This window comes from Arthrobacter sp. NPDC097144 (assembly GCF_044762205.1).
GTDB lineage: Bacteria > Actinomycetota > Actinomycetes > Actinomycetales > Micrococcaceae > Arthrobacter_B.
In genome coordinates, this window is record NZ_JBIWDW010000002.1 from 115,344 (window position 1) to 172,171 (window position 56,828).

The 56,828-nt window shown below is 64.7% G+C and carries 48 protein-coding genes and 4 tRNA genes (2 of these 52 cut by a window edge); 28 read left to right on the plus strand and 24 right to left on the minus strand.

Going from position 1 to position 56,828, the window contains the following annotated elements:
- The 3 genes from ACIQXM_RS04135 to orn form a co-directional block, all read right to left on the minus strand.
- On the minus strand, positions 1-1,007 hold the 5' portion of the coding sequence (locus ACIQXM_RS04135) for an acyl-CoA dehydrogenase family protein (protein WP_400928037.1). It extends 148 nt beyond the left edge of the window; the window shows 1,007 of its 1,155 coding nt (coding positions 1-1,007); the start codon lies at positions 1,005-1,007; the stop codon falls past the left edge of the window.
- 162 nt (positions 1,008-1,169) lie between these two features.
- Positions 1,170-1,245: transfer RNA gene (locus ACIQXM_RS04140), tRNA-His, on the minus strand.
- Between the two features lie 142 nt (positions 1,246-1,387).
- Entirely contained in the window at positions 1,388-1,990 is a 603-nt protein-coding gene (gene orn / locus ACIQXM_RS04145; RefSeq protein ID WP_400928040.1) for an oligoribonuclease, read from the minus strand.
- A gap of 329 nt (positions 1,991-2,319) precedes the next feature.
- On the opposite strand from orn, the gene mptB reads away from it, so the two are divergent.
- Entirely contained in the window at positions 2,320-3,858 is a 1,539-nt protein-coding gene (gene mptB, locus ACIQXM_RS04150) for a polyprenol phosphomannose-dependent alpha 1,6 mannosyltransferase MptB (RefSeq protein WP_400928043.1), read from the plus strand.
- Here mptB and ACIQXM_RS04155 read toward each other — a convergent pair.
- Positions 3,821-5,092, minus strand: a complete 1,272-nt coding sequence (locus ACIQXM_RS04155) for a glycosyltransferase 87 family protein (RefSeq protein WP_400928045.1) — start codon at positions 5,090-5,092, stop codon at positions 3,821-3,823. The genes mptB and ACIQXM_RS04155 overlap by 38 nt on opposite strands.
- 117 nt (positions 5,093-5,209) lie before the next feature.
- Here ACIQXM_RS04155 and ACIQXM_RS04160 point away from each other — a divergent pair, with 117 nt between their 5' ends.
- The gene (locus ACIQXM_RS04160) at positions 5,210-5,626 is read left to right on the plus strand and encodes a DUF3224 domain-containing protein (RefSeq protein ID WP_400928048.1); all 417 of its coding nucleotides are present in this window, start codon (positions 5,210-5,212) and stop codon (positions 5,624-5,626) included.
- 14 nt (positions 5,627-5,640) lie between these two features.
- On the opposite strand, the gene ACIQXM_RS04165 is transcribed toward ACIQXM_RS04160, so the two are convergent.
- The 5 genes from ACIQXM_RS04165 to ACIQXM_RS04185 form a co-directional block, all read right to left on the minus strand.
- Complete coding sequence (locus ACIQXM_RS04165) at positions 5,641-6,390, minus strand: M50 family metallopeptidase (protein WP_400928050.1); 750 nt, start codon at positions 6,388-6,390, stop codon at positions 5,641-5,643.
- Between the two features lie 65 nt (positions 6,391-6,455).
- Complete coding sequence (locus ACIQXM_RS04170) at positions 6,456-7,220, minus strand: anti-sigma factor (RefSeq protein WP_400928053.1); 765 nt, start codon at positions 7,218-7,220, stop codon at positions 6,456-6,458.
- The gene (locus ACIQXM_RS04175) at positions 7,201-7,773 is read right to left on the minus strand and encodes an RNA polymerase sigma factor (RefSeq protein WP_400928056.1); all 573 of its coding nucleotides are present in this window, start codon (positions 7,771-7,773) and stop codon (positions 7,201-7,203) included. Before ACIQXM_RS04175 ends, ACIQXM_RS04170 begins: the two co-directional genes overlap by 20 nt.
- A gap of 80 nt (positions 7,774-7,853) precedes the next feature.
- The gene (locus ACIQXM_RS04180) at positions 7,854-8,555 is read right to left on the minus strand and encodes a class F sortase (RefSeq protein ID WP_400928058.1); all 702 of its coding nucleotides are present in this window, start codon (positions 8,553-8,555) and stop codon (positions 7,854-7,856) included.
- A 106-nt stretch (positions 8,556-8,661) separates the two neighbouring features.
- Positions 8,662-9,480, minus strand: coding sequence for a DUF4397 domain-containing protein (locus tag ACIQXM_RS04185; protein WP_400928060.1), 819 nt, complete (start codon positions 9,478-9,480; stop codon positions 8,662-8,664).
- Between the two features lie 243 nt (positions 9,481-9,723).
- Here ACIQXM_RS04185 and ACIQXM_RS04190 point away from each other — a divergent pair.
- Positions 9,724-9,796, plus strand: a tRNA-Arg gene (locus tag ACIQXM_RS04190).
- Positions 9,797-9,890: 94 nt separating this feature from the next.
- Here ACIQXM_RS04190 and yicI read toward each other — a convergent pair.
- Complete coding sequence (gene yicI, locus ACIQXM_RS04195) at positions 9,891-12,068, minus strand: alpha-xylosidase (RefSeq protein WP_400928063.1); 2,178 nt, start codon at positions 12,066-12,068, stop codon at positions 9,891-9,893.
- Positions 12,065-14,107 carry a beta-galactosidase gene (locus tag ACIQXM_RS04200; RefSeq protein ID WP_400928066.1) on the minus strand — a complete coding sequence of 681 codons (2,043 nt, stop codon included), beginning with the start codon at positions 14,105-14,107 and terminating at the stop codon, positions 12,065-12,067. Before ACIQXM_RS04200 ends, yicI begins: the two co-directional genes overlap by 4 nt.
- Before the next feature lie 158 nt (positions 14,108-14,265).
- Here ACIQXM_RS04200 and ACIQXM_RS04205 point away from each other — a divergent pair, with 158 nt between their 5' ends.
- On the plus strand, positions 14,266-15,282 hold the full coding sequence (locus ACIQXM_RS04205) for a LacI family DNA-binding transcriptional regulator (RefSeq protein ID WP_400928068.1): 1,017 nt from the start codon (positions 14,266-14,268) through the stop codon (positions 15,280-15,282).
- Positions 15,283-15,329: 47 nt separating this feature from the next.
- Here the strand turns inward: ACIQXM_RS04205 and ACIQXM_RS04210 are convergent, their stop codons facing one another.
- The 3 genes from ACIQXM_RS04210 to ACIQXM_RS04220 are packed head-to-tail and all read right to left on the minus strand — an operon-like array spanning position 15,330 to position 18,999.
- Positions 15,330-16,247 (minus strand): carbohydrate ABC transporter permease, encoded by a 918-nt coding sequence (locus ACIQXM_RS04210; RefSeq protein ID WP_400928071.1) that lies wholly within the window; start codon positions 16,245-16,247, stop codon positions 15,330-15,332.
- Complete coding sequence (locus tag ACIQXM_RS04215; RefSeq protein ID WP_400928074.1) at positions 16,244-17,248, minus strand: ABC transporter permease; 1,005 nt, start codon at positions 17,246-17,248, stop codon at positions 16,244-16,246. The genes ACIQXM_RS04210 and ACIQXM_RS04215 overlap by 4 nt, the downstream gene beginning before the upstream one ends.
- A gap of 35 nt (positions 17,249-17,283) precedes the next feature.
- A complete protein-coding gene (locus tag ACIQXM_RS04220) occupies positions 17,284-18,999 on the minus strand; it encodes an extracellular solute-binding protein (RefSeq protein ID WP_400928077.1) in 1,716 nt (571 codons plus the stop codon).
- A gap of 254 nt (positions 19,000-19,253) precedes the next feature.
- Between ACIQXM_RS04220 and ACIQXM_RS04225 the strand changes: the two genes are divergently transcribed.
- The 4 genes from ACIQXM_RS04225 to ettA all read left to right on the plus strand — a co-directional run bounded on the left by ACIQXM_RS04225 (position 19,254) and on the right by ettA (position 25,334).
- Positions 19,254-22,142, plus strand: coding sequence for a glycoside hydrolase family 3 C-terminal domain-containing protein (locus ACIQXM_RS04225; RefSeq protein ID WP_400928080.1), 2,889 nt, complete (start codon positions 19,254-19,256; stop codon positions 22,140-22,142).
- Positions 22,143-22,424: 282 nt separating this feature from the next.
- Entirely contained in the window at positions 22,425-23,102 is a 678-nt protein-coding gene (locus ACIQXM_RS04230; RefSeq protein WP_400928083.1) for a single-stranded DNA-binding protein, read from the plus strand.
- The gene (locus ACIQXM_RS04235; protein WP_400928086.1) at positions 23,099-23,563 is read left to right on the plus strand and encodes a DUF6993 domain-containing protein; all 465 of its coding nucleotides are present in this window, start codon (positions 23,099-23,101) and stop codon (positions 23,561-23,563) included. Before ACIQXM_RS04230 ends, ACIQXM_RS04235 begins: the two co-directional genes overlap by 4 nt.
- A gap of 88 nt (positions 23,564-23,651) precedes the next feature.
- Positions 23,652-25,334 carry an energy-dependent translational throttle protein EttA gene (gene ettA / locus ACIQXM_RS04240; protein ID WP_400928088.1) on the plus strand — a complete coding sequence of 561 codons (1,683 nt, stop codon included), beginning with the start codon at positions 23,652-23,654 and terminating at the stop codon, positions 25,332-25,334.
- Between the two features lie 77 nt (positions 25,335-25,411).
- Here ettA and ACIQXM_RS04245 read toward each other — a convergent pair whose 3' ends face one another.
- Positions 25,412-26,296: an acyl-CoA thioesterase gene (locus ACIQXM_RS04245; RefSeq protein WP_400928091.1), complete on the minus strand. Its 885-nt coding sequence runs from the start codon at positions 26,294-26,296 to the stop codon at positions 25,412-25,414.
- Positions 26,297-26,437: 141 nt separating this feature from the next.
- Here ACIQXM_RS04245 and ACIQXM_RS04250 point away from each other — a divergent pair, with 141 nt between their 5' ends.
- Together ACIQXM_RS04250 and ACIQXM_RS04255 are read left to right on the plus strand one after the other, a co-directional pair.
- On the plus strand, positions 26,438-26,917 hold the full coding sequence (locus ACIQXM_RS04250; RefSeq protein WP_400928094.1) for an acyl-CoA thioesterase: 480 nt from the start codon (positions 26,438-26,440) through the stop codon (positions 26,915-26,917).
- The gene (locus ACIQXM_RS04255; protein ID WP_400928096.1) at positions 26,914-27,582 is read left to right on the plus strand and encodes a hypothetical protein; all 669 of its coding nucleotides are present in this window, start codon (positions 26,914-26,916) and stop codon (positions 27,580-27,582) included. Before ACIQXM_RS04250 ends, ACIQXM_RS04255 begins: the two co-directional genes overlap by 4 nt.
- A gap of 39 nt (positions 27,583-27,621) precedes the next feature.
- On the opposite strand, the gene ACIQXM_RS04260 is transcribed toward ACIQXM_RS04255, so the two are convergent.
- Positions 27,622-28,065 carry a globin gene (locus tag ACIQXM_RS04260; RefSeq protein WP_400928099.1) on the minus strand — a complete coding sequence of 148 codons (444 nt, stop codon included), beginning with the start codon at positions 28,063-28,065 and terminating at the stop codon, positions 27,622-27,624.
- Positions 28,065-28,772, minus strand: coding sequence for a mechanosensitive ion channel family protein (locus tag ACIQXM_RS04265; protein ID WP_400928102.1), 708 nt, complete (start codon positions 28,770-28,772; stop codon positions 28,065-28,067). The genes ACIQXM_RS04260 and ACIQXM_RS04265 overlap by 1 nt, the downstream gene beginning before the upstream one ends.
- A gap of 97 nt (positions 28,773-28,869) precedes the next feature.
- Between ACIQXM_RS04265 and ACIQXM_RS04270 the strand changes: the two genes are divergently transcribed.
- Positions 28,870-29,889 (plus strand): NAD-dependent epimerase/dehydratase family protein, encoded by a 1,020-nt coding sequence (locus tag ACIQXM_RS04270; RefSeq protein WP_400928105.1) that lies wholly within the window; start codon positions 28,870-28,872, stop codon positions 29,887-29,889.
- On the opposite strand, the gene ACIQXM_RS04275 is transcribed toward ACIQXM_RS04270, so the two are convergent.
- Together ACIQXM_RS04275 and pepN are read right to left on the minus strand one after the other, a co-directional pair.
- A complete protein-coding gene (locus ACIQXM_RS04275) occupies positions 29,886-30,362 on the minus strand; it encodes an OsmC family protein (RefSeq protein ID WP_400928108.1) in 477 nt (158 codons plus the stop codon). The genes ACIQXM_RS04270 and ACIQXM_RS04275 overlap by 4 nt on opposite strands.
- A gap of 128 nt (positions 30,363-30,490) precedes the next feature.
- Positions 30,491-33,043, minus strand: coding sequence for an aminopeptidase N (gene pepN, locus ACIQXM_RS04280; RefSeq protein WP_400929498.1), 2,553 nt, complete (start codon positions 33,041-33,043; stop codon positions 30,491-30,493).
- Positions 33,044-33,265: 222 nt separating this feature from the next.
- Here pepN and ACIQXM_RS04285 point away from each other — a divergent pair, with 222 nt between their 5' ends.
- Entirely contained in the window at positions 33,266-33,742 is a 477-nt protein-coding gene (locus tag ACIQXM_RS04285; protein ID WP_400928111.1) for a ribose-5-phosphate isomerase, read from the plus strand.
- Positions 33,742-34,629 carry an Fpg/Nei family DNA glycosylase gene (locus ACIQXM_RS04290; protein ID WP_400928114.1) on the plus strand — a complete coding sequence of 296 codons (888 nt, stop codon included), beginning with the start codon at positions 33,742-33,744 and terminating at the stop codon, positions 34,627-34,629. Before ACIQXM_RS04285 ends, ACIQXM_RS04290 begins: the two co-directional genes overlap by 1 nt.
- A gap of 52 nt (positions 34,630-34,681) precedes the next feature.
- On the opposite strand, the gene ACIQXM_RS04295 is transcribed toward ACIQXM_RS04290, so the two are convergent.
- Both ACIQXM_RS04295 and ACIQXM_RS04300 read right to left on the minus strand, forming a co-directional pair.
- Positions 34,682-36,463 (minus strand): NTF2-like N-terminal transpeptidase domain-containing protein, encoded by a 1,782-nt coding sequence (locus tag ACIQXM_RS04295; protein WP_400928116.1) that lies wholly within the window; start codon positions 36,461-36,463, stop codon positions 34,682-34,684.
- A 176-nt stretch (positions 36,464-36,639) separates the two neighbouring features.
- Positions 36,640-36,710 (minus strand) — tRNA-Gly (locus ACIQXM_RS04300).
- A gap of 140 nt (positions 36,711-36,850) precedes the next feature.
- Here ACIQXM_RS04300 and ACIQXM_RS04305 point away from each other — a divergent pair.
- The 6 genes from ACIQXM_RS04305 to ACIQXM_RS04330 all read left to right on the plus strand — a co-directional run bounded on the left by ACIQXM_RS04305 (position 36,851) and on the right by ACIQXM_RS04330 (position 42,157).
- Positions 36,851-36,924: transfer RNA gene (locus tag ACIQXM_RS04305), tRNA-Pro, on the plus strand.
- Between the two features lie 55 nt (positions 36,925-36,979).
- On the plus strand, positions 36,980-38,359 hold the full coding sequence (gene tig / locus ACIQXM_RS04310; RefSeq protein WP_400928119.1) for a trigger factor: 1,380 nt from the start codon (positions 36,980-36,982) through the stop codon (positions 38,357-38,359).
- A 295-nt stretch (positions 38,360-38,654) separates the two neighbouring features.
- Positions 38,655-39,275, plus strand: coding sequence for an ATP-dependent Clp protease proteolytic subunit (locus tag ACIQXM_RS04315; protein WP_104054784.1), 621 nt, complete (start codon positions 38,655-38,657; stop codon positions 39,273-39,275).
- A 48-nt stretch (positions 39,276-39,323) separates the two neighbouring features.
- On the plus strand, positions 39,324-39,995 hold the full coding sequence (locus ACIQXM_RS04320) for an ATP-dependent Clp protease proteolytic subunit (protein ID WP_400928121.1): 672 nt from the start codon (positions 39,324-39,326) through the stop codon (positions 39,993-39,995).
- A gap of 166 nt (positions 39,996-40,161) precedes the next feature.
- Positions 40,162-41,454, plus strand: coding sequence for an ATP-dependent Clp protease ATP-binding subunit ClpX (gene clpX, locus ACIQXM_RS04325; RefSeq protein WP_400928123.1), 1,293 nt, complete (start codon positions 40,162-40,164; stop codon positions 41,452-41,454).
- A gap of 85 nt (positions 41,455-41,539) precedes the next feature.
- Positions 41,540-42,157 (plus strand): DsbA family protein, encoded by a 618-nt coding sequence (locus tag ACIQXM_RS04330; protein WP_400928126.1) that lies wholly within the window; start codon positions 41,540-41,542, stop codon positions 42,155-42,157.
- A gap of 79 nt (positions 42,158-42,236) precedes the next feature.
- Here the strand turns inward: ACIQXM_RS04330 and valS are convergent, their stop codons facing one another.
- On the minus strand, positions 42,237-44,879 hold the full coding sequence (gene valS, locus ACIQXM_RS04335) for a valine--tRNA ligase (RefSeq protein ID WP_400928129.1): 2,643 nt from the start codon (positions 44,877-44,879) through the stop codon (positions 42,237-42,239).
- 112 nt (positions 44,880-44,991) lie between these two features.
- Between valS and ACIQXM_RS04340 the strand changes: the two genes are divergently transcribed.
- The 7 genes from ACIQXM_RS04340 (at position 44,992) to ndk (ending at position 52,784) form a co-directional block, all read left to right on the plus strand.
- On the plus strand, positions 44,992-45,369 hold the full coding sequence (locus ACIQXM_RS04340; protein ID WP_400928132.1) for a DUF488 domain-containing protein: 378 nt from the start codon (positions 44,992-44,994) through the stop codon (positions 45,367-45,369).
- Positions 45,370-45,420: 51 nt separating this feature from the next.
- Positions 45,421-46,032, plus strand: a complete 612-nt coding sequence (locus tag ACIQXM_RS04345; RefSeq protein WP_400928134.1) for an NUDIX hydrolase — start codon at positions 45,421-45,423, stop codon at positions 46,030-46,032.
- Positions 46,029-46,787, plus strand: coding sequence for an SDR family oxidoreductase (locus ACIQXM_RS04350; RefSeq protein WP_400928137.1), 759 nt, complete (start codon positions 46,029-46,031; stop codon positions 46,785-46,787). Before ACIQXM_RS04345 ends, ACIQXM_RS04350 begins: the two co-directional genes overlap by 4 nt.
- Before the next feature lie 382 nt (positions 46,788-47,169).
- Positions 47,170-50,469: an isoleucine--tRNA ligase gene (ileS, locus tag ACIQXM_RS04355; protein WP_400928140.1), complete on the plus strand. Its 3,300-nt coding sequence runs from the start codon at positions 47,170-47,172 to the stop codon at positions 50,467-50,469.
- Positions 50,469-51,848: a bifunctional folylpolyglutamate synthase/dihydrofolate synthase gene (locus ACIQXM_RS04360; RefSeq protein WP_400928143.1), complete on the plus strand. Its 1,380-nt coding sequence runs from the start codon at positions 50,469-50,471 to the stop codon at positions 51,846-51,848. Before ileS ends, ACIQXM_RS04360 begins: the two co-directional genes overlap by 1 nt.
- 5 nt (positions 51,849-51,853) lie before the next feature.
- Positions 51,854-52,327 (plus strand): DUF4233 domain-containing protein, encoded by a 474-nt coding sequence (locus ACIQXM_RS04365; RefSeq protein WP_400928146.1) that lies wholly within the window; start codon positions 51,854-51,856, stop codon positions 52,325-52,327.
- 40 nt (positions 52,328-52,367) lie between these two features.
- On the plus strand, positions 52,368-52,784 hold the full coding sequence (gene ndk / locus ACIQXM_RS04370) for a nucleoside-diphosphate kinase (RefSeq protein WP_400928149.1): 417 nt from the start codon (positions 52,368-52,370) through the stop codon (positions 52,782-52,784).
- A gap of 97 nt (positions 52,785-52,881) precedes the next feature.
- On the opposite strand, the gene ACIQXM_RS04375 is transcribed toward ndk, so the two are convergent.
- Positions 52,882-53,991, minus strand: coding sequence for an SDR family oxidoreductase (locus ACIQXM_RS04375; protein ID WP_400928152.1), 1,110 nt, complete (start codon positions 53,989-53,991; stop codon positions 52,882-52,884).
- A 131-nt stretch (positions 53,992-54,122) separates the two neighbouring features.
- Here ACIQXM_RS04375 and ACIQXM_RS04380 point away from each other — a divergent pair, with 131 nt between their 5' ends.
- Positions 54,123-54,758, plus strand: coding sequence for a hypothetical protein (locus ACIQXM_RS04380; RefSeq protein WP_400928155.1), 636 nt, complete (start codon positions 54,123-54,125; stop codon positions 54,756-54,758).
- Between the two features lie 175 nt (positions 54,759-54,933).
- Here ACIQXM_RS04380 and ACIQXM_RS04385 read toward each other — a convergent pair whose 3' ends face one another.
- Positions 54,934-55,557 (minus strand): vitamin K epoxide reductase family protein, encoded by a 624-nt coding sequence (locus ACIQXM_RS04385; RefSeq protein ID WP_400928158.1) that lies wholly within the window; start codon positions 55,555-55,557, stop codon positions 54,934-54,936.
- A 427-nt stretch (positions 55,558-55,984) separates the two neighbouring features.
- Between ACIQXM_RS04385 and ACIQXM_RS04390 the strand changes: the two genes are divergently transcribed.
- Positions 55,985-56,828 carry the beginning of an Rne/Rng family ribonuclease gene (locus ACIQXM_RS04390; RefSeq protein ID WP_400928161.1) on the plus strand. It continues 2,807 nt past the right edge of the window, so only the first 844 of its 3,651 coding nucleotides appear in the window; the start codon lies at positions 55,985-55,987; the stop codon falls past the right edge of the window.

Genomic DNA, 56,828 nt, shown 5'->3' on the forward strand with positions numbered 1-56,828 from the left:
GTGATGGACTTGACGCGCTCACTGGCCCAGAGCTTGGCCTTGGCCGCGGAGACGGCGTCCAGCTTTCCCTCGTTGAACGCGACGATGGCCGCATCCACGTACGCTTCGGTGACCTCCACCTCGGTCTCGATGTCGGCCAGGGCAAACCGGGTGTTCTGGAAGTCGGCAATACGCTCACCGAAGGCGCTGCGCTCCTTGGTGTACTGCGCTGTGGCTTCATAGATCTGCCGGGCCACGGCGGAGGAGGCGACGGCGATGGCGAGCCGGCCCTGGGGGAGCTGGCCGGCGGCATATTCCAGGCCGCGGCCCACCTCGCCCACCAGGTTGCCTTCCGGGATACGGACGTCGTCGAAGAACAGCTCTGCGGTATCCGAAGCCTTCAGGCCCATCTTGTCCAGCTGGCCGCCGGTCTTATAGCCCTCGGTCTTCTCGACCATGAACATGCTGAAGGAATCCCGGGCGCCGCGGCCGGTTCCGCCGTCGGTGCGGGCCAGGACCAGCGACGCGTCGCCGCTGATGCCGTTTCCGATGAAAGTCTTCTGTCCGCTCAGGCGCCAGCCGCCGTCGCCGCGCACTGCCTTGGTGCGGATGCCTCGCAGGTCACTGCCGGCACCGGGCTCGGTCCAGGCGACGGAGGTGACGGTTTCGCCGCTGACCATGCCCGGCAGCCAGCGTTCCTTGAGGTCATCGGAGCCGTAGGCCAGCAGATGGGGGAGGACCATGTCATCGTGCAGGTGGAAGGCCAGGCCGACGGCGAGGTGGTTGGCCCTGGCGAACTCCTCGTCCAGCACGGCGCGGTAGCGGTAATCCGGCATGCCGGCGCCGCCGAATTCCTCCGGCACGGCCAGTCCCAGGAGGCCCTGTTCTCCGGCGGCCGTCCACAGCTTCCGCGGCATGATGTGCTCGGCATCCCACCGGGCATACCCGGGAGCGACTTCACGGGAGTTGAACTCCCGGGCGAGGTCACGGAAAAGCTCATGGTCTTCTTCGAACAATCTGCGCTCCAAGCGGCGCCTCCTCAACGTTTGGCCGTGTGCGTTCCAGCGGCGGTGCTGCCGCAGCGCGGTCCGGGCAGTCTCCTGAATCAAGTCAAACACAAGTGCAAACACAACAAAGGCCGCCCCGATGAACCGGGACGGCCTTTGCGAAACTGGACCTGCCAGCCTCCTTGGGGTGAGTAACGGGGGTTGAACCCGCGACCTCCTGGACCACAACCAGGCGCTCTGCCAACTGAGCTATACCCACCATGTGCCTCGGATAACATATTCGCAAAGTCCAGGCGAGTGGTCTGTGCGAACTCATTTATCTGAGGCAGCGGAATCAAGCTTACACGGTTTTTGGAGTACTCCTGACCAAGTTGCCGCCGGGAGGCCCAAATGTGACCGAGCTAACTTTTGAAGCCCTCCGCAATCTTCTTCGCCGTTGCCGAATCCGGACCCGGAGCGGGCACAAAAACGGCCTGCCGGTAATAGCGCAGCTCGTTGATTGAATCCACGATGTCCCCCAGCGCGCGGTGGTTGCCGGTCTTGGCCGGAGCCTGGAAGTAGGCACGCGGGTACCAGCGGCGGGCCAGTTCCTTGATCGTGGAAACGTCAATGATGCGGTAGTGCAGGTAATCGATGACCGCGGGCATGTCCCGGGCGAGGAAGTTCCTGTCCGTGCCCACCGAGTTCCCGGCAAGCTGGGCCTTCTTGGGTTCCGGAACCCACTTGGTGATGTATTCGATGACCTGGGCTTCAGCCTCGGCCATGGTCATGCCGCCGGGCAGCTCATCCAGGAGCTTGGACGCGGTGTGCATGTTCCGGACAAAATCACCCATCTGGGCCAGCGCGGCGTCGTCGGGCCGGATGACCACATCCACCCCGTCTCCCAGGATGTTCAACTCGGAATCGGTCACCAAGACCGCCACTTCAATGAGGGCGTCATTCTTGATGTCCAGGCCGGTCATTTCACAGTCGATCCAGACAATGCGTTCATTAGTAATTGGCACAGGACCAATGTACCGCGCAGCCGCCGGGGATGTGCGGGCGGAAAGCGGCCGGCAACTTGGACTGCTTCCGGCGGACGTGACGCATCACTCAGTGCGGCCGAACCGGTCCGCCGCGTCCGTGCATCCGGGCTTTGCACCCCCTGCGGTGCTAATATCTTGGCTACTGACGGTCCTCGCCGCGGTGTGTTCGGTGCCTGTCCTGCAGCTTCCGGGAACACTGTTTACGCTGGTGAGTTCTTCCCGCGAAAACAGGTGTTGCCGCAGTCCCGGGCTTTGTGCCGGCGGGCCGTTGGGTAACTGTACAAACCCCAAAGATTGGAACCACGTAGATGACCGCCCAGGTCCCCGCGACCGAGCCTTCGTCTCCGGGCCCGGAGATAGCGAAAGCTCTCAACCCCAACGTCGCGATTATCCAGGGCCTGATCGGTTCCCTGCTGATGCTCGCGGGTTCGCTCGGCGTCGGATGGCTCTCCCTGGCCTCGTATGACCTGCGCCGGAACCCGGTCATCATGTGGCTCCGCTTTGAGCCGGAGGGCTCGGTGCTGGCTGTGTTCATGCTGGCCGTGGGCGGCATGCTCCTGGTCCGGTCGTGGCTGCGGCTCGGCCAGCGCATCACCTCCTGGGGTCCGGAGAGCCGGCCGGTGGTCCTCAAAGCCGTCCTAGCCTGGGGAGCACCCCTGTGCGTGACGCTGCCGCTCTTCAGCCGCGACGTGTTCGCGTATATCGCCCAGGGGCTGGTGATGGTCAGCGGATTGAATCCGTACAAGGACGGCTATTCGCAGATTTCGAACTACGTGCAGATTGGCGCCGACGACCTGTGGGCGCAGAGCCCCACACCGTACGGCCCCGTGTTCCTTTGGCTTGAGGAAATCGTGGTGCGCGTGACCGGCGGACAGCCGGAGTATTCCGTGCTGCTCTTCCGGCTCATCTCGCTGATCGGCGTGGCCCTGTGCGTGTACTACGTGCCCAAGCTGGCCGAACTGCACAACATCAACCCGAACCGGGCATTGTGGCTGACCGCGGCCAATCCGCTGTTCCTCATCACCTTTATTGCCAGCGTCCACAATGACGCGCTGATGATCGGGCTGGCCCTGGCCGGACTGTACCTGGCTGCGACCAAGCGGGCCATTGCCGGCATTTTGCTGATCACCCTGTCCGTGGGCATCAAACCGATCACCCTGATCCTGCTGCCCTTCGTGGGCCTGATGTGGGCGGGCAAGGGTGCCTCTTGGCCGCGCAAGTTCCTCTACTGGTTCATGACGGCAGGCATCTCGCTGGGACTGCTCTGGATCCTCGGCATCGTCAACGGCCTGGGCTTCGGCTGGGTGGGCGCCCTGAGCACCCCGGGCAGCGTGTGGATCTGGTACGCGCCGGTGGGCTTCCTCGGCATGCTGGTGGCCACGCTGGGCAACGCTCTCGGGCTCCCGGGCTGGACCTTCGCGGATATCGTGCACACCGTCGGCCGGGTGGCTTCACTGCTGATTGTGTTCTGGCAAATGTTCGTAGGCGAGTACAGCCGTCTGGTGCGCCGCCTCGCCCTGGCCTTTGCCGCCATCGTTATGCTCGCGCCAATGATCCAGTCCTGGTACGTGGTGTGGCTGATCCCGCTGTTCGCCGTCACCGGTATCCGCAACGACTGGCAGGTCAAGACGCTGTATTTGGTGGTGTCCTTCTTCATGGTCTACGCGATCAGCGACCAGCTGGATATCTGGCCCTACTTCGACTTCAGCCTCACCGCCGCCCGGCAGATTGCTGCCGTGACGGCGCTGGGCTTCGCGCTCTATCTGATCTTCCTGGATCCCAAGACGAAGTCCCTGTTCCGGAAGAAGCTTACGGAGCCGTCTCCGGGCGAACTTCGGGTGCACTGAGCCGGCTGCTGCCGCCGGCCTTCGTCAGCCGGACAATCCGGATCACTGACCAGCCGAACAGCACCAGCAGCAGGACATTCCGGAGCGTCAGCAGCGCAGCGACCACCACGTTGAGGTCGTTGTACAGGGCGGCATAGAACATCGGATACACCAGCGTGGTCAGCGCAGCGATTGCCGGCATGAGGATCGCTGGCACCCGCCAGCTCCGCCCCTCCCAGGCCACGCCGACGGCGATCACCGCGCCCAGCCACAGCATGAACTGGGGCGAGCCCACCTTGTTGAACACGATGAACGCCGCCACAAGAGCCAGCGACCCGGCGATGAGCAGCTGTCCGGCGTCGGCCCCGCGGCGCAGCGCCCAGATCAGCAGGACGACGACGGCGAGGGCGGCCACCGCCAGCAGCGGCGTCATCAGTGCTGCCACCGGTTCACCCAGCGCGCCGCGCACCTCGCGTGTATTGATGATTTTGTCTTCGAAAATGAAGGCCCCGGAACCGTTCCCGAGGATGGCCTGCCAAAGGCCCGGAGTGGTGAACGGGGCTTCCATCTGCATGCCGCGGGCACCCTGGGCGCCGACGAAGGAGAGCAGGTGGCGCACACCGCCGCCTGCGATGACAATTCCGGCCATGACCACTGAGACTGCTGCTCCGGTCAGCACCAGGGTGAGGCGACGCCGGGAGGCCACCAAAACGGCCAGGATGACAGCTGCGGGCCACACCTTCATCCAGGTGGCCACGGACAGCAGGGCGGAAGCAACAACCGGGCGGCTGGCGAGCAGCAGCAAACCGATGATCACCAGCGGGGCCGTGAGCCCGTCCACCCGGCCCACAGCTACCGGTCCCAGCAGCCCGGTGACGGCCAGCCACCAGTAGGAGGCTGCGTAGCGGGCGGGGGTTGCCGGTTTACTGATGACGGCCACGGCTGCAGCATTCAGTGCCGTGAAAATCGCAAACCACGCCAGCTGATAGCCTCCCCAGCCGAAAACCGCGGCAAGGAGCATGGGCAGCAGCGCCCCGATCGGATAGACCCAATCCGCACTGATTCCCTGCCAGATGCCCTGGTCAATGCCCTCGAAAGCCCACTGCCGGTACAGGTTGATGTCACTGAGGACTCCGCCGGAGAAAATCAGCGACGACAATGCCGCGAAGAACACCAAATGGACCAGGGTGAAGCAAATCCATAACGATTTGCGGCGCAAAAAGCGCTCCTGAACAGAGGACTTATTCAGCGACATTCCGGGTGGTTCTCCTTAGGTGATGCAGGTGCTGTGCACTGTCCAGGCACAGCGATAAGGGTACCGGCGGCCGCGCCGCGGCATGCAATCCATGCCCGGACACGGGATACTGGAAAGATGACCGACGGAATTGAACAGGTAATCACGGCCGATTTTGATGTCTCGCAGTGGGAGCCCACGCCCTATCAGGTGGAGGGCACCAACAGTGAACTTTCCACCGTTCGGGCGGTGAAGATTTTTGAAGGGGACATTGTCGGCACCAGCGTTGCGGACCTCATCATGGCAGGCAACGCCGTCGGCGCCGGTTATGTGTGCTCCGAGGTATTCGCGGGATCGATTGCGGGCAGGGAAGGGACCATGGTGATCCAGCACTGGGGTGTGGCGGAAGGAACGGCGACTGCCAGCTCCGGCCACATCATTCCGGGCTCAGGCACGCACGGACTGGCAGGAATTGCCGGCAAGGCCATTTTCACCCAGGAACCGGACGGCCAGCACCGGCTGGAACTGCGGATCACGCTGCCCGAGCAGGCCTAATCTGAGGCCTTCCGCTACACGGAGTCCGGCCAGGCCCACCAGAGGGCGGCGGCTGCTGACGCCGCAATGACTGCGGCGAATGCCGTGAGCCACAGGCCCGACGGCAGCCCGGTGCGCTGATAGAGGATGAAGGCGTCCGAGCTTTGCAGGGACCTCCGGCGCCGGGTGTGGACGCTGACCAGGTTCAGCCAGTCCCGCACCGCCCCCGCGAGCAGCGCCATACCGATCCCCAGCGTGATGCACGAGACCGCAAACGGCGAAGCAAACCACACCAGCAGGACGGAAACGCCGGCGCAGCCGAATGCAATGAGCAGCCCCTGGGCATTGCGGATGAACAGCAGCGCGGCCAGCAGGATCAGTGCCCCGGCGGAGAGCGCGAAGCCCGCCCAGCCGGAGAACGCCGCCCAGATCAGGAGCGCACCCACTACGGCCGGGACGGGATAACCCCAGAACCCGGTCCACGCTGCTGCGAAGCGGCTGCGTCCCATGCTGCGCATCTGGCCGGAATGGTCGAAGTGCAGCTGGATTCCCTTGACCACCTGGCCGGTCATCAGCGCCGCAAAGGCATGGCCGAGTTCATGGACAAACGTGACGAAGAGCCCGAACCAGCGCCAAACAGCGCGGGGAAGCGTCAAGAGCCCCGCGCCTGCGGCGATCAGCAGCAGAACCGGCCAGGACACTTCCAGCGGATCGCCGCGGGTAAAGCCTTCCGCCATCTTTGAAAACCACGCGCCGATGACGGCTCCGGCTGTTCCGGCATCCACTGATACATTCTTTCCACTAAGAAACCACGGTTGCTGCAGCTTTTCCCTGCGGCGGATGAGCTGCGCTACAGGTCCAGTTGTCCGCGCAGAATCGAATCGCCGGAGTGGGCGGGATTGCCGTCATCCGGTTCATCGGAGATATCCACCACGGGATACTGGTTCAGGTCCAGATCGGCGGGCAGCTCAAAGGTGCCTTCGGTGCCTTCCATGATTCCCACGCTCACCATTGATGACGCGTCGGGGGCCAGCAGCCACACCTCGCGGTAGCCCCGTGCCTCACTGCTGCTGGAAGTCACCACGAGTTCCCGCCTGCCGTCCGGAAGCTGGTCCACGACGGCGCTGCCGGTATCGGAGTACTCGGCGAGGGGAGCCAGATCCACGGAGGCAACCACTTCCGGGCCAGGCTCGTTGACCTGGCGGACCGCACCCCAGGTTCCTGCGGCGGCAACGACGACGGCGGCTGCGGCAGCTGCCAGCCATGAAGACGTGCGGCGCCGCCGCGCCCCGGCAAGCGAGGTCACGGGGGCGGTGGATTCCGCCGGCTGCCCGGCATGCGGCGCCTTTGGCCGGTGCGCCGGTGCCAGCGGATCTTCGCGGAGGCTTTCATCCAGGTTCAGTTCACGGTGGATGTTCTCCCAGACAGAGGGATCCGGTGGCGTTTCGCCGTCATCCTGCGCGGCTCCCGCCAGCCGGGCGGCGGTGACCACGCGTTCGAAGGAACCCAGATCCGCCCGGCAGCGCAGGCAGTCTTCCAGATGGGCACGTTCTTCGTCAGTGGCGGGTTCACCCAACGCCAGGAGGGTGAGTGCGTCATCGTGCAGGTGCTGCATCACTAACCTCCAATCGGTGCCTCAAATGGACGAGACTTCGGCGTATATGGGTCTTAACGGTTCCCAGCGGCATTTGGAGCCGGTCCGCAATCTGCTGGTGGGTCAGGTCTTCGTGGAAGGCCAGCCGGAGGATGGATCCCTGCGGTTCACCGAGCCGATCCAGCTCCGCTTCGATCACCACCTTGTCCGCGACGCGGTCCGGGTTGCCGACGCCGTCGTCGGCCTCTTCGCGCCGTTGCGATGCCGCCACCTCCAGCATGCTCTCTTCACGGGTCCGTGAGGTTCCCACGCCCACCGCAAAGTTACGGGTGATTCCCACCAGCCAGGCCAGGAGGCTGGATCGCTCGGGCGAGTAGCTCTCGCGGTATTTCCAGGCCCGGATGAAGACCTCCTGGACCACGTCATCGGCGGCTGCGGCGTCGGCGAGGCGCCTCAGGGCCATGGACCGGACCAGGGGAGCAAACCGCCGGTAGGCTTCCGCCAGGGCGGTCTCGCTGCCCGAAGCGAAGGCACGGTCAAGCGCGGGGTCCTGCTCCAGGGAACCGGCTGGCATCGGGTGCGGACTCCTGATCTCGGGAAGCCGCTCCCGTGCGGCGGGGCCTGTTGGCCCGCCGGAGGGGTCGGCAGTTTTCCCTATGATACCGGTGCCGCTGTCAGGACCACGTTATCTTCGTAGTCGTCCTGCGCTTCGAGCCAGGCACCGCCGCAGGTCACCAGTTTTAGCCGGGGCTCACCGGTGCGTTCGAAGAGGCGGTGGCCGTCCAGGGTTTTCTTGGCGATGTTTTCCACACCCTCGGCGGCGTACCGCTGGACGGAGCCGTCCTCCCTTGTGACATTGATGATGGTGCCGGGTGGAACGTCCTTCAGCCCGGCGATCGGCAGCTGCTCGGTGCGTGAATCAACGTGGGCTGCGAGAACCGCGGAGCCTGCTGCGGCCCCGGGAGCCGGCCCGTACTTGTACCAGCCCGCCTGATAGTGGTTGTTGGGCAGTGTCATCGCCCCGTTGTCCTCAACTCCCACCGGAACCACCTCCAGATCGATTCCCGTCCCCTCCACCGTGACCCGTACCGGCTGCGGCACGCTGACCTCGGCTTCCGGCACTGCCGGGCGGATGGGGATGGTGGAAGGATCGACGGCGACAGCCTGCGGGGCGGAAGCCGCCGGTGCCGGGGCGGAAGAGGCGGGTTCAGAAGAGGCAGCGGAAGAGGTGTCAGAAGCGGGGAGCGAATCGGGCTGCCCGCCCGTTTCTCCGGCGCAGGCCGCAGAGCCGGCTGACAGCGCAACCACGAGAGCTGCACCGGCCCAAAGTCTGCGCCCGGAGGCGGAATGCGGCATGGGGGTGAAACTTCCTTTCCAGGGGATTTACTGATTCGGGCTCCGGGGAGCCGGAAGAGCGGCCGGAGGTTTGCTCCGGCCGCCCTTGCAGGGAAATCCGGGTCGCTTAGTTCCGGGCGCCTGCTGCCTTGTTGCGGCGTGCCACTGCGGCAGCGCCGATGAGGAGCATCACTGCCACGGAGGCACCTGCCGCAAGGGCTGCGCCGTTGCCGTCTTCAGAGGTTGCCAGTGCACTCGGTACGGCGTTCGGAGCCGATTCCATGCCGCCGATTGTCTGGGTGGCAAGGGCAAGGTTGCCGTCGGCCAGCGATCCCCAGGCGTAGACGAAGGTGTGGGTTCCTTCGGGCAGGGTCAGATCGGCCGGGCCGATCACCGGAGCAGTGGTTCCTGCTGCGGCAACCGATGCGGAGATTGTTCCGGCGTCCACGGCCAGCGTCTTCTCGCCCGGGTTCTCCAGATTGGTGATGACCGGAGCTCCGTTGGCCAGGACGTCCACGGCAGGTGCTGCGGCGTCGTGGCGTACGGTCAGGTGTGCCTTGCCCGGAGCCACCGTGGAAAGGTCGTTGGTGTAGAAGTTTGCCGTCGGCGCACCGGAGGCATCCAGGTTGGCCACGGCCGTGTAGTTTCCGCCGGCAGCCAGGTTGACGTTTACCGGTCCAATGATCGGAGCCGAAGCATCTGCGGCGTCCGGAGCAGTGATGGCCAGCGCGTAGCTGCCGGCGGGAAGGTCAAGCGGTCCGGCAAGCGTCCCCGGTGTGAAGTCGTCCAGGGTGAGTGCACCGTTGACGTACACGTCCACGGTGGTGTCGGGGATCGCATGCAGGACAGAGAGCTCGGCAGTGTCCGCAGCTGCTGCAGGGGTCATAAAGCCCACGGCAGCAGTCAAACCTGCTGCTGCTGCGAGGGCGGTGACGGTCTTACGCATGGTGTCTCCTTGATGTTGGCTTCTTCGCCGGCAGCGAAGGTGTGGTGATGCTTACACCTCCTTTACCTGCGGGGGGCCGGGTTTGGATTCAACTTCAGGAGAAAACTTTTGGGGCCGGAAAACGGGGACACGGACAGGGGGTGGAGGAGGCGCGCAGCGCGCAGACAGCGCTGAGACAGGCACGGTGTCAGGGCGCGGCGGTTCATGGGCTCCTCCGCCAGCCGTAGTATCATCGTTTGGTTGCCCCCCGTAGCTCAATGGATAGAGCAACGGCCTTCTAATCCGTAGGTTGCGCGTTCGAGTCGCGCCGGGGGGACTCAAGCGAACCGGGCTTAGCAGCCCTGCCGTCCGCCGTCGTCCCCGCCCGCGCCGTCGTCCCCCCACCGCCGCCCGTTCAGAAAACGGCCGGGTCAGACCGCCTCCGCAGACACCGCACCTCCGCTGACCGTCACGGCGAAGCGGACACTGTTCCCGCTGGAACCGGGCAGCACTACGTCAGGGTGTTTTCCGTCCGCAGCCTGGAAGGCCCGGAACTCCACTTCGCGGGCCCAGTCATACTCCGGCCGGTCTTCCACGGTTCCCATCGGGAGCACGGTTCCCGGCCGCACAAACAAGGCGGCTTCCAGCACGGAGTAGGTCCGGGTGTGCCACCGCCCGCCCTGGAGCTGCTCACCGGATTCCAGATGGGTCCAGGTGCCTTCGGGCAGGTAGAAGGACACGGAACCCCCGGGGGTGAAGACCGGGGCCACCAGAAGGTCCGGCCCCAGCATGTACTGGCGGTCCAGCTGCGCGCAGCCGGGGTCCTGGGGAAATTCAAGGAACATGGGGCGCATCATGGGGGTTCCCTCTGAATGTGCCTGCTCCGCCGTTTTCAGCAGATACGGCATGAGCCGCATCTTTAGCCGGGTGAAGTGGCGCAGGACGTCGCTGGACTCGTCGTCGACCAGCCAGGGGACCCGGTAGGAGTTTGAGCCGTGCAGCCGCGAGTGTGAGGACAGCAGTCCAAAGGCGATCCACCTCTTGAACAGCTCCGGTTCCGGCGTTCCTTCGAACCCGCCAATGTCGTGGCTCCAGAAGCCAAAGCCCGACGACGACAGCGACAGTCCGCCGCGCAGCGATTCGGACATGGCGGTGAAGGTCGATTCGCAGTCGCCGCCCCAGTGCACCGGCATTTTCTGTCCGCCCGCGGTGGCCGAGCGGGCAAAGAGGACGGCCTCTCCTTCCCCGCGCTCGGCAGTGAGCAGGTCAAAGACGCTCTGGTTGTACAGCTGCGCGTAGTAGTTGTGCATCCGCAGCGGATCCGAACCGTCGTGCCACACCACGTCCGTGGGGATGCGCTCGCCGAAGTCCGTCTTGAAGGAGTCCACTCCCTGCCCCAGCAGCACCTGCAGCTGGTCCTGGTACCACTGGACCGCTTCCGGGTTGGTGAAGTCCACCAGTGCCATGCCGGCCTGCCACATATCCCACTGCCAGAGGGATCCGTCGGCCTGTTTGACCAGATACCCCTTGTCCCGGCCTTCAGCGAACAGATGCGACCGCTGCGCAATGTAGGGGTTGATCCAGACGCATACCTTGAGCCCCCGGGCATGGAGGCGCCGGATCATGCCTTCGGGATCAGGGAAGGTCTGCGGATCCCACACGAAATCGCTCCAGTGGAAGGCCCGCATCCAGTGGCAGTCGAAATGGAACACGGACAGGGGAAGGCTGCGCTCCTCCATGCCGTCGATGAAGGACATGACGGTGTCCTCGTCGTAGTCCGTGGTGAAGGAGGTGGAGAGCCACAGTCCGTAGGACCAGGCCGGCAGCCGGGAGGGACGGCCGGTGAGCTCGGTGTACCGGCGCAGGATGTCCTTTGGCGTGGGACCGTAGATCAGGAAGTACTGCAGGCGCTGCCCCTCGACGCTGAACTGGGTCCGGGACACCACCTCGGAACCAATCTCGAAGGACACCCGCTCCGGCTGGTTCACAAAGACGCCGTAACCGTCATTGGTGAGGTAGAAGGGGACATTCTTGTAGGCCAGCTCGCTTGAGGTGCCGCCGTCCTCGTTCCAGATATCGATGGACTGCCCGTTCTTGGTGAAGGCACCGAAACGCTCGCCGAGCCCGTAGACATTCGTTCCCACGCCCAGGCTCAGCTGTTCGTGGACAAAGGTCTTCCCCTCCCGGTCAGTGATGACTCCAATGCTGCGGGGGACCGAGGAAGTGAGCGTCCGGCCGTCCGCGGTGAAGTCCACCTGCCAGTCTCCGGCCGTGCTGATCCGTGCGCTGACATCGCCGGAAGTGAAGGTGACCCGGGATTCGTCCTCCACGATCTTGACCGGCCCCGGCGACGGGTAAAGCTCAAAGTCCGGCCCACGGTGCACTCCGCCCTGGAAATGCTCAATCGTCACGCCAATAACGTTGTCCAGGGGAGACTCGAAGGTGACGGTTATCTGCGGACAATTCAGTGCATCGCCGCGTCCGTTGATCTTCTGCGTAGGCGCATAGATCGCCAGCCGGTCGCCGTCGACCTCCACTGCGGAGATGTCCCGCGGACGCAGAACGCTCATGCCCTGCTTGGGCAGCCAATATCCATCAGTGAATTTCATTCTGTTCCTTCATCTCCGTCGTCGTCGTTCAAGAAGTAATCCGCTGCGTCAAGTACGCAGGCGCCGTAGGGCTGCAGGTCCAGGAGCGGGCCGGTCTCTCGGCCCGTGAGCAGGTCAACAGCCGGTCCCGGGAGGCGGAGGGTCTGCCCCAGCGGACCGTGATTGAGCAGGAACAGCCACTGTCCGCGGACCACAGCCTCCACGTCCCCGGGCAGCCCGTCCGGAAATGCAGGCCGGATGCCGGCTGCGCGGAGCGCATCCAGCAGCACCGCCGTCATGGCGGCGTCGTCCAGGTCCGCTCCCAGATACCAGCTCTGGCCCGCGCCCCAGAGGTGGCGGGTCAGCGCGGGCTTGCCCTTAAGCGGTCCGCCGGCAAAAGATGCCAGGGCGTCGGCACCGTCCAGGCGCAGGTCCTCACCCCAAAACTGTGCGGCAGCGGGAGGCTGGGCGCCCGTAGAAAAGGTGACGGGGCACGGCTCGGGAAGCGGAACCCACTCCTCGCCGCTGGCACCCAGGCACTTGTGCAGCACCGCCGGAAAGCGTCCGGTGGCCAGGCGCGCGTTCTCATCCGCCACCGCGCTGAACGGCCCGACGAACAGGGCACCCCCGCCCTGGACATACTGATCCAGCGCCTGCGCATGCTCGTCCCGCAGAAGGAACAGGTTCGGCACCAGCACCAGGGAAAACCTGTCCAGGTCCGCGCCGGGATGGACTATCTCCACGGCGGTGCCGTGCCGGCGCAGGGGCCGGTAGAAGGAGAGCAGCTGGTCCATGACGCGCAGCCGCTCGGAGGGACGGGCGCTCTCCTCGGCGGCCCACCAGCTCTCCCAGTCGAAGAGGACGGCGACCCGCGCGGGAACGGACGTTCCCGAGACCGGCGCCAGCCGCTGAAGTTCCGCCCCCAGTGCTGCGGCTTCGCGGTAAACCCGGGTGTCCGGGCCGGCCAGCGGCACCACTGCCGAATGGAACCTTTCCGCTCCTGCAGCCGACTGCCGGAACTGGAAGAAGCACACGGCATCAGCACCCCTGGCGACCGCCGAGAGCGCATCCAGGCGAAGCGTTCCCGGCGCTTTGGGGACGTTGTGGCCGCGCCAGTTCACGGCCGACGTTGCGGATTCCATCAAAAGCCAGGGGCGGCCGCCGCCGAGTCCGCGGCAGAGATCGTGGGTGAGCGAACCAAGGTCCAGGGAGCCTGCGTCGGCGGGATCCGTGTACCAGTCGTTGGCCACCACATCGATCTCCGAAGCGAAGGAAAAATAGTCCGCACCACGGAAGAAACCCATGAAATTGGTAGTCACGGGATGGTGCGGGTCATGCCTGCGGATAATGTCCCGCTGCAGGCAGTAGAGGGAGAGCAGCTCGTCGGAAGTGAAGCGTTTGAAATCCAGGCTCTGCGCGGGATTGCCGATGTACGGTGCCCTGCGCGGGGGAAGGATCTCTTCCCAGGCTGAATAGCGCTGGCTCCAGAAGGCGGTGCCCCAGGCGCGGTTGAGCTCCTCGAGGGTGCCGTAGCGTTCCTGCAGCCAGCGCCGGAAAGCGCCTGCGCTTTCATCGTCGAAGCTGACCTGCCCCAATTCATTTCCGACATGCCACATGGTCACGGCCGGATGGGAGGAGTACCTCGCGGCCAGGGCTTCCGTAACGGCAGCGGCCGCCTTCCGATACTTGTCCGAGGAGGGGTTGAACTGGTTGCGGGAGCCGTACCAGAGGGTGTGGCCGTCTGCATCCTGGGGCAGGGTTTCGGGATACCGGTAACCCAGCCAGGGCGGCGGGGATGCAGTGGGGGTTGCCAGATCCACCTGTATGCCGCCCTCATGCAGCAGATCCAGTACGCGGTCAAGCCAGCCGAAGTTCCACTGTCCCTCCACCGGTTCCAGCTGTGCCCAGCTGAAGACGCCCACGGTCACAAAATTGATGCCGGCATCCTGCATGAGGGCAATGTCTTCGGGCCACGTTTCTTCGGGCCACTGCTCCGGGTTGTAGTCGGCGCCGTAGCGCAGGCCGCTCGAGGGGCCGTTCATACCGGGAAGAGAGTTCATCGAATCATTTCGACTTTCTGGGTTGCAATTACGTGAAAAGACAGGCAAGAGCCTTGAGGGGGCTAGGATTCTGGAGAAGTAGTTGTCGAAATTTTCGACCGCTGAAAGCACATCTGCTCCGCCTGACGGCGTCGGGCGGTGAAGGAGGAACTGCACCGATGCCAACCATGAGCGATGTGGCCCGCGCTGCGGGTGTCTCCGCGAGCACTGTCTCCTACGTGCTCAGCGGCAAACGCAGCATTTCCGAGCAGACCCGCCGCCAGGTCCAGGACGCAATCGACAGGCTTGGCTACAGCCCGCATGCCGGCGCCCGTTCCCTGGCGTCCAACAGGTCCAATGTGCTGGGACTGATGGCGCCGCTGCGCGCGGACGTCAACGTGAGCGTCGTGATGCAGTTTGTTGCCGCCGTCGTCTCTGCCGCCCGGGAGTTCAACCAGGATGTGCTGCTGCTGACCCAGGAAGACGCCGGCGGTATTGAGCGTGTGACTTCCCAGTCGATGGTGGACGGATTGATCATGATGGACATCGAGGCCGCCGATCCGCGGATCCCGCGGCTTGCCAAGCTGCGTAAACCCGCCGTGCTGATTGGTGTTCCCGACAACGCACAGGGCTTGAGCTGCGTGGATTTCGATTTTGCCGCCGCATCCCGGATTGCCGTGCAGCATCTGGCCGGCCTGGGACACCGGCATATCGCTTTCATCGGATCTCCGCCGGCGTCCCTCGCCCGCCATGCCACGTACGCCGACCGCGCTGCTGCCGGTTTTGAGCAGGCGTGCCGCAGTTTGGACATCAGCTTCAGCCTCCATGCCTGCGGCGCCACCTCCGCAGACCTCTCCGGCGTTCTGGACAAGCTCTTTGGAGACCAAGCGGCGGGCCCGGCGGTCACCGGACTCGTGGTGCACAACGAATGGCTGGTGCCGATGCTGCGGGAGGCCATGGGCGGCCTGGGCCTGCGTATTCCGGAGGACGTTTCGGTGGTGGCCGTAGCACCCGCGGATGTCGCCACGGCATCCCTGCACCCCTGGACGGCTGTCAGTATCCCGGCCACGGACATTGGACGTGCCGCGGTGGAAATGGTGATGCACCGGCTGAATGCGGACAAACCAGTGGAAATGCGGCTGATTGTTCCGGCCCTCGATGTCCGGAAAACGACGGCGGCCCCGCCTGTGCGTTGATCGCACAGCTTCCGCACGGGGGACCGCCGCGGCTTCGCTCCGGACCCTCAACCCTTGACCGCACCGATCATGACGCCCTTGGTGAAGTGCTTCTGGACAAAGGGATAGACAAAGAGGATGGGAACCATGGCAATTACGATCACGGCCATTTGCAGCGCCAGCGACGCTGCGACACCCTGCCCCACGTCAATCTGGCCCGGCACCGACACACCCTGGAGCACGTAGGAGCGAAGCACCACCTGAAGCGGATTCTTGGAGCTGTCATTGATGTAGAGGATGGCGTTGAAGAACGCATTCCAGTACCCCACCCCGTAGAACAGGGCAATCACGGCGGTAACTGCCTTGGACATGGGCAGCACAATTTGAGCCAGGATCCGCCACTCGCTGGCACCGTCTATGCGGGCACTGTCCAGGATTCCCTGATCAATCCCCATGAAGAATCCGCGCAGGATGATGATGTTGAAGACGGAAACGGCACCGGGAAGGATGAGCGCCCAATAGGAGTCGATCAGCCCCAGCCCCGACACCAGCAGGTACGTGGGAATCATCCCGGCTCCGAAGAACATGGTGATCAGCAGCGTGAACAGGATGGGGGTATGGGCGAAGGTTCCCGGCCGTGACAGGCCGTAGGCACAGAGGACGGAAACCACCATGCTCAGCACCGTTCCCACTGTGGTGACGCCAACGCTCACCGCCACCGCCCGGGTCACCACTCCGCCGTCGAGGATCTGGCGGTAGGCATCCAGCGTGATTCCGTCCGGAATGAGGACCAGGCCCCCGGCTTCGGTGATGGTGCCCTGTGAGGACAGGCTGGTCAGGACGATGGTGTACAGCGGACCGAGGACTGCCAGGACCACTGCAACCAGTACTGCGGCTTTGGTGATCTTGCCGGCAGCGGACGGTTCTTCCTCCCAGGCCGGCCTGGTGGACCGCCCGCGGGCCTTGTCTTCCATGAGAACTGTCATGACTTTGAATACACCCCGTTTTCGCCCATCAGGTGGGCAATCTTGTTAGCCCCCAGGATCAGTCCCAGGGACACCAGGCCCTTGATCAGCCCGGCTGCTGCCGCATAGCTCCAGTCCCCGTTTTGCACGCCCGTGTAGTAGACAAAGGTGTCCAGCACCTCCGAGGCTCCGGAACCCACCGCATCCCGCTGAAGAATGAGCTGTTCAAAGCCCACTGAGAGGGCATCGCCCAGCCTCAGGATCAGCAGCAGGATAATCACCGGCCGCAGTCCGGGCAGGGTGATGTGCCACAGCCGCTGCCGGCGGTTGGCGCCGTCCACGGCCGCCGCCTCATACTGTGCCGGATCAATGGCGTTCAGCGCTGCGAGGAATACGATGATGCCCCAGCCGGCGTCCTTCCAAATGGCCTGTGACGTAATGAGGAACAGAAAGGTGTCCGGGTTGGTCATGATGTCCATGCCGCCCCAGCCCCTGGACCCGAGCAGCTGGTTGAGCAGCCCGGCGCCGCCGAAAATCTGCTGGAAGACCGACACCACAAGCACCCAGGAGAAGAAGTGGGGCAGGTAGACAATCGCCTGGATGGTGGCACGCATGCCCGGGCGCACCAGTGAATTCAGCAATAGCGCCAGGGCAATCGGCACGGGGAAGAAGAACACCAGCTGGAAGGCGGTGATCACCAGGGTGTTCTTTACCGCCAGATAAAAGCCCGGATCGGTGAACACCCGGGCAAAATTCTGCAGGCCCACCCAGGGGCTGTTCCCTATTCCGATGAATGGTGAATAGTCCTTGAAGGCAACAATGTTGCCCAGGATCGGGACATAGGCGAAAACCACCAGCAGTGCGACGGCGGGAAGCGTCATCAGCAGCATCGAACGGTCCCGCCGCAGCCTGGCTCCGAGGCTCAGCCTGCGGCCGGTCGGGGCCTTGCCGGGTTTTCGAGGTTCATCCTTGATATCTGCAGGGGCAGGCGCACCTGGCGCACCGGCAGTCACGCTGCGCACGGCCGGGTCCACTGATGTGGGAGCACTGTCGCTCATCAGGCGCTGAGGAAGCCGGCGTAGAAGTCGCGCAGTTCATCGCCGCCGGACTTCTTCCACGTTGCCAGTGCGGAGTCGAGGTCGGATATCTTTTTGCGGCCGCGCACAATGTCCTTGGCCAGGTCGTCAAAGGGCGCTCCCAGGGACGCATACTTGGTGTCTTCCTGGATCTGCATCCCGAAGAACAGGCCTTCCTGCACATTGGGGGCCTGGCGTGCTTCCCATTCGCTGCGCTCCTGGACATACCCGGGGTACTGGACCATGGAGTTCACCACCGGCGGGCTGACCAGGAAGGCGTAGGTGCTGGTGACCTCGTTGCGCCCCTTGTCCGTGGCCTGCGGAATGTTCTGGGCATCCAGTTCATAGTGGACCCCTTCGACTCCGTTGACGATGAGCTGGTTTTCCTCCGTGCCAAAGGGTGCTGCCATGTAATCGGCCAGAGCCAGGATTTCTTCGATTTTCGCCGGGTCATCTGTCTTCTTGATAAAGCTGAAGATGCTGGCGGGGGAGGCCTTGAACAGTGTCGGCTTTCCGCCGTCGGGCGCAAAATAGTCCATGGCCTGCATCCGGAAGCCGGGGTTGGTGGGCAGCACCCGGGCCAGGGCTTCATGCCAGCTGCCCAGGCCGTCACCGGTCATCAGCGTGGCGCCGGACTCAAAGCGGGACTTCGCCATTTGGGTGTTTCCGGCCACGGCATCCGGGTGGACGGCTCCCGAAGCGAAGAGCTGGGCGGTCCATTCCAGGGCGGCGCGGTATTCGTCGCTTTCCAGCTTGTGCTGGAGTTTCCCGTCCACTTCCTTCCACATCGGCACTACGCCGTGCATGATCTGCGCCAGGTTCCAGACGTCATCCGATCCCCACCGGTTCTTGGATGCGTCGGTGGCTTCCTTGGCGACCTCCAGGTATTCCGCTGCTGAGGTGGGCTGCTCCAGCCCCAGTTCTTCGAAGAGGTCAGCCCGGAAGAAGAGGGCGTCGTTGAGCAGGGTGCCGGGGTAGGGCAAGCCGTAGAGTCCGCCGCTGAAAACACTGTATTTCCAGGCATCGGTGGGAAGGTTCGCAAGGTTGGGATATTTCTTGACCTTGTCTCCGGCGAGGTATTCGGACAGGTCCGTGAACAGGTTTTCGGCTGCCTGCCCAAACCGGGGCGGCAGGTTCCAGGAGGGGATGACCACCCAATCCGGGACATCCTTGGGTGAGGCCAGCACGGTCTGGATCTTGTCGCCGTAAGTGTTGCCGTCATTGACCTGGAAGTTGATGGTGGCGCCCAGTTCCTTGTTCACTGCACCGTAGTAGCTGTTGCCCGGGGCCGCAGGCGGAACAGACCACCAGGCCGGTGACATGGCCGTATAGGTTCCGCCCTTGCCGGGAGTGGAGGCAACCGACTTTGTCAGCTGGGCGGGGACGGTTGTGAAGCCGGGGGTGGAACCGTTGACGCCCGGGATGTCGGGGGTGGCCAGATCGATCGGATAGTAGTTGGGGATGAGCTTGGCGATGGTCTCGCCCAGTCCCGATGAGGAAGTGATCTGAGTGGTGGAGCCCCCGCTGCCGCAGGCCGTCAGGGCAGCGGGGATACTGGCTGCCACCGCGACGCCGCCCAGCAGTCCCAGAAAGGAGCGGCGGTTCACCGGGCGCTGTCCGAGCTGGCCCAGGAGGGACGCTGCGGTGCCCGGCTGCGTGGTTTGCGGATGGTTGCGCGTGGATCTGTTGAGCGGCATGGTCCACTCCTTTGTGGTCAGAAGGCGGGCGGGTGATCGGCGGATCACGACCGTGAATAGTATCGAAGCGATTCGACTGAGTTGACCCTAAAGCAGGGATGCGGAGGATGCAAGCACTTCGTGTGATTTGCGACACGTCGTAGGATGGCAGTACTTATGCGCACCACCGGCACTTTTCACCGCTGCAGAAGCGGAAAAGCCGGTGCTCCTTCCGGAGAAGCGGTTCGACAAAGTACCAGTGATTGGAAGACCACATGGCAACACCCCCGGCAGCCCGTACGCCCGAATCGCTCCTTGCGGCGCTGACGGTGAACCAAAAGGCCGCACTGCTCCACCAGCATTCGCCTCAGCTGGAGGATCCGGAGCTGGCCGAGTTCCGCACCGGCACGGAAGCTGCCCACGGTGTGGCCTGGCTTGGAACGGCCACAGTGTTTCCCCAAACCGTCGGATTGGCTGCCACTTGGGACGAAGACCTGATTCGGCGGGTGGGACGCGTTGTGGCTGCCGAAGTACGCACCAAAAAGATGCTCGATCCCACCGTGAGCCTTAACGTGTGGGCGCCGGTGGTCAACCCGCTGCGGCATCCGCTCTGGGGCCGCAATGAGGAAGGATTTTCCGAGGATCCGCGGCTCACCGGCCTGCTTGCCGCCGCGTACTGCAGCGGCCTGCGCGGAGAGGGGGACCGGTGGTGCACGGTTCCCACGCTGAAACACTTCCTGGGCTACAACAATGAAACCGACCGCAGCGTTTCTTCCACCCAGCTGCGGCTGCGGGTGCTTCACGAGTATGAGCTCCCGGCTTTCCGTATCCCCGTGGAAGCCGGGGACGTGGGAGCCGTCATGCTTTCCTACAACCTTGTCAACGGGCGACCGGCCCATGTCAGTGACCTGGTCCGGGACCATCTGCGCCGGTGGACCGGGGGAGAAGACCTGGTGGTGGTCACGGATGCGGGCGCGCCCACCAGCCTGTACACCGCGGAAAAATACTTTCCCGACGCCGTGGCGGCCCATGCCGCCGCCGTCCTGGCCGGGGTGGACAACTTCACCGACGACGGCGGGAACTCCGCGCCGACGGTGGGCTATCTGCTGGCGGCCCTCGAAAGCGGGCAGCTTTCGGAGGCTGACCTTGACCGCAGCGTACTGCGCCTTCTGCTGCTGCGAGCCCGGACGGGGGAGTTCGGCGGCCAGAATGAGGCTGTCTCTGCTGTCTCTGCTGTCTCTGCCGCAACCGCCGCACCTGCTGGGTCCGAAACAGCGGGAGCCTCCGTGCGCGCCCTTGCCGCTGAGGCTGCCGCAAAGTCGGTGGTTCTGCTCCGCAATGAACCCGTGGCGGCGCGGACGGCAGAAGGTTCTGCCCCTGCGGGGCAGGCTGAGCCTGCGGCTCCCCTCCTGCCGCTTTCAGCGTCCGGCGGACGTTTGGCGGTTATCGGTACCCTGGGCACAAAGGTCCTGACTGACTGGTACAGCGGAACACCCGAATACACGGTCAGCCCCGGGGCCGCCCTCGCCGAACGCTTCGACCACGTCAGCGTCCTGGAGGGAACGGACACCGTTGCTCTGAGGAGCGTGCGCACCGGCAGGTATCTGGGGTCGGCCGACGCCCGAACCTCCCTCACAGCCTCCGCAGACGCACCCGGCGGGCCGGAGCGCTTCAGCCTCAAGGACTGGGGCAACGGAGACCTTACCCTGCGCAGTGCAGCCAACGGGCTGCTGCTGAGCGGAGCCGGCGGCTCCTATCTGTATCCGTCGGCGGAACGGGTAGGCGGCTGGGAAGTACAGGAAACTTTCCGCTTCCACCGGGCGCCGGACGCCACCGTGGCCATCCAGCACATTGGCACCGGTAAGTGGGTCCGTGTTGAGGCCCACACCGGCAGTGCCGTGCTGATCCGGGGAACCGAAGCGGATGCGGACCGGTTCGTCCTGCGCACAGTGCAGGCCGGGATCCCCGCGGCGGCAGAGGCGGCAGCGGCGGCGGACACCGCCGTCGTCGTGGTGGGAAACGATCCGCACCTGGGCGGCCGGGAGACGCTGGACCGGACCACCTTGGAGCTTTCCCCTGCGGATGCCGAACTGGTCCGCGCAGTCCGCGAAGCCAACCCGCGCACTGTGCTGGTCATTGTCTCTTCCTATCCCTATGCGCTGGGTGCGCTCGCCGACCTGCCCGCGGTGGTGTGGTCCTCGCACGGCGGGCAGGAGCTGGGCCGCGGGCTGGCCGCCGTCCTGGCCGGGGACATTGAACCCTTCGGGCGCCTGCCGCAAACCTGGCATGCCTCGGATGCAGACCTGCCGGACATCCTGGATTACGACATCATCGCGTCGGCAGGCACCTACCAGTACAGCAAGGCGGAGCCGCTGTATCCCTTTGGCCACGGGCTTTCCTACGGCTGCGTGCATTACGACGGCGTGCGCGTCCTGTCCGAGCCGGGCGCGGCTATGCCCGCAGGCACGGCAGTGGACGTGGACGTCACAGTGTCCAATGACGGACCGCGGCCGGCCTCCGAGCTGATCCAGCTGTACGTTGCCGCCCCGGGCCACCGGTTCGACTTTCCGCGGCGCCGCCTGGCGGCCTATGCCCGGGTGCTGCTGCAGCCGGGGGAGCGGCGGACCGAGAGAATCAGTGTCAACAGCGATGCTTTTGAGACATACAGCGTGAGCGCGGGGCGGATGCTGGTGGAACCGGGCCGGTATCTCCTGCTGGCTGGATCATCGGCGGGAAACCTGCCGCAGCAGGCAGTAGTCGACGTCGGCGGGGAGGCAAGCCCGATGCGCAGCCTCGGCAAGCCGGTGCGGGCCGAAAGTTTTGACGCCTGCGGCAACCTCGAGCTGGTGCCCGAGACCCGCGACTCCGGCACGGCAGTGGCCCCGGCTGATCCGTTCCGCCCAGCCTGGGCTGTGTATCGGGGGTGGGCGGACGCCGGAGCCTCCGCCGCGGAACTCCAGGTGACCCGGTCAGCCGGGGGCAGCCTGGAAATCCAGGCGACGGACGGGGCGGGAGGATGGATTCCGGCCGGACACGGCGGTGCGTCCGCTGCCGTGCCTGACGGATTCAACGGGGATGTGGTCCTGGAGCTGCCCAAGGGCGGGGACGAGTTCCGGGTGGTGCTTCGCGGACCCGTCACGCTGTCATCTCTGCGCCTGGTGTGACGACCGGGTTGTCTGGTTCCCTCGCTGGTGATTGCCCGGATCGTTTGTTGTCCCGGCGTTACCCCTCAGAGTCTCTTCCTCCTGCACAGGTTGTTGCTGGGGGCGGCGGGCTGCCTGTTGTCCACAGGCGCGAAGGGATGGCAGCCCCGAGGGCAAGCCGGGGCTGAGACTGGGCTCATGCCGTTGGATTCCTCCTCCGGCACCCGACACCTTGTGCGGCCCGGGAGGTTTCCGGGCCGCACTCCGGGCCCAGATTCAGAGACCCAGACAGGCAGGAAGCACATGAACGACACCATCACCATCCGGGGATTCGTTGCCACTGACGTTCGAAGCACCACTGCGGACAGCGGACTCGCGATAGCCGGATTCCGGATGTGCACCACTGAGAGGCGGTATGACAGGGACACCGGCAGCTGGGCCGACGGCCAGACCAACTGGTATTCCGTTTCCCTCTTTCGCCAGCTGGCCACCAACGCGGCCTTCAGCATTCACAAAGGAGACCGGGTGATCGTCACCGGCAGGCTCAAAGTCCGGCAGTGGGCCACGGATGACGGCAGGAGCGGCACCTCGGTGGACATTGACGCCGAGAGTGTCGGCCACGACCTCATGTGGGGAACCGCCAATTACCGGCGCAACGTCCAGGACCGAACCGCAAGCGGCACCGGGGAGGAAACTTCGGGTTCGGCGGCTGAAGAAACCGAAACTGATGATCTGCCGGCCGATCTGGATCTGGAGACCGGGGAGCTGGCCGGAACGGACTCCGGGGAGCCGCTGCACGGCATTGCCGGCGTTGGCGGGGATGCCGCTGATTCACCTGGTGCCGGGAATGGATCTGAGGCCGCGGAGACCTCGGCCGCCGGGGCTGTCGCTGCAGAAGATGGCCCGGATGACCCCTTCGTGATGCCGGGGGCGACGGTTGCGGCGGCTGCGGGACGGGGGCGTGGCAGAATGGGGCGATGATTCGCGTACGCCGCAACAGCAGGCTTCCCGGAGTTGTCCTTTCGGTACTGGTGCTCAGCTCCGTGGGCCTGCTTGCTCCCGCCTCGGCCCCCGGAGTTCGGATAGAGGGAGCCCAAATAGAGGGGGTCCAGGAAAAGAACGCCGCGGAGCGGGCGGTGCTTCCTGCCGCTGCGGACAAGACCGTCCGTTCCCTGACGGATTCCCTGGAAGCGCTCGCCGCCAGGGAACCCAGCCCCAACCGGGCAATGATTCGGGACGCTTTTACCGCAGCAGGGTTTGCCGGCGAGTCAGTGGAAATTTCGCTGGACGTGACGCCCACCGGCCTTGCCGTGGATTCGATTCGGGGAGCGGCGGCGGAGCAGGGGTCGTGCACCTTCGGCGAGGTGCGGGAGGGCCAGGTCTCGGTCAGCGTGCTCCCGGTGCTGGCCAGCGGATATTGTTTCGTGGGCGACCAGCGCTAGGTCCGCCCGGCGTCAGCCGGACGTAACGCCTGACGGGACGCTGCGGCCAAATGGCACTTATCGCCGTTGACCCACTAGCCTTGAACGTATGGCGGAATTTATCTACACGATGACCAAGGCCCGCAAGGCTGTTGGCGACAAAGTTATCCTCGACGACGTAAGCATGTCCTTTTTCCCAGGTGCCAAGATCGGCGTGGTGGGTCCCAACGGTGCGGGTAAGTCCACCATCCTTAAGATCATGGCCGGCCTGGACACCCCCTCCAACGGTGAGGCCCGGCTCAGCGCCGGCTACTCCGTGGGCATCCTGCTCCAGGAACCGCCGCTGAACGAGGAAAAGACCGTACTCGGCAACGTCCAGGAGGGCGTTGGCGAGATCTATGCCAAGATTCAGCGGTTCAACGAAATTTCCGAGGCAATGTCGGAGCCCGATGCGGACTTCGACAGCCTGCTGGATGAGATGGGCAAGCTGCAGGAAGCCATCGACGCTGCCGACGCCTGGGACATTGATTCCCAGCTGGAGCAGGCCATGGATGCTCTCCGGTGCCCGCCGGCTGATGCCGACGTCACTCTGCTCTCCGGTGGTGAGCGGCGCCGGGTGGCACTGTGCAAGCTGCTGCTGCAGAAGCCGGACCTGCTGCTCCTCGATGAGCCCACTAACCACCTGGATGCCGAAAGCGTGCTCTGGCTTGAGCAGCACCTTTCCGCCTACCACGGTGCTGTTCTTGCCGTGACCCACGACCGGTACTTCCTGGACCACGTGGCCCAGTGGATTGCTGAAGTGGACCGCGGACACCTCTACCCGTATGAGGGCAACTACTCCACGTACCTGGAGAAGAAGCGTGCCCGCCTGGAAGTCCAGGGCAAGAAAGACCAGAAGCTGGCCAAGCGACTCACCGAGGAACTGGACTGGGTCCGTTCCAACGCGAAGGGCCGCCAGACCAAGTCCAAGGCGCGCCTGGCCCGCTATGAGGAAATGGCTGCCGAAGCAGACCGCACCCGCAAGCTGGACTTCGAAGAAATCCAGATCCCGCCGGGACCGCGCCTGGGTTCCCTGGTGCTGGAGGCCAAGAACCTGCAGAAGGGGTTCGGCGACCGCCAGCTCATTGACGGCCTGTCCTTCTCGCTGCCGCGCAACGGCATCGTCGGCGTGATCGGCCCCAACGGTGTGGGTAAGTCCACGCTGTTCAAGACCATCGTTGGCCTGGAAGAGCTCGACGGCGGTGACCTGAAGATCGGCGACTCCGTCAAGATCTCCTACGTGGACCAGTCCCGCGGCGGCATCGACCCGGAGAAGAGCCTGTGGGAAGTTGTGTCCGACGGCCATGACTGGATCCAGGTCGGCCAGGTGGAAATGCCTTCCCGTGCCTACGTCTCCGCGTTCGGCTTCAAGGGCCCGGACCAGCAGAAGAAGGCCGGGGTGCTCTCCGGTGGTGAGCGCAACCGCCTGAACCTGGCGATGACCCTGAAGCAGGGCGGAAACCTGCTCCTGCTCGATGAGCCCACTAACGACCTGGACGTGGAAACCCTCTCCAGCCTGGAAAACGCACTGCTGGAATTCCCGGGCTGTGCCGTGGTGGTCTCCCACGACCGGTGGTTCCTGGACCGGGTGTCCACCCACATCCTGGCCTACGAAGGCACCGAGGAGAACCCGGCGAACTGGTACTGGTTCGAGGGTAACTTCGAGGCTTACGAGCAGAACAAGATTGAGCGCCTGGGCCCGGATGCGGCAACGCCGCACCGCGTGACCCACCGCCGTCTGACCCGCGACTAGTCAAGTCCGCTGGTGATAAAAGAACCCGCCCCGTGTGCACACGGGGCGGGTTCTTTTTTGGGTCCGGCTCCGGGATGTTACTGCTTTTCGGGAACGCGGAGCATGCCTTCCTGGGCAACGGTGGCAACGAGTTCTCCGGCGCGATTGAAGATGCGACCGCTGGCCAGGCCCCGGGCTCCGGAAGCGCTCGGCGATTCCTGGACGTACAGCAGCCAGTCGTCCATGCGCAGGGGCCGGTGCCACCACATGGCATGATCCAGGCTGGCAATTGACATCCCCGGGGTGGACCAGGGCAGGCCGTGCCGCCGCAGGATGGATTCCAGCAGCGTGTAGTCACTGGCATAGGCGAGAGCTGCGCGGTGCAGGTTCTGGTCATCGGGTATGGGGCCGAACGTCTTCATCCATACGGCGTTGCGGGCAACCCGTTCCGGTGCGGCTTCAAAGTACACGGACTTCTCGACGTGGCGGATGTCCATGGGCCGCTGATGCGACCAGGCTTTGGCCACGGGATGGTCGATGCCTTCGAGCAGTTCGGCCGTGGTGGGCAGGGACTCCGGCTCCGGAATGCCCTCCGGCATCTGAACCTGATGGTCCAAACCCTCATCGGGCTCCTGGAAGGACGCGATCAGGGACAGGATGGGCTTGCCGTTCTGGTAGGCATGCGTCCGGCGGGCTGAAAAGGACCGGCCGTCCCGCAGCCGCTGCACGCCAAAGGTAATGGGAATCTCAGTGTCTCCCGGGCGCAGGAAGTAGCCGTGCATGGAGTGCATCAGCCGGCCGGGTTCCACGGTGCGTGCGGCGGCAATGAGTGACTGGCCCAGCACCTGTCCGCCGAAGACGCGTTTGCGCGGCTCCGGCTGGGATCCGCCCACAAAGATGTCTTCGTCGGTCTGCGCGCCGTCGGCAGGGCTGAGGTTCAGCAGGCTCAGCAGGGAAGCGGTGGGATCGGCGGTGTCAGCCATGGGTGGTTAGTCTCCTAGGACATGCGGTGGTGAAGGCCCCGGAAAGCGCCCGGGCACTCTTCGAGGTTAGACGTTCCCGCCGGTTCGGCCCAAGCCGGGCAGGAATGCACTGCAGCCTGCAGGGTTTGAGAGAATAGGGGCATGCCTATCAACCGTTTCCCCCTCCAGTTGCGTTTTGGCGACGAGGATTCCAACGGGCACGTCAACAACGTGCGCTTTGTCCAATTCCTGGAAGAGGCCCGGGTGCGCCTGAGCCTGCTGCCGCTGGGTGCGGCTTTGTCCCCAGATAATCCGGCTGAAAGCTTCCGCTCGGTGACGTCCCGCACCGGGATGACGCTGGTGGTCCGCCAGGAAATCGAATACCGCGCCCCGCTGGTTTACCGGCAGGAACCTGTCTGGGTTGAAGTGTGGGTGACGGGCATCGGCGCTTCCAGCCTGACGTACGGGTTCCGGATTGCCGACGACGACGGCGGCAGGGTCTATGCCCACGCCGAGTGCACCCTGGTGATGGCTGATGCCCAAACGGGGCGCCCGACAGCCCTGTCCGATATGCAGGTTCGGGTGTTGGAGGGCTGGCGCGGGGAACCTGTTCCGTTCCGGGCGAGCGAGGTTAACCGATGACGGCATCAACCGAGCTGGTCCTGGCGGATCCCCAGGTAACAGCCGATCTGCGGACCTTCGTGGTCCGCGCACGTGCCGCCGATGACGGTGCCGTGCGGCTTCAGGCCGTGGGGTCGGTGCTCGCCGCTTATGTATGCATCCTGCGCCCGCGGGCATTGGGGGAGAATGTTCCCACCGTGCTGGGGATGCGGACCATGCCCCTGGCCTCGCCCGCCCGGCTCGACACCGCGGTGTCTTTGGCTTCCGTTGCGGACCGGCTGGCCCGCATGGGGGAGTCCGACACCGTGCTTCCGGTCCCGCCCATGACCGTTACTGAAAGCTGGACCGGGGTGGGTGCGCCCCGCAGCGGATGGGAGCGCGGCGAGGATGTTCCCCACAAGTTGCTGGAACAGGCTGCCCACCGGGGGATCAGGGAAGTGGCGGCGCTGGTTCCGGCCAGCTCCGGAGCACCGGTGGTCAACACCGCCCGCGGCGCCGTGTGGGGCCAGCGTTTGCCGGAAGTCAGCGCGTCCATTCCGGCCGGGGCCGCGTTTGCGGCGCTGACGCTGGGATTCCTTCCTGAGGGCACCGAGGGGCAGGCCGCCGTCTTCCACTGTGGCCGCTGGACACGCCTGAGCATGCCGCGCGGCCATGTCCTGATCCGCTCGGCTTCCGTCCTCGGCTGACGGGGCCGGCTGACTCGCCCTCTGGCGGTCTCGGTCTGACTAAGCGGAATTGACCATGGAGTGTGCGGCCCGCTCTAGGTAATCCCAGAGCGTTGCTTCGTGCAGCGGGGAGAGCTCCAGGGTATCGACGGCGTCGCGCATGTGCTTCAGCCACGCGTCACGGGCCTGGGGCGTGACGGCGAAGGGCATGTGCCGCATCCGCAGGCGTGGGTGTCCGCGTTCCTCGGAATACGTCTTGGGTCCGCCCCAATACTGCTCGAGGAAGCCCCGCAGGCGATCTTTGGCAGCGGTCAGGTCCTCTTCCGGATACATGGGCCGCATCAGCGGATCATCGGCCACGCCGGAGTAAAAGACGTCCACGAGTTTAACGAAGGTGTCATGTCCGCCCACGGCCTCGTAGAAATTCTCCGTGTAGACCGGCTGCGAAAACGCCGGCTGTACTGACAGCGGCATGGTGGGCCGGTTTTCGGCAGGTGTGCTCATTATGAATCTCCCTTGGTGGAGGCAGCGGCAGCGGCAGAGGTGGAGGCGGCGGCGGCGGGGGCATCAGCGGCGGCGGTGTACTCGGCGGGAGCTGCCTCCGGCTCGCGATAGGTGCCCTGGGAACGGTTGCCGACCTTGGCCAGCTCCCCGTTGCGGATGTACCAGATGACGCCGCGGTCATCGACGATGCGGGTGATGCGGATGCCCACAGACTGCACGGTGCCGGTAGTGTCGCCCACCTCAATCACGTCCCCGATGCCGTACTGGTCCTCGATGGTGATGAAGAATCCGGCCAGGGCGTCGCGGATCAGCTCGCGGGCGCCGAAACCAAGGGTGATGCCCACGATTCCCACACTGGCGATCAGCGGAGCGATGTCCCAGCCAACGGCACCGAGCACCATGATGATGACCACAGTCCAGATACACAGGCTCACGGCACTGCGCAGGAGCGCGCCGATGGTGTCCGCACGCTGGGCGCGGCGCTTCTTGTCCAGGTTCCGCATGACGGGCTGTGCCCATTTCAGCTTCGAGGAACTGAAGAGGGCATAGCCCTTCTGTGCCCGCTGGACAACGCGGTTGATCAGGAATCTTGCTGCCGTCCATGCAAGGATGCCGACAACAATGATGATTCCGGCCTGGATCAGGCCGGACCAGTCAAAGTCCTCGATCGGAATGGATGGCGTGTCGATTTCTGCGGCAGTCAGCAACGGACGGTTACCGTCCCTTTCATTCGGGGAAAGCTTGTCTGCCGTGTTGGTAGACAAGCTGCGGGCACAGACAAGGCTACCGGGATAGGCTCCCAACATGCGCATCCTCATTCTTGGTGGAACCCGGTTTTTGTCCCGTGAAGTTGCCCGGCAGGCAGTGGCCCGCGGCCATGACGTCACGTGCCTGGCCCGCGGAGAGTCCGGGCCGCCCGTCACCGGCGCGGCCTTTGTCTCCGCGGACCGGGAGAGCGGCGCCGCCGCCTATGAAGGGCTCGACGGCGGCTGGGACGCAGTGATCGATGTGGCCCGCAAGCCGGCGCAGGTTAAGGACGCCCTGCAGGCGCTGGCCGGACGCAGCAGCCAATGGTCCTTTGTCTCCACGTCCTCGGTATATGCGTCCAACAGCACGCCGGGCGAGGACGAAAGTGCCGACCTGGTTCCTGCGCTGGAAGCAGTTGACGGAGTGTTTCCGGACCCGGCGGACAATGAGTACGGACGGGCCAAGGTTGCCTGCGAACTCCTGGCACGGGATGCGGGCCCGGCGAATGTACTGATCACCCGGCCCGGGCTGATTGCCGGGCCGGAAGATGAAAGCGACCGGTTTGGTTACTGGCCGGCACGCGTGGCGCAGGAACGCAGCCCTGTCCTGATGCCGCCCATGGCCGAGGTCATGACCCAGACCGTGGATGTGCGTGACCTGGCGCTGTGGCTGGTGACCGGAGCCGAGGATGCGAGGTCGGGCACGTTCAATGTCATGGGTCCCTCTGTGCCCTTCGGCGAACTGCTGTCCCTGGCCACTGATGCCGCGGAGTTTCATGGGAGCTTCCGCACTGCGGACCCGCAGTGGCTGCATGAGCAGGGTGTTGCCTACTGGGCGGGCAGCGAATCATTGCCGCTGTGGCTGCCGCCGGAGTATGACGGCTTTTCCACCCGGTCCAATGCTGCTGCGTTGGAGGCGGGTCTTAGCCTGCGTCCCGTTGAGCACACGGTCCGCGACGTCCTGGCCGATGAGCAGGCCCGGGGGCTGCACCGGGAGCGGAAGGCGGGGCTGTCCGCTGCCCGGGAAACGGCGTTGCTTGCCGCGTTGGGGGAAACCGGCAGCACCGGCCTGGTCTAGCCCGCCACCAGTATTTCGGGTTGGTGCAGCACCGGAAAGTTCACGCTGCGGGCAATGAAGCACAGCCGGTTGGCTTCCGCGTGCAGTTCCGCGGCGGCAGCCGCTGAGCTGTCTGCTGTGACGGTGACCCGCGGCCGCAGCACTGCATCCGTAAACTCTCCGCTGCCGTCCCGGTTCAGGCGCAGGGTCCCTTCGGCGTCGTCGGAATAGGCCACCACGGTGATGCCGTGCTTCACGGCAATGTGCAGGTAGGACAGCATGTGGCACTGTGAGAGCGCCGTAAGCAGCAGCTGCTCCGGGTTCCACCGGTCCCGGTCGCCGTGAAAGGTGGGATCAGCGGTGCCGGCCAGGTCAGGCAGGCCGGCGGCACGGATGACGTGGTCGCGGCCGTACCCGCGGTAGGTCTTGGTGCCCTCGCCGCGGTTCCCCGTCCATTCCAGGGAAATTGCATACCGGTGTTCGGAAAGATTCATGGCTCCTGGCATTCCTCGTTCGTTGGTCTCGTCTGGACAGGCCCACGCCAAGCCGGCAACAGGCCGACGGCGGTGCACTGCAGGACAGTCCTGCGCTCACCGCCGTCGGCTGTATCTGCCTGATTCTCCTACTTGTCCGCGGCCTGGGCCTTCAACGCGCGGACCACGCCGTCGCGGCTTTCCAGCAGAAGCCGGCGCAGCGAGGGTGCCTCGTCGCCCAGGGATTCCAGGAACGCGTCAGTGGCGTCCACGGTGGCCTGCGTGGTCAACCGTGAGGGGTACAGGCCGGTGACAATCTGCTGGGCAATTTCGTGGGTCCGCGTGTTCCAGACCTCGCGCACCGACGCGAAATACTTCTCTGCGTAGGGTTCCAGCAGCGCGGTGTCGTGGACGCGGCTGAAGCCGACAATGGCCGAACGCTGGGCCGCGTTGGGCATGTCCGTGCGGTCAACGATGGCTTCCCACGCGGCGGCCTTGGCCTCGGCGGTGGGCAGCGCGGCGCGGGCCATGGCAGCGGCCAGCTGGCCGGTGGCCGTGGGGTCCTGCTCCAGTTCAGCGGCAATGTCCGCTTCGCCCAGACGGCCGCCGGCAACCAGGCCCGTCAGCAGTTCCCAGCGCAGATCTGCATCAATGTTCAGGCCTTCCAGCGTCCGGTCGCCGGAGAGCAGGCCGGAGAGCGTATCCAGGTGGCCGTCCGTCACTGCGTGGCCTGCGAAGGACTTCAGGAACTGCAGCTGGGAATCGGAACCCGGAGCTGCGGCAGCGGCCAGGTCCCACAGGCTGTCCGCGGCTGCGGCCGTCATTGCTTCCTGCTCCGACGGTGCGACGTAGAACGCCAGCGTGGTGGCGAGCTGGCGCAGCAGCACCTGGACCACCGAGGAATCGGACTCGGAACCAATGTTCTGCAGGACCAGTTCCACGTAGTCGCGGGCCGGAGTCTCGCCGTCACGCGCCGCGTCCCAGGCCGAAGCCCAGACCAGGGTGCGGGGGAGTGATTCCGCGATATCCCGCAGCTGCCGGACGGCGGTGTGCAGGGACTGCTCATCCAGCCGGATCTTGGCGTAGGCCAGGTCATCGTCGTTCAGCAGCACCAGGTCCGGACGTGACTGTCCAACGAGTTCCGGAACCTCGGTGCGTTCGCCGTCGATATCCAGCTCCACACGGTGGGCGCGGTGCAGCAAGCCGTCCTCGCCGGTTTCGTAGAAGCCGATGGCCAGACGGTGCGGCCGCAGGGTCGGGTACTCGGCCACAGCGCTCTGGAGGACAGCGAACGAGGTGATGACGCCGTCGTCGTCCACTTCCAGCTCCGGCCGAAGGGTATTGACGCCGGCGGTCTCCAGCCACAGCTCGGACCATTCCTTCAGATCACGGCCGCTGGCGGTCTCCAGCTCCGAAAGGAGGTCCTTCAGCTCGGTGTTGCCCCAGGCATGCTTGCCGAAGTACTCCCGGACACCGGCCATGAACTGGTCCTGGCCCACCCAAGCCACCAGCTGCTTGAGCACTGAGGCGCCCTTGGCATAGGTGATGCCGTCGAAGTTCACCTGCACGTCTTCCAGGTCGCGGATTTCGGCGACAATCGGGTGCGTGGTGGGCAGCTGGTCCTGGCGGTAGGCCCAGGCCTTCTCCATGGACGCGAACGTGGTCCAGGACTGCTTGAACTCGGTGGCATCCGCTGCGGCAAGAGTGGACATGAACTCGGCGAAGGACTCGTTCAGCCACAGGTCATTCCACCAGCGCATGGTGACCAGGTCGCCGAACCACATGTGCGCCAGCTCGTGCAGGATGGTCACGGCCCGGCGCTCCACCGTGGCCTCGGGGACGCGGGAGCGGAAGACGTAGCTTTCCAGGAAAGTCACGGCACCGGCATTTTCCATGGCACCGGCGTTGAATTCCGGAACAAACAGCTGGTCGTACTTGGCGAACGGGTACGGCGTGCCGAACTGCTTTTCGTAGAACTCGAAGCCCTGCCGGGTCAGTTCAAAGACGTTTTCAGCATCCAGGTGCTGCATGAGCGACTTGCGGGCAAAGACGCCCAGCGGAATCACTCGGCCGTCGGAGCTGGTGAGCTCGCTGCGCACCGACTGGTACGGTCCGGCGATCAGTGCGGTGATGTAGGACGAAATGCGCGGCGTCGGTTCGAAGGACCAGGTGGCGCTCTTGCCGTCCTCCTGCAGGGAACCTGCCGCAACCGGCTCCGGTGTGGCGGAGTTGGAGATGACATCCCAGTGCGACGGCGCCGTGACGGTGAAGCGGAATGTTGCCTTCAGATCGGGCTGCTCAAAGACGGTGAACATCCGGCGGGAGTCGGGAACCTCAAACTGGGAGTAGAGGTACACCTCGTTGTCCACCGGATCCACGAAACGGTGCAGGCCTTCGCCGGTGTTCATGTAGAAGGCATCGGCTTCAACCACGAGTTCATTGGATGCGGCAAGGTTCGGCAGCTGGATGCGGACGCCGTCGGAGACCTCGGCGGGGTCCAGGTCCACGCCGTTCAGGGTGACCCGGTGGACGGCTGAGGTAACGGCATCAATGAACGTGGACGCGCCCTGCTGCGCGGAGAACCGCACCACGGTGGTGCTGCCAAAGACTTCGTCCCCGCGGGTGAGGTCAAGGTTCACGTCATAGGATTCGACGCTGATCAGTTCTGCTCGTTCACGGGCTTCTGAGCGCGTGAGATTCATACCTGGCAAGGTGATGCCTTTCCAATATGCGAAATGGTGTCCGTCGTCCCTGAAACCCAGGCTGAAGGAACCGGGCCTGACGGTTTGTGACAATTGCAACATTGTCTCACTCGTTCCCGCTCAGGAAAGAAAGGAACGCGGGAATGTCGGCTGGCGAGCGCAGGTCCGGCCACCGGCTAGGCTGGAATCGCACGATTTTCCCAGACATGAAACGGATGGAACATGCGCGTCCACATTGCAACCGACCACGCGGGCATGGAACTCAGTGCCCACCTCCTGGCGCACCTTCGGGATAAGGGCTACGAGATGGTGGATCACGGTCCGCAGGTTTACGACGCCGAGGACGATTACCCGGCGTTCTGCATCGCGGCTGCCGAGGCCGTCGTGATTGACCAGCAGAGCGGCGTTGATGCTCTGGGCATCGTGCTGGGGGGCTCCGGAAACGGCGAGCAGATTGCAGCCAACAAGGTCCGCGGCGTCCGTGCCGCCCTCGCCTGGAACCTTTCCACCGCCAAGCTGGCCCGCGAACACAATGATGCGAACATCATTGCGGTGGGCGGCCGCCAGCACACGGTGGAGGAAGCCACCGAAATTATCGAGGCCTTCCTTGCCGAGCCCTACAGCAACGCCGAGCGCCACAACCGCCGCATTGCGAAGATCGCCGAATACGAAACAACCGGTTCCATCGCGGCGCACTGATGCCTGAGGGGCATTCCATCCACCGGCTTGCCCGGCAGTTCACTTCGGTGTTTGCCGGGCACCGGCTGGCAGTATCCAGTCCCCAGGGGCGTTTCGCCGCCGGTGCCGAGCGTCTTGACGGCCACGTCCTGGTTGACGCATGGGCCCACGGGAAGCAGCTCTTCCTGGGGTTCGACAACGACCTGTACCTGCGCATCCACCTCGGTTTGTACGGCGCCTTCGATTTCGGCGGCGACTCCACCTTTATGGGTGCCTCCAGCATCGGTGCCCCGCGGAAGGTGGGGGAGCGGGAGGTAGCCTCCGACGACGACGGCGGTGCGTACGCTGGCCCGCCCCCGCCCAAAGGGGCGGTGCGTGTGCGCCTTGTCTCCGAACACGGCTGGGCGGACCTTCGCGGGCCTACCGCCTGCGAAGTGATTACCGGGTCCGAACGCGCCGCCGTAGTTGCGCGGTTGGGACCGGATCCGCTGCAGGACCGTTCCGACGGCGGGGACTTCGCTGCCCGGCTGCGTCGCAGGGCTTCTCCGGTGGGCCTGCTGCTGATGAACCAGGAGATCCTGGCCGGTGTGGGAAACGTCTACCGTGCCGAGGTGCTTTTCCGGCAGCGGCTGTCTCCGTGGCGGCTGGGCAAGGATGTGCGGGAAGACGAGGCAGCGGGCCTCTGGGCTGACATATCTGCCCTCATGCGCAACGGTGTGGCTGAGGGCCGGATCATCACCACCGATCCCGAGGACCGTGACAGTCCGGCCGAACCGGTCCCGGTGGAAGACGCCCATTACGTTTACAAGCGCACGGGCCTGCCGTGCCGCCGGTGCGGAACGCCCGTTGCAGGCACGGACATGGGTGCCCGCAAACTGTATTGGTGCCCGAGCTGCCAGGACCGCTGAGGCTAAGCCCGCTTGGGACGCCCCTGCGGGATCTGCCGGGCCCGTCCTGCCGCTATCCCGCCAGGGCCTCAAGGAACGCCGCTGCCACGGCCACTGCGTCAGCGGAGCTTCCGGGCAGGAAGACGGCGACGGCGAGATCGCCCTGGATGGCCGCCGTCCAGGCGTGGTCGGGCTTCTCCCCGCTGGTCCCCGCCGTGCCTGCCGCGGCCATGACAGGTTTGCCGGAGACGTGCCCCAGGACCTCCAACTCCTCCGCGGCACCCCCGCCGGCCACATTGGCGCGCAGAATGGACTGCAGCTGTTCCGCCTCGTCGGCGGACAGCGCCGGGATGTCGTCGGCGGACGAGGCGGGCTCCGTCTCTTCGTCACGGGAGTCCTGCCGAGCCCCAGGGTTAAGGACCAGCACGGGAGAGACCCTGGCGCCCCTGCCCACCGAGGCCGCCACGGCTGCCACGGCGAAAGGTGAAGCGAGTACCGTTCCCGGAACTTTCGCGGCCGCTTTCTGCTCGGCTCCGCCGTAGGGCAGTCCGCCGCTGAACGCCGGTGTCCCCAGGTCCCCGGCTGTGCCCAGCCCCAGGCTCTGAGCAGCTTCCGCCAGTTCCGCATCAGAGGGATTGTCAGGTCCTGCGGTTCCTCCCGCTCCGCCGGCACGGAGCCGGGCCAGCTCGGTAACCGGGGTGAGCGAACTGCCCAGGGAGTATTCGCCCAGCAAGGCAGTCTGGGTCCCCTTGCCTCCGGATGAATTAGCGACGGCCAGGACGTTGCCGGTGGAGGGCTGGACTGCCACCAGTGAAGCACCGGGCGTGTCGGAAAGGAGGGCATCCGCCTGGGACTGGATCCCCAGGTCAAGGGTGGTCTCCAGGGCCACGCCGGGTTCCGCCGGTGCTTCAAAAAGAGGCGGGGAAGGAGTGTTGTCCGCGTTCAGGACACGTACCGTCACCGCGTCTGAGCCCCTGAGCTGGGAATCGTATTCACGCTGGAGCCCGGAGAGCCCGGTGAGGTCCCCCGCAGCCAGCAGACTGTCAGCGGCCATCTCATCTGTTGCTGGCCCCACCGTGCCCAACAGGTCTGCCGCAAAGCCGGGGCTGGGGCCCAGCACCCGCCTTTCCGCAAGTGCATCGGCGCCGGGAATGGTTGCGATCTCGGAATCGAAGGACGGTGACACCTCGTCCTGGCGCACGGTAGTGACTTCAACGAACTCATCGGGCCCGGCAGCCTGGACTTTTGCCGTGAGTGCGTCCGCATCCAGACCGAGGAAGAGAGAAAGGTAAAAGACCGAAGCGGCGTACTCATTTCCGCCCAGCACTGACTTGTCCAGGCCCACCCGCCAAACCGGCCAGTGGCCCATCAGCACGGACCCGCCGGCGCCCAGAATGCTTGCACGCGTGGGCGGGGATGCCTTGCGCTCCAGCCTCTGCCACGGAAGAAGGTCCGGATGCACCGTGGTGGAACGGAAACGGGTTTGCCAACCGGTGTCCCTTCCCCGTTCCAGGGTCACAGTGGTCTCGTAGGTGTAGTCCTCCGTTGACGCGTTGACGTCCCACACGTATTTCAAGGTGGCTACGGCTTCGTCGGCTGAGGCTTCGTCGATTTTTGACACTGTGACGGAGGGTTTAATTTTCATGCCGGAGACCACGTACTCAAGCATGCCGTTCACGGCCTCTACGGTTGAACCGGCGAACTCGTTTCCGGTGACGTCCACGCGGGAGAGCCCGTCTGCCAGCGCGGCGACGGCTGCTTCCGGTCCGGGGCGCTCTTCAGTGGAACATCCGGCCAGCGGAAGGCCCAGGAACGACAAAGTAAGGATGGCGGCTGTCAGGCGGTTCTTCCCCATGCGGGAACGATAGCTGCGCGCAGGGAAAAAGGGACGGGGAAAGCATCAAATTGCTCTGTCGGGGACCTTATTGGCGGCTTCGGGCTCGCCTGTGGTTCGTGAAGGCAAACAAAAAGGGCCCCGCACGTAAGTGCAGGACCCTTTCGAAGGCGGCAATTGCCGGTTATATTTTGCTGAGGGGATGACGGGAATCGAACCCGCGTGATCAGTTTGGAAAACTGAGGCTCTACCATTGAGCTACATCCCCGGCGCCTTGAGGCAGGTTTTACCTTAGCACGGTATTTCAGCGGTTCGGAAATTCCCTCCCGAATCGGCCTCCGGGGAGGGCCGGGCCACATTGAATTGTGCACAGGGCGCTTTCTGCCGGTAGGCTGTCAGGTGCACTGACGGGGTGTAGCTCAGCTTGGAAGAGCGCCTGCTTTGGGAGCAGGAAGTCGCAGGTTCAAATCCTGTCACCCCGACTCTGTAGTACACATGGTGCAGACCCAATCCCAGAACCCTCAGGAGAACTACGCTGTGAAGAGCGCTGTAGAAAACCTCACACCCACGCGGGTAAAGCTCGTTGTGGAAGTTCCGTTTGAGGAACTGAAGCCGAGCATTGACGAGGCCTACAAGACCGTCGCCACCCAGGTGCAGGTACCCGGCTTCCGCAAGGGCAAGGTCCCCAACAGGCTCATCGACCAGCGCGTCGGCCGCGGCTACGTCCTGGAAACCGCCATCAACGACGGCCTGAACGGCTTCTACCAGGAAGCTGTGCAGGAAACGGGCATCCGTCCGCTGAGCCGCCCCGAGGTGGAAATCAGTGAAGTTCCGGACCCCGCCACCGACGAAGGCCAGCTGGTCTTCAACGTTGAGCTGGACATCCGCCCCGAAATCGAGCTCCCGGACTACTCCGGCCTCGAGGTCACCGTTGAGCCGGCTGAAGCTTCCGACGACGACGTCACCAAGGCCCTGGACGAACTTCGCGGCCGCTTCGGCACCCTGAAGTCCGTTGACCGTCCCGCCGCCGAGGGCGACTTCCTCACCATGGATCTTGTTGCCAAGGTTGACGGCGAAGAGATCGACTCCGCTGCGGACCTGTCCTACCAGGTAGGCGCCGGCACCATGCTTGAGGGCATGGACGAAGCAGTCACCGGCCTGTCCGCCGAGGAATCCGCCACCTTCGAGACGAAGCTGGCAGGCGGCGAGCACGCCGGCGAAGACGCCACCGTCACGGTCACCATCAAGGCTGTCAAGGAGCGCGAGCTTCCCGAAGCCGACGACGACTTTGCCCAGCTGGCCAGCGAATTCGACACCATCGAAGAACTGCGCGAAGACCTGACCAAGCGTGCCGCTGAGTCCAAGCTCATGGAGCAGGGCGTCGAGGCCCGCGACAAGGTCCTGGAAAAGCTGCTGGAAATGATCGAGGTTCCGGTTCCGGAGTCCGTCATCGAAGACCAGCTGGAACAGCACTTCAACTCTGAGGGCGCACAGACCCAGGCTGCCGATCACGACACCGAAGAGCACCGCGCCGAAGTTCGCGAGAACACCGCCGCTGCCTTCAAGAACGAGATCATCCTTGATGCAGTTGCTGACAAGGAAGAGCTGGGAGTCAGCCAGAACGAGCTGATCGACTACATCGTGTCCGCTGCCGGCCAGTACGGCATGGATCCGAACCAGTTCGCCCAGCTGATCGACCAGAGCGGCCAGGTTCCGATGATGGTTGGCGAAGTCCGCCGCCGCAAGGCCCTTGCCAAGGTCCTGGAGCTGGCCAAGGTCACCGACACCACCGGCGCAGAGATCGACCTGAGCGACTTCGTCCGCCCCGCAGGCGAAGAAGCACCGGCTGCAGATGCTGAAACCGAAGCCCCCGAGGCCGAGGTTGCCGAAGAGTCCAAGAGCGACGACAAGGCATAATCTCCGCTATTCGGAGGCTGTGACCCCGGGTCACTCACGGAAGCGCCGCCGTCCCTGAAAAGGGCCGGCGGCGCTTTTTTGCTGAGCGTGGACGGTGGGTCCGGGCTTCTCCGGCGCTGTGACGGGCATCGTGCGCCGTCAGCGAACAGCCAGCGAAACGGGAGCAGATCACAGCCGTAACAGGTTAGGGTCCTAGAAGAGATAAACGGCGGGACCAGCTGACGCAGTTAGCGGTTCTGTACCCCGCCAGAGCGAGAGGTCACTCAGTATGGCAATTGCACCCAACACACCCACAATGGCAACGGTGGACCCGGCTAGCCGGGACGACTACATCTACAATCGTCTGCTGCGTGAGCGGATCATCTGGTTGGGCTCTGAAGTCCGCGATGACAACGCCAACGCCATCTGCTCTCAGTTGCTGCTGCTCTCCGCCGAGGACCCTGAAAAGGACATCTTCCTCTACATCAACTCTCCCGGTGGATCCGTGACGGCAGGCATGGCCATCTACGACACCATGCAGTTCATCCCGAACGACGTGGTTACCGTGGCAACCGGCCTGGCCGCCTCCATGGGCCAGTTCCTGCTGTCCTCGGGCACCAAGGGCAAGCGCTACGCCACGCCGCACGCACGCATCCTGATGCACCAGCCTTCCGGCGGCATCGGCGGCACTGCCTCCGATATCCGGATTCAGGCAGAACTGATCCTTCACATGAAGCAGGTCATGGCGGAACTGACCGCCGAGCAGACCGGCCAGACGGTGGAGACCATCCTGAAGGACAACGACCGCGACAAGTGGTTCACGGCCCAGGAAGCACTGGAGTACGGATTCTTCGACAAGATCTCCGCCCATGCAGGCGGCGTCACCGGCGGCGGCGGAACGGATCAGGACAAGGGCGCGGCCCCGGCCGAGGACTAACCCTCCCTTCCTTCCAGCGCACCTTTCTTAGACTTCAGGAGTAAAGCAATGAACATGAATTTTGGAACCGCAGGCGGTGCGGCACCGCAGATGCCATCCAACCGCTACGTATTGCCGCAGTTCGAAGAGCGCACGCCGTACGGCTTCAAGCGCCAGGACCCGTACACCAAGCTGTTTGAGGACCGCATCATCTTCCTCGGCGTCCAGGTGGACGATGCCTCAGCCGATGACGTGATGGCACAGCTGCTGGTTCTCGAGTCGAATGACCCGGACCGCGACATCACGCTGTACATCAACTCTCCGGGCGGTTCGTTCACGGCCATGACGGCCATTTACGACACCATGCAGTACATCCGTCCGGAAATCCAGACGGTCTGCCTGGGCCAGGCCGCCAGTGCCGCTGCGGTGCTGCTGGCAGCGGGTACGCCGGGCAAGCGCCTGGCCCTGCCGAACGCCCGCGTGCTGATCCACCAGCCGGCCCTCGGCGGCGGCGAGCGTGGACAGGCTTCGGACCTGGAAATCCAGGCAGCTGAGGTCATGCGCATGCGGACCTGGCTGGAAGACACCCTGGCCCTGCACTCCAACCACACGTCCGATGAAGTGAACCGGGACATCGAGCGTGACAAGATTCTCACGGCCGCCGGCGCTATGGAGTACGGACTGATCGACCAGGTGCTGGACTCCCGGAAGATCAAGACTCCGGCCATCAACCGAATGTAAGCCTCCCCAAGGCCCGCAGTGCGAAATTACGCACTGCGGGCCTTTCGGTTGCTGTAACACCGAACCAAGTGTCCTAGAGTGGAACATGGCTCCGGCTTCCGGCTGTCCCGAACGGGACGGATGCCGGCACTGTTTTAGACGATGGACCATCTAAGGGGACTGAATTATGGCTCGCATTGGTGAGAGCACGGATCTGCTCAAGTGCTCTTTCTGCGGAAAGAGCCAGAAACAGGTTCGCAAGCTTATTGCCGGCCCCGGAGTCTACATTTGCGACGAGTGCATCGACCTCTGCAACGAGATCATCGAAGAGGAACTCTCCGAGGTAGCTGATCTGGGCACCTTTGAGCTGCCCAAGCCGCGGGAGATCTTCGATTCCCTGCAGGAATACGTCATTGGCCAGGAACCGGCCAAGCGTTCCCTCGCCGTCGCCGTGTACAACCATTACAAGCGCATCCAGGCCGGCCACGCTCCGCGCAACACCGGCAACCTGTCGGACGCAGTCATCTCCGATGACGTGGAAATCGGCAAGTCAAACATTCTCCTCATCGGCCCCACGGGCTGCGGCAAGACGTACCTCGCGCAGACCCTCGCGCGGCGGCTGAACGTTCCCTTCGCAGTCGCCGACGCCACCGCGCTCACTGAAGCCGGCTACGTGGGCGAGGACGTGGAGAACATCCTGCTCAAGCTCATCCAGGCCGCCGACTATGACGTCAAGCGGGCTGAGCAGGGCATCATCTACATCGACGAGATCGACAAGATCTCGCGCAAGAGCGAGAACCCCTCCATCACGCGCGACGTGTCCGGAGAGGGCGTGCAGCAGGCCCTGCTGAAAATCCTGGAAGGAACAGTCGCCTCCGTTCCCCCGCAGGGCGGCCGCAAGCACCCGCATCAGGAATTCATCCAGATCGACACCACCAACGTCCTGTTCATCGTTGCCGGTGCTTTCGCCGGCCTCGAGGAAATCATCGGCTCCCGGTCCGGACGGAAGGGCATCGGCTTCGGCGCGCCCCTGAATGAGAGCGCCAAGGAAGCAGATTCCTACGCTGACGTCATGCCGGAGGACCTGCTGAAGTTCGGCCTGATCCCCGAGTTCATCGGCCGGCTGCCCGTGATCACCACCGTGTCGAGCCTGGACCGTGAGGCGCTCATCCGGATCCTCACCGAACCCAAGAACGCCCTGGTCAAGCAGTACCAGCGGATGTTCCAGCTCGACGGCGTTGAACTCACCTTTGAGCCTGCTGCCCTGAACGCGATCGCCGACGCCGCGCTGTCCCGCGGCACCGGCGCGCGCGGACTCCGGGCCATCCTGGAAGAAGTCCTGCTGCCGGTCATGTTTGATCTGCCCAGCCGCGAGGACGTCGCGACGGTGGTCATCACCGAAGACGTGGTGACGAACAAAGCAGAGCCAACGCTCATTTCGCAGGCCGTGGCAGCCAAGCGCCGGAACAAATCCGCCTGATCCGCGGTTGCCCCAAGCAGCTGTTATTTTCAGCGGGGGAGCACCGGCCCGCCCGCTTCGTTTCCGAGACCCGAAGGAGTGTGCCGTGAGCTCACCCGATACTGCAGCAAAAGCCGACTTTTGGTTTGACCCGATCTGCCCGTTTGCCTGGGTCACCTCCCGCTGGATGGGTGAGGTTGAGCAGGTGCGTGATGTCAGCACACAATGGCATGTCATGAGCCTGTCAGTCCTGAACGAGGGGCGGGACCTGCCCGGCGACTACAAGGAACGCATGAAGGCCGCCATCAAGCCGGTGCGCGTGATCACCGCGGCGAAGGAACTGCACGGCGACACGTACGTCAAGCCGCTGTATGACGCCATGGGCACACGGATCCACATCGGGCAGAATGATGATCTCGACGCCGTCATCCGCGAGTCCCTGGAGGAAGTCGGACTTCCGGCCGAGCTGGCCCAGTTCGCGGACAGCGACAAGTACGACACCCAGCTGCGTGCCTCGCACCAGGAGGGCATCTCCAAGGTGGGCGACGACGTCGGAACCCCCATTGTGGCTTTCAACGGCACCGCCTTCTTCGGGCCGGTCCTGACGCGTATCCCGCGCGGAGAGGAAGCGGGCCGGATGTTTGACGGAGCCGTCATGCTCGCCTCAAACCCCGCGTTCTTCGAGCTCAAGCGCAGCCGCTCCGAGAGCCCGCAGTTCGACTAAGGCCAGCTGCTTTCAGCTAACGGAACGCCCGGCCGGAGATCTCCGGCCGGGCGTTCCATTTTATTCTGTGCTGTGTCTGTTACCCGGCCGCAGGAGCCGGTTCCACCGGAGCCAGCTCCACGTTGGAGACGGCCAGTTCGCCGTCGCCGGCGGACAGGGACAGCTCGCGGACGTTGCCCGCTGCCTTGAGGTCAGCGAGGCCGGCCTCCAGCTGCGCCACCTGTGCAACGGATGCGGTGACCGTGGCACTGAGGACCTCGGTGCGCTGCTTGACCTTGGCTTCGGACTTGGCCTTGCGGATACCGCCCAAGGCAGCAGCGACGGTGGCGAGGATCCCGGCGTCGGACGTTGCCACCGCGGTGGCCAGCGCGTCAACGTTCGGCCACGGTGCGCGGTGCACCGAGCCGTGGCGCCACCAGCCCCACACCTCTTCCGTGGCGAAGGGCAGGAACGGCGCAAAGAGGCGCAGCAGCGCATCGAGGGTGGTTGCCAGGGCAGCCAGCACTGATGCCTGCTCCGCCTCACCGAAGGCCCCGTAGGCGCGGTCCTTGATCAGTTCCACGTAGTCATCCGTGAAGGACCAGAAGAAGGACTCGGTCAGCTGCAGGGCCTTGGCGTAGTCGTACCGTTCAAACGCCGCGGTGGAAGCATTCACCACTTCCGCAAGCTGCTTCAGCAGGGCGGAGTCCAGGGCGTTGGTGATCACCGAGGTGTCAGCCGTCACCACGTTCTTCTCCGTGGCCCCCAGGTTCAGGACAAACTTCGAGGCGTTGAGCAGTTTGATGGCCAGACGGCGGCCGATCTTCATCTGCGCAATCTCGTAGGCCGTGTCCGCACCCAGCTTGGCGGAGGCCGCCCAGTAGCGCACGGCGTCGGATCCGTAGTCGTTGAGCACATCGGTGGGAACCACTACGTTGCCCTTGGACTTGGACATCTTCTTGCGGTCCGGATCCAGGATCCAGCCGGAGATCGCTGCGTGCTTCCACGGTGCCGCGTGGTTGAGCGCGTTGGCGCGCACCACGGAGGAGAACAGCCAGGTCCGGATGATGTCGTGGCCCTGCGGGCGCAGGTCAAACGGGAAGACCTTGCTGAAGAGGTCGTCATTGCGGCTCCAACCGCCCACAATCTGCGGGGTGAGGGAAGAGGTGGCCCAGGTGTCCAGGACATCCGCATCGCCCACAAAACCTCCGGGCTGGTTGCGCTGGGATTCCTCGTAGCCCGGAGCCGGCTCGGCGGCGGGGTCCACGGGCAGCGACTCGGATGCCGGCAGGACGGGGTTGTCATAGTCCGGGTTGCCTGAGGCATCCAGCGGATACCACACGGGAACCGGGACGCCGAAGAAGCGCTGGCGGGAGACCAGCCAGTCGCCGTTGAGGCCTTCGATCCAGTTTTCGTAGCGCGACCGCATGAACGCCGGGTGGAAGTCGATCTCCTTGCCGCGGGCAATCAGGGCAGCTCGGCGGTCCTCGTCCCGGCCGCCGTTGCGGATGTACCACTGGCGGCTGGTGACAACCTCAAGGGGCTTGTCGCCCTTCTCGAAGAAGTTGACCGGGTGGGTGATCTTCTTGGGTTCGCCCTCGAGGTCTCCGCTTTCGCGCAGCATTTCGACGACGGCTTCCTTCGCGCTGAAGACCGTCTTGGCGGCCACGGCGACGTAGTTTCCCCTCGCCTTGTCCGTGGTGATCCACTCCGGGGTCTCAGCGAGCAGGCGTCCGTCGCGGCCGACGACGGCGCGGGTGGGCAGGTTCAGCTCGCGCCACCAGGTGACGTCGGTCTGGTCGCCGAAGGTACAGATCATGGCGATGCCCGAGCCCTTGTCCGGCTTGGCCAGCGGGTGTGCGCGCACCTCCACCTCGACGTCGAACAGCGGAGAGGTGACCTTGGTGCCGAACAGGCGCTGGTAGCGCTCGTCGTCGGGGTGGGCCACCAGAGCCACGCAGGCCGGAAGCAGCTCGGGACGGGTGGTCTCGATGAAGACCTTTTCGCCGTCGGGCGCATGGAAGCTGATGCGGTGGTACGCGCCGGGCTGTTCCCGGTCCTCCACCTCGGCCTGGGCCACAGCGGTGCGGAAGGTGACATCCCACAGGGTGGGAGCCTCGGACATGTAGGCGTCCCCGGCCTTGAGGTTCTCCAGGAAAGCGCGCTGGCTGACGGCGCGGGAGTTGTCATCGATGGTGCGGTAGGTGCGGGTCCAGTCCACGGACAGGCCCAGCGTGGAGAAGAGGTCCTCGAAGACCTTTTCATCCTCCACAGCCAGCTCTTCGCACAGCTCAATGAAGTTCCGGCGGGAAATCACGTCAAAATCGCGCTGGTTCTTGGGAGCGGTGGCCGGCGGGCGGTAATCCGCATCGTACGGCTTGGTCGGATCGCAGCGGACGCCGTAGTAGTTCTGCACCCGGCGTTCGGTGGGCAGGCCGTTGTCATCCCAGCCCATCGGGTAGAACACGTTCTTCCCGGTCATGCGCTGGTAACGCGCCATGACGTCGGTCTGCGTGTAGGAGAACATGTGACCCACGTGCAGCGAGCCGGAGGCCGTGGGCGGGGGAGTGTCGATCGAGTAGACGTCCTCGCGGACGGTGTCTTCGTTGAACGCGTACGTTCCCTCGTCCCGCCAGCGGCGGCTCAGGGTTGCTTCCAGCCCCTCAAGGGCGGGCTTGTCGGGGACGGATACGGTCTTGGGTTCATTGTCGGGCGTGTCTGTGCCCGGAAAGTTTTCAGCCATACTGCCATTCTTCCATGCGGGCGGTAAGGCGCGGGGAACTGTTGCGCCGTCCGTCCGGCTCCTCCGCTGCGGGCCCTGTCCGGCCCGGACCGCCCGCCGTAGCATCCGGGGTATGGAAAAGACCCAGGAGAATCCGGCTTCGATCCGCATCCGCCGCATTTATGAACCGCCCGACGGCGGCTACCGGGTCCTGGTGGACCGGCTGTGGCCGCGCGGGGTCTCCAAGGAACGGGCAGACCTGGACGAATGGCTTAAGGACCTCGCGCCAAGCACTGACCTGCGCAAGTGGTTCGGTCACCGGGAAGAGCGCTGGTCCGGATTCCAGGACCGGTACCGGGAGGAGCTGGCCGCAAATCCGGAGGTCGCGGAGTTCTCCCGGGCCTGTGACTCCCGGGCGGACACCGTGCTGCTCTACGGGGCGCGTTCCGAAACGGAGAACGAAGCGACGGTGCTCCGCGACTACCTGTTGGGTCTGGCCGGCCAGCCGTGATGTCCGGGTGGATGTCCGTGTGATGGTCCGCTGGTGCGGCACAATGGCAGGATGCCTCTTGAAAGTCTTCTCCGCAGCCTCCGGGCGCTTCCCGAATCAGGGCCGCGGGACGCGTATCTGCAGTTCGTGACTGCCGCAGGGGATGCCTCCCTGCGGCGCGGCGGCGGCCCGGAACACGTCACGGCGTCGTGTTTCGTGTTCTCGCCCGGCTTCGATCAGGTGCTCCTGTGTTTCCACCGCAAAGGGCAGTTCTGGGTACAGTTCGGCGGTCACATCGAGCCGGACGACGCGACAGTGGCGGAAGCCGCCCAGCGTGAGGCCCGGGAGGAGTCCGGAATCAGTGACCTGGTCCTGCTGTCCTCTGCAGGCTTCCCGGCAGCGTCCCCCGTACTTATGGACCTTGACCGGCACGATCTGCACGGGGGCTTTTCCTGCTCAGCTCATTGGGACGTGGGATACGCAGCGGTTGTTGACCCCGACGCCGCCATTTCGGTCAGTGATGAAAGCGAGGCAGTCCGCTGGTTCCCGGTTTCCGCATTGCCGGCGCAGGTGCCGGTGGGCTTCGGTGCCCGATTGGAGCACGTCCGGCGCGCAGCCGTCTCACTGCAACACCGCAACACAGAAGCGTGCCCGGGAGGGGAAGTCGCTAGGGTGGTGCCATGACCCCTAAGCGCGCAGTAGTAACCGGAGCAAGTTCAGGAATTGGAGCGGCAGCAGTACGTGCCCTGCGGAATTCAGGCTGGGACGTGGTGGCCGTGGCCCGCCGCGGGGACAGGTTGCAGGCGCTTGCCGAGGAGACCGGTGCCCAGGCCATCACCGCAGATGTGACCGACGGCGGATCCGTGGCCCGGATGGCCGAAGAGGTGCTGGCCACCGGGGGAGTGGACGCCGTGATCAACAATGCCGGCGGAGCCTGGGGTGTGGACTCCGTGGCGACAGGCAAGCTCGGCGACTGGGAAGCCATGTACAACGTGAATGTGCTCGGAGCCCTCCGCGTCACGCAGGCCTTCCTGCCCGCGCTGCGGAGCTCCGGACAGGGCTCGGTTCTGATGCTGACCTCCACCGCGGCGCTCGCCTCCTATGAAGGCGGCGGCGGATACTGCGCCGCCAAGTCCGCTGAGCAGGCGCTCGCCGAAACGCTGCGCCTGGAGGAAGCGGAAAACAACGTCCGCGTCATCGAGATCCTCCCCGGCATGGTCAAGACGGACGAGTTCTCCCTGAACCGGCTCGGAGACAAAGAGGCGGCGGAAAAGGTCTACGCCGGAGTGGAGAAACCCCTCACGGCCGAGGACGTCGCTGACGTCATGGCATACTCCCTGAACCTTCCGCACCACATCAACCTGGACAAGGTGGTCCTGCGTCCGCTGGCCCAGGCGGCCAACCACAAGGTCATCCGCCGCCAGCCGGCCCAGGCGTAACCTCGGCGGGCACTCACTCCGCCGGCACTCGCTCCACCGGCCCCAACTTCGACAAGCCCCGGGGTGTGGCCTAAACTGGCGGAAGCAGCTTTGACCCGGCTATCACCGGTGAGCTTCCGGAAGAACGGCGCCGCACCCCTTGCGCAGAAGTCTTGGGATGATCGTGCACCCAGTAGAACCGGACGGGTAAGCCCGTCACAGCAGTCAACGAGCGGCAGCCCGACTCGGCGGCGCAGTGCATTGAATACGCACAGCACGACGACGACGGCGGCAAGCGAGGTGGTACCGCGGATTCTGAGCCGGCCTTGAGCCGACGGGGGAGTCCGCCCTCGCATCCTGTTTTTTACAGCCAGATTTACTTGCCGCTATCAGGATGACGAATATGCCCTCTATCTATCCCAAGGCCACTACGGCCGCCGCTCCGGCAGAAAACGCCGCCCCGTCTTCCCCCAAGTTTCCGGAACTCGAAGAACTGGTTCTGAAGTACTGGGACGAGGACGGCACTTTCCAGGCCTCCATCGATGCCCGGTCCGCCGGCAAGGACGGCTCCAACGAGTTTGTCTTCTATGACGGCCCGCCCTTCGCCAACGGCCTGCCGCACTACGGCCACCTCCTCACCGGCTACGTCAAGGACCTGGTGGCCCGGTACCAGACCCAGCGCGGCCGCCGCGTGGAACGCCGCTTCGGCTGGGACACCCACGGGCTGCCCGCCGAGCTTGAAGCCATGAAGCAGCTGGGCATGACCGACAAGGTCCAGATCGAAAAGATGGGCATCGACAAGTTCAACGACGCCTGCCGTGCATCCGTGATGGAGTACGCCGGCGAGTGGAAGGACTACGTCACCCGCCAGGCCCGCTGGGTGGACTTCGAGAACGACTACAAGACCCTCAACGTCGAGTACATGGAGTCGGTCATCTGGGCCTTCAAGACCCTGCATGAAAAGGGCCTGACCTACAGCGGTTTCCGGGTGCTCCCGTACTGCTGGAAGGACGAGACTCCGCTGTCCAACCATGAACTGCGCATGGACGATGACGTCTACAAGGACCGCCAGGACCAGACCGTCACGGTCACCTTCCCCCTCACCGCCGGTGACAGCGCGCTTTCCGCGGAGCTCGACGGCGTCCTCGCCATCGCCTGGACCACCACTCCCTGGACCCTGCCCACCAACATGGCCCTGGCCGTCGGGCCCAAGGTCCGCTACGCCGTCGTGCCTGCCGGACCCAACGGCACGCCGCAGGAGAACCCGGAAGCCCGCTACCTGCTGGCTGAAGACCTGGTGGGTGCCTACGCCAAGGACCTCGGGTACGACGACGCCGAGGCCGCCCGCGAGGCCGTCACCTCCGTGCACCTGGGCACCGAGCTGGCCGGGCTGAACTATGAGCCGCTGTGGAACTACTACACCGACAACGAGAAGTGGGGCACGAAGAACGCCTGGCAGATTGTCACGGCAGACTACGTCACCACCACCGACGGCACCGGAATCGTCCACCAGGCTCCGGCCTACGGTGAAGACGACCAGAAGATCTGCGAAGAAAACGGCATCCCCGTGATCCTGTCCGTGGACGAGGGCGGCAAGTTCCTGCCCATGTTCTCCGACGGCCCGCTGTCCGACATTGCCGGCCTGCAGGTGTTCGACGCCAACAAGCCCATCACCAAGGTGCTGCGCGCCGACGGCCGCCTGCTGCGCCAGGCCAGCTATGAGCACTCCTACCCGCACTGCTGGCGCTGCCGGAACCCGCTGATCTACAAGGCTGTGTCCTCCTGGTTCGTTGAGGTCACCAAGATCAAGGACCGCATGGTCGAACTGAACCAGCAGATCAACTGGATCCCGGAGAACGTCAAGGACGGCCAGTTCGGCAAGTGGCTGGAAAATGCCCGCGACTGGTCCATCAGCCGCAACCGCTACTGGGGCAGCCCCATCCCGGTGTGGGTCTCTGACGACCCCAACTACCCGCGCACCGACGTCTACGGTTCGCTGGAAGAAATCAAGGCCGACTTTGGCCGGCTGCCGCTGAACCATGAGGGCCAGCCGGACCTGCACCGCCCCTTCATCGACGAACTGACGCGCCCCAACCCGGATGATCCGCGCACCCCGGAAGAGGGCCAGTCCACCATGCGGCGCGTGGAAGACGTACTGGATGTCTGGTTCGACTCCGGTTCCATGCCCTACGCCCAGGTGCACTACCCGCATGAGAATGCCGACTGGTTTGAGCACCACAACCCGGGCGACTTCATTGTGGAGTACATCGGCCAGACCCGCGGCTGGTTCTACACGCTGCACGTGCTCGCCACGGCGCTGTTTGACCGCCCTGCCTTCCGCAACGTCATCAGCCACGGCATTGTGCTGGGTTCGGACGGGCAGAAAATGTCCAAGTCCCTGCGCAACTACCCGGACGTCTCCGAGGTCCTGGACCGCGACGGCTCCGACGCCATGCGCTGGTTCCTCATGGCCTCACCGATCCTGCGCGGCGGCAACCTGATCGTCACCGAGCAGGGTATCCGCGAGGGTGTCCGCCAGGTCATCCTGCCGCTGTGGAACGTCTGGCATTTCTTCACGCTCTACACCAACGCCGCCAACAACGGCAACGGATATGAGACGAAGCCGCGCTACGAGTCCAGCGAACCGCTGGACAACTACATGCTGGCTGCCACCGGCGACCTGGTGCGCACCATGACCTCGCAGCTGGACAGCTACGACGTCTCCGAGGCCTGCGAAACCCTGCGCCAGTACATGGACACGCTGACCAACTGGTACATCCGCCGCAGCCGCACCCGGTTCTTCGACGAAGATCCCTCCGCGTTCGACGTGCTCTACACCTGCCTGGAAACCGTGTGCCGTGTGGCAGCTCCGCTGCTGCCGCTGGTCACCGAGGAAATCTGGCGCGGACTGACCGGCGGGCGCTCCGTGCACCTGACCGACTGGCCTGATGCTGGCCTGTTCCCGCAGGATCCCGCCCTCGTGGACCGGATGGACCGCACCCGGCGCATCGCCTCGGTGGGCTCGTCCCTGCGCAAGGCCGCCAATCTCCGGGTGCGGCTGCCGCTGTCCGAAATGACCGTCGTCGCTCCCGATGCCGAGGCGCTCTCGGGCCAGTTCGCGGCAATCATTGCCGATGAGCTGAACCTGAAGTCCGTCCGCCTGATGGAGGCTGCTGCGGCCGATCCTGCCGAGTTCGGCATCACGCAGAAGCTGGTGGTCAACGCCCGTGCTGCAGGTCCGCGCCTGGGCAAGAACGTCCAGACCGCGATCAAGGCGTCAAAGTCCGGCGACTGGTCGGTGGACGACGCCGGAACCGTCACCGCAGGCGGCCTGGAACTGCAGCCGCAGGAGTACACGCTGGAGACGGTGGTGGAAACAGCCGACGGCGAATCCTCCAAGGCAGTCTCCGTGCTGCCCGGGGGCGGCTTCCTGGTGCTGAACACCGAAGTCACTCCGGAGCTGGCCGCCGAGGGCACTGCCCGCGACGGTATCCGCGCCATCCAGCAGGCCCGCCGCGACGCGGACCTGCATATCAGCGACCATGTCCGGACCGGGGTCACCACCTCGCAGACGTCCGCTGCGGCCCTGGAGGCCAATGCGGAGCTGATCAAGTCCGAGACCCTGACCGACCAACTGGTGGTCACCGCCGTCGATCTTGCCGACGACGCTGAAGAATTCACCGTCACCGTGGAGAAGATCTAATGAGCATGTCAGACGGACCCTCCGGGGCAATCGACGGTTTTTCCGTCGAAAGCGTCTACGCCGAGCTGCTGAGCCGCGCCCCCGAAAACAAGATGGAGCCACGCATGGCGCCGCTGTTCCGCGCGATGGAGGTGCTCGGGGAGCCCAACAAGGCGTTCCCGATCATCCACATCACCGGAACCAACGGCAAGACCTCCACGGCGCGGATGATCGAGGCCGGGCTGCGGGCCTACGGGCTGCGCACCGGACGGTACACCAGCCCGCACCTGAGCAAGGTCACCGAACGGATCAGCATTGACGGCGACCCGGTCTCCGATGAAACGTTCGTGCGGATCTGGGACGAGATCCACCCGTACCTGGACATCGTCGACGGCGAACTGACGGCGGCGGGGGAACCGCGCCTGACCTACTTCGAGGCCGTCACCATCCTCGCGTTTGCGGTTTTTGCCGACGAACCCGTGGACGTGGCCGTCATCGAGGTGGGTCTGGGCGGCATCACCGACGCCACCAATGTGGGCGATGGCACGGTTTCCGTGGTCACGCCGATCTCCCTGGACCATACGGAACTGCTCGGTGACGACGTTGCTGACATTGCAATGGAAAAGGCCGGCATCATCAAGGAGGGCGGCTTCCTGGTCAGCGCTGCCCAGCCGATGGAAGCTGCGCAGGTCCTGCTGGAAAAGGCGCGCGAAGTGGGTATTCCGTACCGCTTCGAGGGTGTCGAGTTCGGCGTCGAGTCCCGCGTGATGGCGGTCGGCGGACAGATGCTCACCATCGCCGGACTTGCCGGACGCTATGAGGACCTGCTCCTGCCGCTGCACGGCAAGCACCAGGCGGAGAATGCCGCCGTCGCCGTGGCAGCGCTGGAGGCGTTCATCGGCGGGGGCACCAAGGAACTGGACGTTGAACTGCTGCGCACCGGGTTCTCCACCGTCTCCTCGCCCGGCCGGCTGGAAGTGGTGCGCACCGCGCCCACCATCCTGGTTGACGCCGCGCACAACCCCGCCGGTGCCAAGGCATCAGCCGAAGCGGTGCTGGAAGCCTTCAGCTTCACCTCGCTGGTGCTTGTGGTCGGAATCCTTGCCGAAAAGGATTCCGTGGGAATCCTTACGGAACTGAGGGAGGCCCTGGGCGACCAAATCGCCGGCGTCTGCCTCACGCAGTCCAGCTCGCCGCGCGCCATTTCGGCTGAAGACCTGGTCCAGGACGCCGTCGACGCAGGTTTTGCCGACGAAGACCTGCAGGTGGAACCCGGCCTGGACAACGCCATTGAGTGGGCCGTGGCCAAGGCCGAGGAAAACAATGACCTCGCCGGAGGCGTGCTGATCATCGGCTCCATTACCCTGGTGGCCGAAGCGCGCACCCTTCTCGGAAAGTAAGCACGATGGCAAAACTCACCAAGGCGCAGCGCGAGTGGCGTCCGGGCATGCCCAAGAAACGGCGTTCCATCCGCACGATGTTCGCTTCCACGGTTCTTTCCCTGGAAGCGTTCCTCGTGCTCTTTGCCACGCTGGCCGTCTTCGGCACGCAGCGCGACTCCCTGTCCCCGGGCATCATCCTCAGCGGCGGGCTGGTCCTTTTCGCCGTGCTGATCGGTACCTGCGCGATTCTGTCCAAGCCGGCCGGTCCGGTAATCGGCTGGATCCTGCAGCTGGTCATCATTGCCACCGGCTTCCTGATACCGGAGATGTTCCTGGTGGGTGCAGTCTTTGCCGCCACCTGGTGGTACGGGCTGAAGACCGGCATGCGCCTGGACCGGGAGAACCGGGAGCGGGACCGCGAACAGGCGGAATGGGAAAAAGCCCATCCCGAGGCAACAAGGGAAGCAGGCACTGCCGGCGAAGCAGCCACGGACTAGGCTTAGACTCGAAAACCGCAACTTCGCAAGGAGATACACCGTGAGCACTGAGCGCACACTCGTACTGATCAAGCCCGACGGCGTGGAGCGCAAGCTCTCCGGCGCAATCCTGGCCCGGATCGAAGCCAAGGGATACACCCTGGCGGAACTGAAGAAGGTCAATGCCACGCGCGAGGTGCTCGAAGAGCACTACGCAGAGCACGAGGGCAAGCCGTTCTACGAACCGCTGGTGGAGTTCATGCTGAGCGGTCCCATTGTGGCAGCGATCTTCGAAGGCGAACGCGTCATCGAAGGCTTCCGCTCCCTGGCCGGAACCACGGACCCCACCACGGCGGCTCCGGGCACCATCCGCGGCGACTTCGGCCGGGACTGGGGGACTGCTGTCCAGCAGAACCTGGTGCACGGCTCGGATTCACCCGAATCTGCTGCCCGTGAAATCGGCATCTGGTTCAAGTAGGACCACAGCACATGACCTTGCTGTAAAAACGCAGAAGGGGCCGGCACCACTACTGGTGCCGGCCCCTTCTGCGTATCCGCCGTCTGCAGGACCAGGCTTACGGAATCAGCTGCTCGGCCCGCAGCCGGCCAAAGAGCTCCTTGAAGGCATCTTCGGTCCGGCGGTAGCCGGTGAACCCGGCCACGCGGCTCTTGCTCATGTCCGTGAGGACCTCGATGTTCCGGCCAAGATCAGCGTCGGTATGCCACCAGGTGGCCAGGCGGGAAAGATCCGGCTCCGCCAGGTTGTGGCGGGCAGCCAGCTTCTCCCACGCTTCGTCCATGTCCGCCATCTGCTCCTCGAGCGGGCGCGGCTTGGTATCGAAGCCGGCCGGTTCCACGCCGAAGTATTCCGCGAGCCGCGGCCACAGGGAACGCCACCGGAACACGTCGCCGTTGACCACGTTGAAGGCCTCATTGGCGGTGTTCGGATCGGTGGCAGCCCAGAGCATGTGCTCGGCGAGCAGACCGGCGTCAGTCATATCGGTGACGGAATTCCACTGGGTTTCCGAACCGGGGAAGACAAAGGGCAGGTCCAGCCCGCGGCACAGAGTTGCCTGCGCGGCCAGCGTCTGGCCCATATTCATGGCGTTCCCGACGGCGAATCCGATCACCGTGTGCGCGCGGTGAACGGACCAGGCGAAACCCTGCCGCTCGGCGGCTGCCATGAGCTCGTCCTCCTGCGCGTAGTAGAAGTTGTCCACCGGCAGGCGGGGTTCTTCTTCGGAGAACGGGGTGTCCGGCATGGGGCCTTCGCCGTAAGCCTCGAATGGTCCCATGTAGTGCTTGAGTCCGGTCATCAGGGCAACGTGTTCCAGCGGCGCATGCTCCAGGGCGGTGAGCAGATTCCGGACCATTGCGGAGTTGACGGCAATGTTTTCCACTTCCGTTTCCTGCCGGGACCAGGAAGTGAAGAAGACGTGCGTTGGATGCTGATCTTCCAGCGCGGCGCTGAGGCTTTCCGGGTTGGTCAGGTCCGCGGCAACGGGCACGACGCCGGGGTGCGCCGGGTCTGCGGAACCGCCTTTGCGGGACAGGGCCAGGACGGTCCATCCCTGCGCGGAGAGGAGATCCACAATTGCGGCACCGGCGATTCCGGTGGCACCTGCCACCAGCGCGGTGCGCGCAGAGTTGGATGAGGCTTTTTCCGTGGGGACAGTTCTAAGCATGGTTCTCCTGATCAAATGGTGCGTTCAGCCGGACGCGGCAGGGAAAACCTGCCGGGGGCGTTGAAGGCGACAACCGGCCGGCGGCGGGGGAAATTCCTGACGATCGGGCACAAAGCCCCTAGGCTGGGCGCATGGCACTCATTTATCACGCAGACCTGCACCCGGACAAAATGGAAATTCTCGCCTCCTGGTTGCCCACGACCTCCTGGTTTCCCCGCGCGGGCGAGCTGCCCCTGGAGCGCGTGGGTTCCTTTCGTTTCGATGACCCCGACGGAGACGTGGGCATCGAAACCCACCTTGTTGCGGTGGGAGCCAACGTGCTCCAGGTTCCGCTGACCTACCGCGGGGCACCGTTGGAGGGCGCAGAACAGTACCTCATCAGCACGATGGAGCATTCAGTGCTGGGACGGCGCTGGGTTTACGACGGATGCGCGGACCCCGTGTATGCAGAGGCGCTGGCCGTTTCGATTCTTTCGGGCCAGGGGCAGGCCGCCCAGTATTTCCTGAACGACGGCGTTCGGGAGGACATCCCTGAGAACATCAGCGTGGTGGCCAGCGGCCTGCCGGACGGCGAAGAACTTGCTGAAGGACCGCAGCCGGGCCCGGATGACCTGACAGTTGCCCGGATCCGGACCGAAAACTGGGACCTTTCAGTGGTTCGCATATTGGAACTCGGCGGAGAAGCGGTGGCGGACCCGTCCCTGACCGCAACCTGGAACGGCCAGGACGTTCCCGTCCTCCTGGCGTGGGCCCTGCCGCGCGGCTAACCAGCGGCCGGACGATTCATCCCGGGTCGAGTGTCGCGCAAAAGCCCCTAGCAGCCCCTCCAGTGTTGCGCAGATGCGTCACGGGGGCGGCTGTTCCGGCATTGTCGCGACACTCGGCGGGCCCGGACGCGGGCAGCAAAACCCCCGGGGTGCAGGGCGGCGTGAATGCTTCCTGCTAGCCGAGGAAGGAGTTGATGAAGCGGAAGAAAATGCTTGCCGCGGTAGCCACCCACAGCAGCGCCACAATCACCCAGGTCCACTCCGAGAGGAACTTCACGAGCCCGGGAGAAGCGGGGATAACACCCTGTGCAAGGTTGCGGACAGTGGTGAAGACGAAAAGCGGAATCATGGCGGTCCAGACAACAATGCAGTAAAGGCAGAGCACGTAGATGTCGAACAGTGCCTGGCTCCACAGCCACACCACAAACACCATGCCCAGCGTGACGCCTGCCTGCAGGCCCAGCCAGTACCAGCGGGCGTACCGGGCACCGGCCAGCATTCCCATGGCGGTTGTGATGACGACGGCAAAGGCCACGATGCCGATCAGCGGATTGGGGAAACCGAAGATTGCAGCCTGCCAGGTCTTGAAGACGGTGCCGCAGGAAACCCAGGGACTGATGTCGCAGCTGGTGATGTAGTTGGCGTCCGCGTAGACACGGAGGCGTTCCAGGACCAGGACGGCCGAGGCGAGCCAGCCGACGACGCCGGTAATCAGGAGAATCCAGGCGAAGCCCCGTTCCGGCGCACGCTGCTCGGTGTCCCGGGAAGCGGCTTGCTGTCTGGCGGCGGTGGAAGGCACGGAGATCTCCTTTTGGCTGGTGGTGATACGTGTCGAGTCTATGCGCTGTTGCGGGCCAAAAAGACGGGTGTGTGAGATAATAACTGTGGCTGATGGCGGAACCACATTCCGGCACCGGTCCAGCGACAGGCTTCCGGTTCTGTCGGTGACGCTTCCCAAGCAGTTCGCCCATCAATCCGGATGGGAACCAGGGAATCCGCCGATGAGACCTACCCGCAGCGGCAACGTCGTTTACGTGCCGACAGGTAGCAGGAAAAGCGCCGCTGGTCTTCGAGTGATACCGCGCCCTACAGATGGCGCGACCTCGAATGACATCCAGACGACTTCCGGCTGGCGGCAGGCAACTGATGCCCCCCGTACAGCCGACACATTGCCCGCTGGGCATTGGAATGTGGCCAGTGCCGCAGGGGCCGGAGCGTAGCCTTTTATGAGTGAAGCACTGAATAATGACCTAGCAGCAAACGAAAAGAGCGTTGAACCCGCACCCGCGGCGGATTCAACGCAGGGCCAGGATTCTCCCGGGGCAGATGCTCCCGAGGTCAAGGAGCCGGCCAAGCGAGCCACCCGCAGCCGCCGCAAGTCGGTGGCTGCTTCTGCACCCGCCCCGGTAGAGGCGCCCGCTGCAGACGTTCCCGCTGAAGTCCCCGCCGAGGCCGCGGCAGCAACTGCGCCCGCCGAGAAGCCCAAGCGCGTGCGGGCCTCCCGCCGCAAGACCGCAACGGCAGGAGAAACAGCCCCTGCCGCGGAAGCACCCGCACAGCCGGCTGCAGAGACTCCGATTACAGAGACGCCGGTTACAGAGACGCCGGCTGCAGAAACTCCAACTGCCGAGACCCCCGCTGAAGCGGCACCCGCAGAAGAGGCGCCGGTGAAGGCTCCCCGCCGTCGTCGTGCGCCCGTCAAGAAAGCGGCAGCAGAGCCTGTCGCGGAGACGGTTGAATCTCCTGCCGCGGAGGAGACGGTGGTTGCAGAGGCCGCCCCCGAGACCAAGGCCGCCCCTAAGACCCGTGCCCGCCGCCGTCCGGCCAAGGCTGCCCAGCAGGCGCCGGAGGCCCCGGTTGATGCCGCTGTCGCTGCCGCCGATGACACCGTTGCCTCTGCGGCCTCGGCGTCTGCTCCGGCACCGGCGGGAACCGCGGCTGCCGAAGCAGTCCCGGCGGGAACAGTGCAGCAGCAGGACCAAGCTGCGGCCGAAGACACTGATGCCGCTTCAAGCCTGAACCCGTTTGCGGTTCCGGCCCTGCCCCTGTTCCACGCCCCGGACCTCAGCG

Coding starts and splice junctions, on each gene's coding strand:
- mptB (WP_400928043.1), top strand. CDS start 2,320: ATGACCGCCCAGGTCCCCGCGACCGAGCCTTCGTCTCCGGGCCCGGAG.
- ACIQXM_RS04155 (WP_400928045.1), bottom strand. CDS start 5,092: ATGTCGCTGAATAAGTCCTCTGTTCAGGAGCGCTTTTTGCGCCGCAAA.
- ACIQXM_RS04160 (WP_400928048.1), top strand. CDS start 5,210: ATGACCGACGGAATTGAACAGGTAATCACGGCCGATTTTGATGTCTCG.
- ACIQXM_RS04170 (WP_400928053.1), bottom strand. CDS start 7,220: ATGCAGCACCTGCACGATGACGCACTCACCCTCCTGGCGTTGGGTGAA.
- ACIQXM_RS04175 (WP_400928056.1), bottom strand. CDS start 7,773: ATGCCAGCCGGTTCCCTGGAGCAGGACCCCGCGCTTGACCGTGCCTTC.
- ACIQXM_RS04180 (WP_400928058.1), bottom strand. CDS start 8,555: ATGCCGCATTCCGCCTCCGGGCGCAGACTTTGGGCCGGTGCAGCTCTC.
- ACIQXM_RS04185 (WP_400928060.1), bottom strand. CDS start 9,480: ATGCGTAAGACCGTCACCGCCCTCGCAGCAGCAGCAGGTTTGACTGCT.
- yicI (WP_400928063.1), bottom strand. CDS start 12,068: ATGAAATTCACTGATGGATATTGGCTGCCCAAGCAGGGCATGAGCGTT.
- ACIQXM_RS04200 (WP_400928066.1), bottom strand. CDS start 14,107: ATGAACTCTCTTCCCGGTATGAACGGCCCCTCGAGCGGCCTGCGCTAC.
- ACIQXM_RS04205 (WP_400928068.1), top strand. CDS start 14,266: ATGCCAACCATGAGCGATGTGGCCCGCGCTGCGGGTGTCTCCGCGAGC.
- ACIQXM_RS04210 (WP_400928071.1), bottom strand. CDS start 16,247: ATGACAGTTCTCATGGAAGACAAGGCCCGCGGGCGGTCCACCAGGCCG.
- ACIQXM_RS04220 (WP_400928077.1), bottom strand. CDS start 18,999: ATGCCGCTCAACAGATCCACGCGCAACCATCCGCAAACCACGCAGCCG.
- ACIQXM_RS04225 (WP_400928080.1), top strand. CDS start 19,254: ATGGCAACACCCCCGGCAGCCCGTACGCCCGAATCGCTCCTTGCGGCG.
- ACIQXM_RS04230 (WP_400928083.1), top strand. CDS start 22,425: ATGAACGACACCATCACCATCCGGGGATTCGTTGCCACTGACGTTCGA.
- ACIQXM_RS04235 (WP_400928086.1), top strand. CDS start 23,099: ATGATTCGCGTACGCCGCAACAGCAGGCTTCCCGGAGTTGTCCTTTCG.
- ettA (WP_400928088.1), top strand. CDS start 23,652: ATGGCGGAATTTATCTACACGATGACCAAGGCCCGCAAGGCTGTTGGC.
- ACIQXM_RS04245 (WP_400928091.1), bottom strand. CDS start 26,296: ATGGCTGACACCGCCGATCCCACCGCTTCCCTGCTGAGCCTGCTGAAC.
- ACIQXM_RS04250 (WP_400928094.1), top strand. CDS start 26,438: ATGCCTATCAACCGTTTCCCCCTCCAGTTGCGTTTTGGCGACGAGGAT.
- ACIQXM_RS04255 (WP_400928096.1), top strand. CDS start 26,914: ATGACGGCATCAACCGAGCTGGTCCTGGCGGATCCCCAGGTAACAGCC.
- ACIQXM_RS04260 (WP_400928099.1), bottom strand. CDS start 28,065: ATGAGCACACCTGCCGAAAACCGGCCCACCATGCCGCTGTCAGTACAG.
- ACIQXM_RS04270 (WP_400928105.1), top strand. CDS start 28,870: ATGCGCATCCTCATTCTTGGTGGAACCCGGTTTTTGTCCCGTGAAGTT.
- ACIQXM_RS04275 (WP_400928108.1), bottom strand. CDS start 30,362: ATGAATCTTTCCGAACACCGGTATGCAATTTCCCTGGAATGGACGGGG.
- pepN (WP_400929498.1), bottom strand. CDS start 33,043: ATGAATCTCACGCGCTCAGAAGCCCGTGAACGAGCAGAACTGATCAGC.
- ACIQXM_RS04285 (WP_400928111.1), top strand. CDS start 33,266: ATGCGCGTCCACATTGCAACCGACCACGCGGGCATGGAACTCAGTGCC.
- ACIQXM_RS04290 (WP_400928114.1), top strand. CDS start 33,742: ATGCCTGAGGGGCATTCCATCCACCGGCTTGCCCGGCAGTTCACTTCG.
- ACIQXM_RS04295 (WP_400928116.1), bottom strand. CDS start 36,463: ATGGGGAAGAACCGCCTGACAGCCGCCATCCTTACTTTGTCGTTCCTG.
- ACIQXM_RS04315 (WP_104054784.1), top strand. CDS start 38,655: ATGGCAACGGTGGACCCGGCTAGCCGGGACGACTACATCTACAATCGT.
- ACIQXM_RS04320 (WP_400928121.1), top strand. CDS start 39,324: ATGAACATGAATTTTGGAACCGCAGGCGGTGCGGCACCGCAGATGCCA.
- clpX (WP_400928123.1), top strand. CDS start 40,162: ATGGCTCGCATTGGTGAGAGCACGGATCTGCTCAAGTGCTCTTTCTGC.
- valS (WP_400928129.1), bottom strand. CDS start 44,879: ATGGCTGAAAACTTTCCGGGCACAGACACGCCCGACAATGAACCCAAG.
- ACIQXM_RS04340 (WP_400928132.1), top strand. CDS start 44,992: ATGGAAAAGACCCAGGAGAATCCGGCTTCGATCCGCATCCGCCGCATT.
- ACIQXM_RS04345 (WP_400928134.1), top strand. CDS start 45,421: ATGCCTCTTGAAAGTCTTCTCCGCAGCCTCCGGGCGCTTCCCGAATCA.
- ACIQXM_RS04350 (WP_400928137.1), top strand. CDS start 46,029: ATGACCCCTAAGCGCGCAGTAGTAACCGGAGCAAGTTCAGGAATTGGA.
- ileS (WP_400928140.1), top strand. CDS start 47,170: ATGCCCTCTATCTATCCCAAGGCCACTACGGCCGCCGCTCCGGCAGAA.
- ACIQXM_RS04360 (WP_400928143.1), top strand. CDS start 50,469: ATGAGCATGTCAGACGGACCCTCCGGGGCAATCGACGGTTTTTCCGTC.
- ACIQXM_RS04365 (WP_400928146.1), top strand. CDS start 51,854: ATGGCAAAACTCACCAAGGCGCAGCGCGAGTGGCGTCCGGGCATGCCC.
- ACIQXM_RS04375 (WP_400928152.1), bottom strand. CDS start 53,991: ATGCTTAGAACTGTCCCCACGGAAAAAGCCTCATCCAACTCTGCGCGC.
- ACIQXM_RS04380 (WP_400928155.1), top strand. CDS start 54,123: ATGGCACTCATTTATCACGCAGACCTGCACCCGGACAAAATGGAAATT.